This is a genomic window from Rhodococcus sp. NPDC059968, assembly GCF_042738615.1.
Classification (GTDB): Bacteria; Actinomycetota; Actinomycetes; order Mycobacteriales; family Mycobacteriaceae; genus Rhodococcus_F.
Genome location: NZ_JBHWUE010000070.1, coordinates 1 through 50,996, shown reverse-complemented (window position 1 = coordinate 50,996; position 50,996 = coordinate 1). Strand labels below are relative to the sequence as shown.

Annotated in this window: 56 protein-coding genes, 4 pseudogenes and 1 riboswitch; of the genes and pseudogenes, 35 read left to right on the top strand and 25 right to left on the bottom strand. The window is 66.8% G+C overall.

Annotated elements, in window-relative coordinates:
* Window positions 1-134: 134 nt before the first annotated feature.
* The gene (locus ACFWAY_RS38240) at window positions 135-539 is read left to right on the top strand and encodes a hypothetical protein (protein WP_378453166.1); all 405 of its coding nucleotides are present in this window, start codon (window positions 135-137) and stop codon (window positions 537-539) included.
* Between the two features lie 11 nt (window positions 540-550).
* Here the strand turns inward: ACFWAY_RS38240 and ACFWAY_RS38235 are convergent, their stop codons facing one another.
* On the bottom strand, window positions 551-1,714 hold the full coding sequence (locus ACFWAY_RS38235) for a sensor histidine kinase (protein ID WP_378514218.1): 1,164 nt from the start codon (window positions 1,712-1,714) through the stop codon (window positions 551-553).
* A gap of 46 nt (window positions 1,715-1,760) precedes the next feature.
* On the opposite strand from ACFWAY_RS38235, the gene ACFWAY_RS38230 reads away from it, so the two are divergent.
* The 5 genes from ACFWAY_RS38230 to ACFWAY_RS38210 all read left to right on the top strand — a co-directional run bounded on the left by ACFWAY_RS38230 (window position 1,761) and on the right by ACFWAY_RS38210 (window position 6,198).
* Window positions 1,761-2,528, top strand: a complete 768-nt coding sequence (locus ACFWAY_RS38230; protein ID WP_378453168.1) for a TSUP family transporter — start codon at window positions 1,761-1,763, stop codon at window positions 2,526-2,528.
* Window positions 2,529-2,550: 22 nt separating this feature from the next.
* On the top strand, window positions 2,551-4,071 hold the full coding sequence (locus ACFWAY_RS38225) for a TldD/PmbA family protein (RefSeq protein ID WP_378514217.1): 1,521 nt from the start codon (window positions 2,551-2,553) through the stop codon (window positions 4,069-4,071).
* Window positions 4,068-5,429 carry a metallopeptidase TldD-related protein gene (locus ACFWAY_RS38220; protein WP_378514216.1) on the top strand — a complete coding sequence of 454 codons (1,362 nt, stop codon included), beginning with the start codon at window positions 4,068-4,070 and terminating at the stop codon, window positions 5,427-5,429. Before ACFWAY_RS38225 ends, ACFWAY_RS38220 begins: the two co-directional genes overlap by 4 nt.
* A 218-nt stretch (window positions 5,430-5,647) precedes the next feature.
* A complete protein-coding gene (locus ACFWAY_RS38215; protein ID WP_378514215.1) occupies window positions 5,648-5,854 on the top strand; it encodes a hypothetical protein in 207 nt (68 codons plus the stop codon).
* Window positions 5,851-6,198 (top strand): ANTAR domain-containing protein, encoded by a 348-nt coding sequence (locus ACFWAY_RS38210; protein WP_378514214.1) that lies wholly within the window; start codon window positions 5,851-5,853, stop codon window positions 6,196-6,198. Before ACFWAY_RS38215 ends, ACFWAY_RS38210 begins: the two co-directional genes overlap by 4 nt.
* Here ACFWAY_RS38210 and ACFWAY_RS38205 read toward each other — a convergent pair.
* A pseudogene (locus tag ACFWAY_RS38205) lies at window positions 6,167-6,572 on the bottom strand (DUF418 domain-containing protein); the annotation flags it as partial. The gene ACFWAY_RS38210 and the pseudogene ACFWAY_RS38205 sit on opposite strands and share 32 nt — an antisense overlap.
* Between ACFWAY_RS38205 and ACFWAY_RS38200 the strand changes: the two are divergent.
* Window positions 6,514-7,011, top strand: a complete 498-nt coding sequence (locus ACFWAY_RS38200) for a TetR family transcriptional regulator C-terminal domain-containing protein (RefSeq protein ID WP_378514220.1) — start codon at window positions 6,514-6,516, stop codon at window positions 7,009-7,011. The pseudogene ACFWAY_RS38205 and the gene ACFWAY_RS38200 sit on opposite strands and share 59 nt — an antisense overlap.
* Window positions 7,012-7,704: 693 nt before the next feature.
* Here the strand turns inward: ACFWAY_RS38200 and ACFWAY_RS38195 are convergent.
* Window positions 7,705-8,877 (bottom strand): epoxide hydrolase family protein, encoded by a 1,173-nt coding sequence (locus ACFWAY_RS38195; protein ID WP_378453173.1) that lies wholly within the window; start codon window positions 8,875-8,877, stop codon window positions 7,705-7,707.
* 101 nt (window positions 8,878-8,978) lie between these two features.
* On the opposite strand from ACFWAY_RS38195, the gene ACFWAY_RS38190 reads away from it, so the two are divergent.
* On the top strand, window positions 8,979-9,566 hold the full coding sequence (locus ACFWAY_RS38190; RefSeq protein ID WP_378453174.1) for a CGNR zinc finger domain-containing protein: 588 nt from the start codon (window positions 8,979-8,981) through the stop codon (window positions 9,564-9,566).
* A 421-nt stretch (window positions 9,567-9,987) separates the two neighbouring features.
* Here the strand turns inward: ACFWAY_RS38190 and ACFWAY_RS38185 are convergent, their stop codons facing one another.
* The 4 genes from ACFWAY_RS38185 to cobN form a co-directional block, all read right to left on the bottom strand.
* Complete coding sequence (locus tag ACFWAY_RS38185; RefSeq protein ID WP_378514213.1) at window positions 9,988-10,251, bottom strand: Tn3 family transposase; 264 nt, start codon at window positions 10,249-10,251, stop codon at window positions 9,988-9,990.
* Between the two features lie 56 nt (window positions 10,252-10,307).
* Window positions 10,308-11,735 (bottom strand): FAD-dependent oxidoreductase, encoded by a 1,428-nt coding sequence (locus ACFWAY_RS38180; protein ID WP_378514212.1) that lies wholly within the window; start codon window positions 11,733-11,735, stop codon window positions 10,308-10,310.
* Between the two features lie 146 nt (window positions 11,736-11,881).
* Complete coding sequence (locus ACFWAY_RS38175) at window positions 11,882-12,283, bottom strand: PPOX class F420-dependent oxidoreductase (RefSeq protein WP_378514211.1); 402 nt, start codon at window positions 12,281-12,283, stop codon at window positions 11,882-11,884.
* A gap of 31 nt (window positions 12,284-12,314) precedes the next feature.
* Complete coding sequence (cobN, locus tag ACFWAY_RS38170) at window positions 12,315-15,917, bottom strand: cobaltochelatase subunit CobN (RefSeq protein WP_378514210.1); 3,603 nt, start codon at window positions 15,915-15,917, stop codon at window positions 12,315-12,317.
* Between the two features lie 55 nt (window positions 15,918-15,972).
* Window positions 15,973-16,116, bottom strand: a riboswitch (cobalamin riboswitch).
* A 6-nt stretch (window positions 16,117-16,122) separates the two neighbouring features.
* On the opposite strand from cobN, the gene cobG reads away from it, so the two are divergent.
* From cobG to ACFWAY_RS38155, 3 genes are read left to right on the top strand one after another with little or no spacing between them, the layout of a single operon-like run.
* Window positions 16,123-17,256, top strand: a complete 1,134-nt coding sequence (gene cobG, locus ACFWAY_RS38165) for a precorrin-3B synthase (RefSeq protein WP_378453178.1) — start codon at window positions 16,123-16,125, stop codon at window positions 17,254-17,256.
* Window positions 17,257-17,280: 24 nt separating this feature from the next.
* A complete protein-coding gene (locus tag ACFWAY_RS38160) occupies window positions 17,281-17,907 on the top strand; it encodes a precorrin-8X methylmutase (protein WP_378453179.1) in 627 nt (208 codons plus the stop codon).
* Window positions 17,904-19,406: a precorrin-2 C(20)-methyltransferase gene (locus tag ACFWAY_RS38155; RefSeq protein ID WP_378453180.1), complete on the top strand. Its 1,503-nt coding sequence runs from the start codon at window positions 17,904-17,906 to the stop codon at window positions 19,404-19,406. Before ACFWAY_RS38160 ends, ACFWAY_RS38155 begins: the two co-directional genes overlap by 4 nt.
* A gap of 5 nt (window positions 19,407-19,411) precedes the next feature.
* Here the strand turns inward: ACFWAY_RS38155 and ACFWAY_RS38150 are convergent, their stop codons facing one another.
* Window positions 19,412-20,320: a serine hydrolase gene (locus ACFWAY_RS38150; RefSeq protein ID WP_378514209.1), complete on the bottom strand. Its 909-nt coding sequence runs from the start codon at window positions 20,318-20,320 to the stop codon at window positions 19,412-19,414.
* Complete coding sequence (locus ACFWAY_RS38145; RefSeq protein ID WP_378514208.1) at window positions 20,317-21,210, bottom strand: LysR family transcriptional regulator; 894 nt, start codon at window positions 21,208-21,210, stop codon at window positions 20,317-20,319. Before ACFWAY_RS38145 ends, ACFWAY_RS38150 begins: the two co-directional genes overlap by 4 nt.
* 146 nt (window positions 21,211-21,356) lie before the next feature.
* Here ACFWAY_RS38145 and bla point away from each other — a divergent pair, with 146 nt between their 5' ends.
* Complete coding sequence (gene bla, locus ACFWAY_RS38140) at window positions 21,357-22,310, top strand: class A beta-lactamase (RefSeq protein WP_378514207.1); 954 nt, start codon at window positions 21,357-21,359, stop codon at window positions 22,308-22,310.
* Here bla and ACFWAY_RS38135 read toward each other — a convergent pair.
* Window positions 22,285-23,112 (bottom strand): alpha/beta fold hydrolase, encoded by an 828-nt coding sequence (locus ACFWAY_RS38135; protein ID WP_378514206.1) that lies wholly within the window; start codon window positions 23,110-23,112, stop codon window positions 22,285-22,287. The genes bla and ACFWAY_RS38135 overlap by 26 nt on opposite strands.
* 145 nt (window positions 23,113-23,257) lie before the next feature.
* Here ACFWAY_RS38135 and ACFWAY_RS38130 point away from each other — a divergent pair, with 145 nt between their 5' ends.
* The gene (locus ACFWAY_RS38130) at window positions 23,258-24,031 is read left to right on the top strand and encodes a class I SAM-dependent methyltransferase (protein ID WP_378514205.1); all 774 of its coding nucleotides are present in this window, start codon (window positions 23,258-23,260) and stop codon (window positions 24,029-24,031) included.
* Window positions 24,032-24,062: 31 nt separating this feature from the next.
* Here ACFWAY_RS38130 and ACFWAY_RS38125 read toward each other — a convergent pair whose 3' ends face one another.
* The gene (locus ACFWAY_RS38125) at window positions 24,063-24,383 is read right to left on the bottom strand and encodes a serine recombinase (RefSeq protein WP_378453186.1); all 321 of its coding nucleotides are present in this window, start codon (window positions 24,381-24,383) and stop codon (window positions 24,063-24,065) included.
* A 254-nt stretch (window positions 24,384-24,637) separates the two neighbouring features.
* Between ACFWAY_RS38125 and ACFWAY_RS38120 the strand changes: the two genes are divergently transcribed.
* Window positions 24,638-24,760 (top strand): hypothetical protein, encoded by a 123-nt coding sequence (locus tag ACFWAY_RS38120; RefSeq protein WP_274542882.1) that lies wholly within the window; start codon window positions 24,638-24,640, stop codon window positions 24,758-24,760.
* A 15-nt stretch (window positions 24,761-24,775) separates the two neighbouring features.
* Here ACFWAY_RS38120 and ACFWAY_RS38115 read toward each other — a convergent pair whose 3' ends face one another.
* The 3 genes from ACFWAY_RS38115 to ACFWAY_RS38105 are packed head-to-tail and all read right to left on the bottom strand — an operon-like array spanning window position 24,776 to window position 26,508.
* Window positions 24,776-25,180 carry an ester cyclase gene (locus tag ACFWAY_RS38115; RefSeq protein WP_378453188.1) on the bottom strand — a complete coding sequence of 135 codons (405 nt, stop codon included), beginning with the start codon at window positions 25,178-25,180 and terminating at the stop codon, window positions 24,776-24,778.
* Window positions 25,077-25,970: an iron-containing alcohol dehydrogenase gene (locus ACFWAY_RS38110; RefSeq protein ID WP_378514219.1), complete on the bottom strand. Its 894-nt coding sequence runs from the start codon at window positions 25,968-25,970 to the stop codon at window positions 25,077-25,079. The genes ACFWAY_RS38115 and ACFWAY_RS38110 overlap by 104 nt, the downstream gene beginning before the upstream one ends.
* The gene (locus tag ACFWAY_RS38105; protein ID WP_378514204.1) at window positions 25,948-26,508 is read right to left on the bottom strand and encodes a hypothetical protein; all 561 of its coding nucleotides are present in this window, start codon (window positions 26,506-26,508) and stop codon (window positions 25,948-25,950) included. Before ACFWAY_RS38105 ends, ACFWAY_RS38110 begins: the two co-directional genes overlap by 23 nt.
* On the opposite strand from ACFWAY_RS38105, the pseudogene npcC reads away from it, so the two are divergent.
* The 4 genes and pseudogenes from npcC to ACFWAY_RS38085 form a co-directional block, all read left to right on the top strand.
* Window positions 26,480-26,773 (top strand): annotated as a pseudogene (npcC, locus tag ACFWAY_RS38100) (hydroxyquinol 1,2-dioxygenase); the annotation flags it as partial. The gene ACFWAY_RS38105 and the pseudogene npcC overlap by 29 nt on opposite strands.
* Window positions 26,774-26,913: 140 nt before the next feature.
* Window positions 26,914-27,669 carry an SDR family oxidoreductase gene (locus tag ACFWAY_RS38095; protein ID WP_378514203.1) on the top strand — a complete coding sequence of 252 codons (756 nt, stop codon included), beginning with the start codon at window positions 26,914-26,916 and terminating at the stop codon, window positions 27,667-27,669.
* A gap of 51 nt (window positions 27,670-27,720) precedes the next feature.
* A complete protein-coding gene (locus ACFWAY_RS38090; RefSeq protein ID WP_378453191.1) occupies window positions 27,721-28,182 on the top strand; it encodes an RrF2 family transcriptional regulator in 462 nt (153 codons plus the stop codon).
* Window positions 28,183-28,250: 68 nt separating this feature from the next.
* The gene (locus ACFWAY_RS38085) at window positions 28,251-28,445 is read left to right on the top strand and encodes a hypothetical protein (protein ID WP_005246414.1); all 195 of its coding nucleotides are present in this window, start codon (window positions 28,251-28,253) and stop codon (window positions 28,443-28,445) included.
* Between the two features lie 54 nt (window positions 28,446-28,499).
* Here the strand turns inward: ACFWAY_RS38085 and ACFWAY_RS38080 are convergent, their stop codons facing one another.
* Window positions 28,500-28,802, bottom strand: coding sequence for a hypothetical protein (locus ACFWAY_RS38080; protein WP_378453192.1), 303 nt, complete (start codon window positions 28,800-28,802; stop codon window positions 28,500-28,502).
* Window positions 28,803-29,027: 225 nt separating this feature from the next.
* Window positions 29,028-29,468 carry a redox-sensitive transcriptional activator SoxR gene (soxR, locus tag ACFWAY_RS38075; RefSeq protein ID WP_009472730.1) on the bottom strand — a complete coding sequence of 147 codons (441 nt, stop codon included), beginning with the start codon at window positions 29,466-29,468 and terminating at the stop codon, window positions 29,028-29,030.
* A gap of 50 nt (window positions 29,469-29,518) precedes the next feature.
* Between soxR and ACFWAY_RS38070 the strand changes: the two genes are divergently transcribed.
* Window positions 29,519-30,928 carry an MFS transporter gene (locus tag ACFWAY_RS38070; RefSeq protein WP_378453193.1) on the top strand — a complete coding sequence of 470 codons (1,410 nt, stop codon included), beginning with the start codon at window positions 29,519-29,521 and terminating at the stop codon, window positions 30,926-30,928.
* Here the strand turns inward: ACFWAY_RS38070 and ACFWAY_RS38065 are convergent.
* The 4 genes and pseudogenes from ACFWAY_RS38065 to ACFWAY_RS38050 form a co-directional block, all read right to left on the bottom strand.
* Window positions 30,925-31,761: an HpcH/HpaI aldolase/citrate lyase family protein gene (locus ACFWAY_RS38065; protein ID WP_378453194.1), complete on the bottom strand. Its 837-nt coding sequence runs from the start codon at window positions 31,759-31,761 to the stop codon at window positions 30,925-30,927. The two genes, ACFWAY_RS38070 and ACFWAY_RS38065, sit on opposite strands and share 4 nt — an antisense overlap.
* 130 nt (window positions 31,762-31,891) lie before the next feature.
* On the bottom strand, window positions 31,892-32,179 hold the full coding sequence (locus ACFWAY_RS38060) for a hypothetical protein (protein WP_378514202.1): 288 nt from the start codon (window positions 32,177-32,179) through the stop codon (window positions 31,892-31,894).
* Between the two features lie 67 nt (window positions 32,180-32,246).
* Window positions 32,247-32,876, bottom strand: a complete 630-nt coding sequence (locus ACFWAY_RS38055; RefSeq protein WP_378514201.1) for a transglycosylase family protein — start codon at window positions 32,874-32,876, stop codon at window positions 32,247-32,249.
* A gap of 487 nt (window positions 32,877-33,363) precedes the next feature.
* Window positions 33,364-33,609, bottom strand: a pseudogene (locus tag ACFWAY_RS38050) (response regulator transcription factor); the annotation flags it as partial.
* Between the two features lie 314 nt (window positions 33,610-33,923).
* Here ACFWAY_RS38050 and ACFWAY_RS38045 point away from each other — a divergent pair.
* From ACFWAY_RS38045 to ACFWAY_RS38030, 4 genes are all read left to right on the top strand, one after another.
* Complete coding sequence (locus tag ACFWAY_RS38045) at window positions 33,924-35,528, top strand: AMP-binding protein (protein ID WP_378453196.1); 1,605 nt, start codon at window positions 33,924-33,926, stop codon at window positions 35,526-35,528.
* A gap of 176 nt (window positions 35,529-35,704) precedes the next feature.
* Window positions 35,705-37,108, top strand: a complete 1,404-nt coding sequence (locus ACFWAY_RS38040) for a phenylacetate--CoA ligase family protein (RefSeq protein ID WP_378453197.1) — start codon at window positions 35,705-35,707, stop codon at window positions 37,106-37,108.
* Between the two features lie 125 nt (window positions 37,109-37,233).
* On the top strand, window positions 37,234-37,551 hold the full coding sequence (locus tag ACFWAY_RS38035) for a chorismate mutase (RefSeq protein WP_378453198.1): 318 nt from the start codon (window positions 37,234-37,236) through the stop codon (window positions 37,549-37,551).
* A gap of 116 nt (window positions 37,552-37,667) precedes the next feature.
* On the top strand, window positions 37,668-37,790 hold the full coding sequence (locus ACFWAY_RS38030; RefSeq protein ID WP_378453199.1) for a hypothetical protein: 123 nt from the start codon (window positions 37,668-37,670) through the stop codon (window positions 37,788-37,790).
* A gap of 30 nt (window positions 37,791-37,820) precedes the next feature.
* Here ACFWAY_RS38030 and ACFWAY_RS38025 read toward each other — a convergent pair whose 3' ends face one another.
* The gene (locus ACFWAY_RS38025) at window positions 37,821-38,321 is read right to left on the bottom strand and encodes a DoxX family protein (protein ID WP_378453216.1); all 501 of its coding nucleotides are present in this window, start codon (window positions 38,319-38,321) and stop codon (window positions 37,821-37,823) included.
* A 176-nt stretch (window positions 38,322-38,497) separates the two neighbouring features.
* Between ACFWAY_RS38025 and ACFWAY_RS38020 the strand changes: the two genes are divergently transcribed.
* Window positions 38,498-39,424 carry an LLM class F420-dependent oxidoreductase gene (locus ACFWAY_RS38020; protein WP_378453200.1) on the top strand — a complete coding sequence of 309 codons (927 nt, stop codon included), beginning with the start codon at window positions 38,498-38,500 and terminating at the stop codon, window positions 39,422-39,424.
* Window positions 39,425-39,435: 11 nt separating this feature from the next.
* Here the strand turns inward: ACFWAY_RS38020 and ACFWAY_RS38015 are convergent, their stop codons facing one another.
* Window positions 39,436-39,822 (bottom strand): hypothetical protein, encoded by a 387-nt coding sequence (locus ACFWAY_RS38015; RefSeq protein ID WP_105421643.1) that lies wholly within the window; start codon window positions 39,820-39,822, stop codon window positions 39,436-39,438.
* 175 nt (window positions 39,823-39,997) lie between these two features.
* Entirely contained in the window at window positions 39,998-41,047 is a 1,050-nt protein-coding gene (locus tag ACFWAY_RS38010; protein WP_378514200.1) for a sigma-70 family RNA polymerase sigma factor, read from the bottom strand.
* Between the two features lie 209 nt (window positions 41,048-41,256).
* Here ACFWAY_RS38010 and ACFWAY_RS38005 point away from each other — a divergent pair, with 209 nt between their 5' ends.
* Window positions 41,257-41,412: a hypothetical protein gene (locus ACFWAY_RS38005; protein WP_378453202.1), complete on the top strand. Its 156-nt coding sequence runs from the start codon at window positions 41,257-41,259 to the stop codon at window positions 41,410-41,412.
* Here ACFWAY_RS38005 and ACFWAY_RS38000 read toward each other — a convergent pair.
* Together ACFWAY_RS38000 and ACFWAY_RS37995 are read right to left on the bottom strand one after the other, a co-directional pair.
* Window positions 41,393-42,205, bottom strand: coding sequence for an SMP-30/gluconolactonase/LRE family protein (locus tag ACFWAY_RS38000; RefSeq protein WP_378514199.1), 813 nt, complete (start codon window positions 42,203-42,205; stop codon window positions 41,393-41,395). The two genes, ACFWAY_RS38005 and ACFWAY_RS38000, sit on opposite strands and share 20 nt — an antisense overlap.
* A gap of 4 nt (window positions 42,206-42,209) precedes the next feature.
* Window positions 42,210-43,499 (bottom strand): serine hydrolase domain-containing protein, encoded by a 1,290-nt coding sequence (locus tag ACFWAY_RS37995; protein WP_378453217.1) that lies wholly within the window; start codon window positions 43,497-43,499, stop codon window positions 42,210-42,212.
* 276 nt (window positions 43,500-43,775) lie between these two features.
* Between ACFWAY_RS37995 and ACFWAY_RS37990 the strand changes: the two are divergent.
* From ACFWAY_RS37990 to ACFWAY_RS37945, 10 genes and pseudogenes are all read left to right on the top strand, one after another.
* Window positions 43,776-44,831 (top strand): annotated as a pseudogene (locus ACFWAY_RS37990) (cupin domain-containing protein).
* Between the two features lie 485 nt (window positions 44,832-45,316).
* Window positions 45,317-45,727: a hypothetical protein gene (locus ACFWAY_RS37985; protein ID WP_378453204.1), complete on the top strand. Its 411-nt coding sequence runs from the start codon at window positions 45,317-45,319 to the stop codon at window positions 45,725-45,727.
* 356 nt (window positions 45,728-46,083) lie between these two features.
* On the top strand, window positions 46,084-46,794 hold the full coding sequence (locus ACFWAY_RS37980) for a hypothetical protein (protein WP_378514198.1): 711 nt from the start codon (window positions 46,084-46,086) through the stop codon (window positions 46,792-46,794).
* 5 nt (window positions 46,795-46,799) lie between these two features.
* Entirely contained in the window at window positions 46,800-47,975 is a 1,176-nt protein-coding gene (locus tag ACFWAY_RS37975; RefSeq protein WP_378453206.1) for an SRPBCC family protein, read from the top strand.
* Window positions 47,972-48,385 carry a gas vesicle protein GvpJ gene (gene gvpJ / locus ACFWAY_RS37970; protein WP_378514197.1) on the top strand — a complete coding sequence of 138 codons (414 nt, stop codon included), beginning with the start codon at window positions 47,972-47,974 and terminating at the stop codon, window positions 48,383-48,385. Before ACFWAY_RS37975 ends, gvpJ begins: the two co-directional genes overlap by 4 nt.
* Window positions 48,385-49,173, top strand: a complete 789-nt coding sequence (locus ACFWAY_RS37965; RefSeq protein ID WP_378514196.1) for a GvpL/GvpF family gas vesicle protein — start codon at window positions 48,385-48,387, stop codon at window positions 49,171-49,173. The genes gvpJ and ACFWAY_RS37965 overlap by 1 nt, the downstream gene beginning before the upstream one ends.
* Window positions 49,174-49,176: 3 nt before the next feature.
* Window positions 49,177-49,431, top strand: coding sequence for a gas vesicle protein GvpG (locus ACFWAY_RS37960; RefSeq protein ID WP_378453209.1), 255 nt, complete (start codon window positions 49,177-49,179; stop codon window positions 49,429-49,431).
* 6 nt (window positions 49,432-49,437) lie between these two features.
* Window positions 49,438-49,728, top strand: coding sequence for a gas vesicle protein GvpO (gene gvpO, locus ACFWAY_RS37955; RefSeq protein ID WP_378453210.1), 291 nt, complete (start codon window positions 49,438-49,440; stop codon window positions 49,726-49,728).
* Window positions 49,725-50,132: a gas vesicle protein gene (locus ACFWAY_RS37950; protein ID WP_378453211.1), complete on the top strand. Its 408-nt coding sequence runs from the start codon at window positions 49,725-49,727 to the stop codon at window positions 50,130-50,132. The genes gvpO and ACFWAY_RS37950 overlap by 4 nt, the downstream gene beginning before the upstream one ends.
* On the top strand, window positions 50,119-50,898 hold the full coding sequence (locus ACFWAY_RS37945; RefSeq protein WP_378453212.1) for a GvpL/GvpF family gas vesicle protein: 780 nt from the start codon (window positions 50,119-50,121) through the stop codon (window positions 50,896-50,898). The genes ACFWAY_RS37950 and ACFWAY_RS37945 overlap by 14 nt, the downstream gene beginning before the upstream one ends.
* Window positions 50,899-50,996: the final 98 nt, after the last annotated feature.

Sequence of the window (50,996 nt, the reverse complement as noted above, 5' to 3'; positions counted from 1 at the left end):
CCGCCCCGGGCCGTCGCGGTGGGGGGGGTGGGGCCCCCGGGGGGGGGGGGCGTCGGCCTTGGGCGCCGGGGGGGGCGCGCCCCCCCCCCCCCGCGGCCACACTGGAGGTGTCCCGCCGAAGTCAGGAGACAGTGATGGGCGACAACAGGCCGTTCGGGTTCGACCCCGACGATCTCGACCGCGTGATCCGTGAGGCCGGCGAGGAATTGCAGGGCGTCAAGGACCGGATCGTCAGGTTCCTGGATCAGGCGGACTCTCAGATTCCGTGGACGGGCGTGTTCGCGGACTTCGCCCGCTCGCCGCGCGGCGCGTCGAAGCCGGAAACTGCCGGCGAGACCGGTGACGGTGTGTGGGCTATCTACACGCTCGACGGCGAGGGCGTCGCACGCGTCGAGCAGGTGTATGCCACCGAACTCGATGCGCTCCGCGCGCACAAGCACAACACGGATCCTCACCGGTCGGTGCGGTTCCTCCCCTACGGCGTCACCGTCAGCGTCCTCGACCAGCCGGAGGAAGCGGCGCCACCAGAGACGGAGTGACCCGAGGCCGCTCAGTCCTCGAGCTCGAGCGGCAACTCCGCGGTGACCCGCCAACTGCCGTCGGTCTGCCGTCCCGCCTCGAGCGTGCCGTGCAACACCGCGACCCGCTCCCGCATACCGAGCAGCCCGTTGCCCGACCCGAGCGAGAACTGCCCGGACGAGTTGCCGTTGTCGGTGATCTCGACGAGGACGTCCGTCTCGCGGCGCCGCACACGCACCTTCGCGCGCGGACGTTCCCCGGCGTGCCGCAGCACGTTCGTCAGCGATTCCTGGACCAGCCGGTGGACACCGAGGCTGACCGCAGGGCTGATGTCGTCCAACTCCCCCGTCAGTTCGAGTTCCACGGGCAGGCCGGCGCTGCGCATCATGTCGGCCACCCGGGCGAGACCGGCCGTGCCGTGCTGGGGCATGTCGTCGGTCGCCGGCTCGGTGCGCAGCAGTGAGACGGTGCGCCGCAGTTCCGCCAGAGCCTCCCGCCCGGTGCTCGCGATGTTGGTGAGTGCCTGCTTCGCGATGTCGGGGTTGCTCTTCAAGGCGTAGGACGCGCCGTCGGCCTGAACGATCATCACGCTCACCGCATGCGCGACGACGTCGTGCAGTTCCCGGGCGATCCGGGTCCGCTCGGCCGCCACCGCGTCCTCGGCGCGGCGATCCCGGTCATAGTCGGCGACGACGAGGCGCGCGGCAACCTCCTCGTCGTAAGCCCGGCGGGCGCCGAGGAACTCCGCCGTGATCCACGAGAGCGCGAAGACGAGGACCGAGAACAGTCCGGCCGCCAGCAGTTCCTGTTCCAGCAACCAGATCGACAGGGCCGAATCGACGGCGAGGCCCACCGCATACACCGCGGCGGTGCGGCGGTCGACGTAGGCGACGAGCGTGTAGAGGGCGACGGCGAGTGCCAGCAGACCGGGATGTTCGGCGTCGAGGTCACCGATCGAGTAACTGATGAATGTGATCGTGATCGACATCACCAGAACGGCGCCGGCCGCCGCCCGCGGATACTTGCGACGCCACACGATCGGCAGGCACAGCAGGAAACCCATGACCAGCTGCACCCACGGCGAGCGGTCTCCCGACGCGGTGAACACGAACACCTCGAGGGTGAACAGGATCGCCGCCAACATCGAGTCCGCAACCGTCGGCTTTCCTCGCAGCCACAGACTGAACCTCCGCATGTGCACAGCGTAAGTACCTCAGGGTGGGTGTGGTTGAGTCTGCACCATGAATGTGGGTGACTGGGCGCTTCTTCTCACCGCCGCGACGGCCGCCGGGTGGGTGGACGCCGTCGTCGGTGGTGGCGGACTGATCCTCATTCCCGCACTGTTTCTCGTCGCACCGCAGCTGACGCCGCAGGCCGCGCTGGCCACCAACAAGCTCACCGCGTTCACCGGCACATCCGCCGCCGTCGTCACGTTCGCGCGCCGCATCCCCATGAACTGGCGGCTGCTGGTTCCCGCCGGTCTGCTCGCGGCGGTGGCGTCCGCGCTCGGCGCGGCAACGGTGTCGCGCATCGACAAGGACGTGTTCATCCCGCTCATCATGGTGGTGCTCGTCGGCGTCGCCGTGTTCGTGACGATCCGTCCGCAGCTCGGGACCACGCTGGCGAAGGATCCGCCGACACGGCGGAAGGTCGTCGCGGTCGTCCTGCTGTCCGCCGGACTCCTCGGTTTCTACGACGGACTGTTCGGGCCGGGCACCGGCACATTCCTCATCATCAGCTTCGCCACGTTCCTCGGCACGGAATTCGTCCGTAGCGCCGCGATGGCGAAGGTGATCAATCTCGGATCGAATCTCGGTGCGCTGGTGTTCTTCGCCGCGACCGGCCATGTGCTGTGGGCACTCGGCCTGGGCATGGCGGTCTGCAACGTGATCGGCGCGATCACTGGTTCACGGATGGCGCTGAGCAAGGGCGCCGGGTTCGTCCGGATCACCCTGCTGATCGTGGTGATCGCGATGGTGATCCGATTGGGTTGGCAGCAATTCGGCTGAGCGACCGACTACGGTGGTCCAGGTGACGGCTCCACGACAGGTTGATCCGGAATTCCTTGCCCTCCCCCTGCGTTCGCTGGCGGACGCGGCGCTCGCCGCTGCCCGTGCAGCGGGCGCGTCGCACGCCGACCTGCGGGTGCATCGACTGACCAGCCAGTCCCTGCGGCTGCGCGACGGCGAAGTGCAGTCGGCGGTGGACACCAACGAACTCGGCTTCGCGGTGCGTGTCGTCGTCGACGGCACCTGGGGTTTCGCCTCGCACGCCGAGCTGACCCCGGCGACCGCCGCCGCGACCGCGGAACAGGCCGTCGCCGTCGCGCGGGCGTTGCGTGGACTGAACCGGGAGCACGTCGAACTCGCCCACGAACCGGTGCACACGGATGTCCACTGGGTGTCCGACTATGACGTCGATCCGTTCGAAGTCCCCGCCTCGGACAAGATCTCGCTGCTCGGCGAATACTCCCGCAGGCTCCTCGCATCCGACGGCGTCGACCACGTCACCGCCGGATGCCTGCAGGTGAAGGAACAGACGTTCTACGCCGATCTCGCGGGATCGTCCATCGTGCAGCAGCGGGTGCGGGTGCACCCGCAACTCGAAGCCACCACCGTCGACCAGTCGGCCGGCGTGTTCGAGACGATGCGCACCCTCGCGCCCCCCGTCGGCCGCGGATGGGAGTACGTCGCCGGCGACAGGGTGTGGAACTGGACCGACGAACTCTCCCGGATTCCCGATCTACTGGCCGAGAAGGTGAAGGCCCCCACCGTGGTGCCCGGTCCCACCGATCTGGTGATCGACCCGACCAACCTGTGGCTGACCATCCACGAATCCATCGGGCACGCCACCGAGTACGACCGCGCGATCGGCTACGAGGCCGCATATGCCGGCACGTCGTTCGCCACCCCCGACAAGCTCGGCACGCTGCGCTACGGGACGCCGATCATGCACGTGACCGCGGACCGGACCGAGCGGCACGGTCTCGCCACGGTCGGCTACGACGACGAAGGTGTCGAAACACAGTCCTGGGACCTGGTCGCCGACGGGATTCTCGTCGGCTACCAACTCGACCGGGCGTTCGCGCCCCGGCTCGGGCTGGAGCGTTCCAACGGATGCTCGTACGCCGACTCGCCGCACCACGTTCCGATCCAGCGGATGGCCAACGTGTCGTTACAGCCGGATTCCGACACCGATCGCAGCACCGACGACCTGATCTCCGGTGTGGAGGACGGCATCTACGTCGTCGGCGACAAATCCTGGTCGATCGACATGCAGCGCTACAACTTCCAGTTCACCGGTCAGCGGTTCTACCGCATCCGCGGCGGGAAACTCGACGGGCAAGTCCGCGACGTCGCGTACCAGGCGACCACCACGGACTTCTGGGGTTCGATGGACGCCGTCGGTGGCCGGTCCACCTGGCAGCTGGGCGGCGCTTTCAACTGCGGCAAGGCGCAGCCCGGTCAGGTCGCGGCCGTCAGCCACGGCTGCCCGTCGGCGCTCTTCCGCGGCGTGAACGTACTGAACACTCGGACGGAAGGCGGCCGATGATCGCGCCACAGCAACTCGTCGAGCAGGTCCTCGCCCGCGCCACCGTGGACGAAACCATCGTGATCGTCACCGATGCCAGCGAAGCCTCCCTGCGGTGGGCCGGTAACTCGATGACCACCAACGGCGTGTCCACGTCGCGCAGCTGGACCGTCATCTCGATCGTCCGGGCCGGCGAGGACGCGAAGGTCGGCATCGTCACGTCCGCGTCCGTCGACGCCGCCGACATCGACGGCGTGGTCCGTTCGGCCGAAATCGCTGCCCGCGCAGCCACACCCGCATCCGACGCGATGCCGCTACTCACCGGCACCGGCACCGATGAGCGGTGGGACGATTCGGCGGAGCGCACCGAGATCGGCGCATTCGAACAACTCGCCCAGGATCTGAGCATGGGCTTCGACGGCGACGACCAGCTCTACGGTTTCGCCCATCATCAGCTGCACACCACCTGGCTGGGCACGTCGACCGGGATCCGGCGCCGGTTCGCCCAGCCGACCGGGTCGGTCGAGATCAACGGAAAACGCGGCGACGCCAGCGCCTGGGTCGGCACCAGCACCAAGGACTTCACGGATGTCGCCAGCGTGAAGTTGCTCCAAGACCTGTCGACGCGCCTCGACTGGGCCGGCAACCGGGTCGAGTTACCCGCGGGCCGCTACGAGACGATCCTGCCGCCGTCCGCGGTCGCGGACCTCATGATCTACCTGATGTGGACGATGGAGGGGCGGGCCGCGGAGGAAGGGCACTCCGCCCTGGCGGCGCCGGGGGGCACCCGTATCGGGGAGAAGCTGAGTACGCTCCCCCTCACCCTCTATTCCGATCCGGCCGCGCTCGGCGTGGAGTGCACGCCGTTCGTCGTCACCGGGTCGTCGTCCGAATCCGTGTCCGTCTTCGACAACGGGATGGACGCGCGCCGGGTCGACTGGATCCGTGACGGCACCGTCAACGCGCTCGCGTACCCGCGGGCGGCGGCGAAGGAGTTCGGCGCCGACGTGACCGTGCCCGGCGACAATCTGATCCTCGACGCCGGCGGCTCGGTGTCGCTCGACCAGATGGTGGCCGAGACCGAACGCGGGCTGCTACTGACCACCCTCTGGTACATCCGGGAGGTCGACCCCGCCACCCTGCTGCTGACGGGATTGACGCGGGACGGTGTCTACCTCGTCGAGAACGGGAAGGTCACGGGTGCCGTGAACAACTTCCGGTTCAACGAGAGCCCCCTCGACCTGCTGCGGAGGGTCACCCAGGCCGGCGCCACCGGGCGGACGCTGCCCCGGGAATGGAAGGACTGGTTCACCCGAACCGCGATGCCACCGTTGCGTGTCCCGGACTTCCACATGTCGTCGGTCAGCAAGGCGCTCTGAGGCGCGGATTCTATGCGGACGCTCGTCTAGGTGACAGCCCGTGCAGTTTCCGTTATAAATGCTGCAGACATCGCGCATATGAGATTTCTCACTCCAGAGCCGTTTCGCCGCGCATGTCATATTCAGGTCTCCAGAGAACGGGGCCGAAACTCACCGCGGCGCCGCGTGGCCGGCGCGTGCGCCGAGTACGTCCCTTGCACGTCTGACCAGGAGGTTTCATGCACTCCGAGAGCACTACCCGCGAACTGCTCTACGGCCACACCAAGGTCACGGGAAGGTTCGCTCTCGCCGACGTGGCACTGACGACGTTCGTCTGCCTCGCCTGCGCCGTCGGCATCGGCATCATCACTGCTTCGGTTCTCGCCGCCGCGACGGGAGGACTGATCGTCGTCCTCGCCACGGCGCTGATGGTGGCGGCGGTATGACCGCGCCGAGACATCAGCGAAGCACCACAATCCAGGAGATCACAGTGTCGAACGACGCACTCGAGGTCGCACCGCCCGCACATTCGATTCCGTACCGTCACCCCGACGGACGCGAGGTTCTCGCCACCGCGAGAGGCATTCTCATCGCCACCCGCGGTTACGGCGACGCCGAGGCGTTCGAGGAGCTGCTCGACGTCTCCCGACATCACCACGTCAGCGTGATGCGGGCAGCGAAGTCGTTGGTGGAGTTGGCGACTCGGCGGCAGTCGTGCCCCTCCGTGACGACGCCCGCACCGTCGTACGCTCTCGAGTTCAAGGAATGGACGACACTGCTGGCGCGGTGACACCGTCCCTGTCCGCCCGGGTGAGACGCTTGGAGCCTCGGTGCGGGAGCCATTCGAGCGGACCCCTGATCGAACCGCCGCAACCACAGGCGTGACACGACGATCAAGGTCGCCGAGACAGCACCGAACAACGCGACGGTTGCCGGAACGACGGTGGTGCCGTTCAATTGGGCCGCGAGGCCGAGTCCCCAGCCGTAACAGACGATCGAGCACAGGATGTTCTGCAGCACATAGCAACTGAGTGCAGTGCGGCCAACTCCCGAGAATGCCCGACCGGCCGGGCCGGGTTCGCGTCCGTCCGCGTAGCGGTGCGCGATCGCGGCGAGTAGCCCCAACGTCACCACCGGAGCGGTCCCGTACCTACCGAGGACCAGTGCATGCGCCGCGATCCTGACCGGCCTCGTTCAACGGGGCCTGATCGCGCCCGACATCGACGTCGACACCGAGTTGGTGCGCCTGCACGCACTCGTCGACGGCGCGGCGATGCACGTGCTGCTCGGCGACACCGGCACCCCGGAGACCGCGCAGCCGGAGGCAGCGCTGGAGTCCGGCTCAAGGGCGGCAACAGCGAATCCGGCAAGAAATAGCAAGCAGCACAGAGATTTCCGTGACACCTTGGGCCGCTTGATCTTGAGGCATCACCGTATCGACGCCGGAACTCCCGGACAGTTCCCTCGTCTACCCCGCGGTTGCGGGCGTAGCCGTCGGTGGTGGTCAGGTGGTCGCGTTTTGCTGTCGGTCCCGATAGATCCGGTATGCCTTGCGGTCGGCGGCCGACGCGCTCTTCCCGACTGTCGCGGCGGCGGCCAGTAGCCGCGTCGTATCTCCCGGCCGCCGTGCTGCTGGCACCAGCCGCGGACTGCCAGGATGTCGACGAGATCGCGGCACAGCCGGTACAGCTCGGACACGGTGAGTCGGTCACCATGTCGCGCGTATCCAGCCAGTCGGCAGAAGCCGTCGCGGTCGAGCGCGGGGACTTGGATGAGGTGGCCGGGTGAGCGAACAGTCGCACGCCCTGCGCGCCGTCGACGAGACCGGCCTCGGTGAGGAGGTGGGTCTGACGCAAGGTGCTCTGCTCGTCGGTGGACACCCGTGTGTAGACAAGTTCGGCCATGACCGCCGCCTTCCTTCCGCCGGCCCGGAATGCTTCCATTCACGGTTCAATCTGTCGTCAAACCCTGTCGTCAATCCGGAACGGATCACAATGGATCGGGTGAGCTGTTTCCGCACGATACGGGTGGGTACGAGAGCCGCCCCGTACGCATGTCGTCAACACCCGCATCGGGGACTTCTAGTTTCCCGTCATCCTGTGCTTCCCACTCTCGCCCTCCACTCGTCCGCGCACCCCCGCTCCGCGGGTCGGCTACGACCGATAAGTTCCCACCGCGGTCGCAGGCTCGCTCCGGGGGGCGGCACCTGAGCACCGGGGCAAGTGCCGCCGCGCAGAGCATTCGGCGCGTAGCTCAGATCCCCGGACTAATTCCGAGTCCCGGCACCCAGCCGCGTTCACCGATTGGCGGCCAGCACTGCTGCGAGGCCTTCTTGCAGGTCCTTGACGAAATACTCGGGAACCTCCAGCGACGGGAAATGTCCCCCGATTTCGGGCGACCTCCATCGGACAATCTGTCGGTACCGCTCCTGTGCCCAGGGGCGCGGACACTTCTCGATGTCGCGGGGATACATACTGATTGCCGACGGGACGTCGACCCGAAGTTCGGGGTCCAGCGAGTTGTGGCTTTCGTAGTAAATGCGGGCCGACGATGCGCCGGTCCGCGTCAGCCAATACAGGGTGACGTCGTCAAGAACGCTGTCTCTGGAAATCGTCTCGAAGGGGCTGTCTTCGGTATCTGTCCACTCAGCGAACTTGTCAAGGATCCAGGCAAGAAGCCCGACCGGTGAGTCGACGAGCGAGTAGCCGATGGTCTGCGGTCGGGTCGCCTGCTGCTTCGCGTACGCCGCGTGGTGGTGCCAGAAATCGCGGGTTTCCTCGGTCCACTTGCGCTCGACCGCCGTCAGCCCGTCCGTTGTCAACCCGGGCGGTCCCTCCGCGAACGTTGTGTGGATGCCGAGAACGTGCGCCGGGAACCTGCCGCCGAGAACCGTGGTGATATTGCCTCCCCAGTCGCCGCCGTGGGCTGCGAACTTGCTGTAGCCGAGCCTTCCCATCAGTTCCACCCATGCGGCCGCGATCTTTTCGGTTCCCCACCCGGTGGTGGCCGGCTTGTCGCTGTAACCAAAGCCTGGTAACGATGGAACCACGACGTGGAACGCCGGCGCGTCTGCATCTTTCGGATCTGCCAGCTCGTCTACTACATCGACGAACTCGGCAATGCTGCCTGGCCACCCGTGCGTCAAGATCAGAGGAGTGGCATCTGCGCGCGCGGATCGGCGGTGCAGGAAGTGGATTCCCAGATCATCAATGGTCGTGCGGAACTGGCCGATACGGTTAAGGCGCTCTTCGAACGACCGCCAGTTGTACCCGGTGCGCCAGTAGTTCACGACATCGACGAGGTCGGCGAGAGGAACGCCCTGTTCCCATCGGCGAGGGTCGGGCGCGGCGCGATAGACCGTCTCGGCCTCCGGTAGCCGCGCCGCGGCTAATCGCGCGCGCAGATCGTCGAGGTCAGCGTCAGTTGCGTGGGCTTCAAATGCTTGCACGTCGCTGGTTGGACGGGGCATGAGACCTCCTGGCCATCGCGGAACCGGCTGCAACCATCGCGAACCGGCTAAGACGGTTCTAGCATGTCCGATGTCAGCGTGCAACCTGCTAAGGTGGTTCCATGCGTGCCGAGTTCCCTGACTTTCGTCTCGGCAACGTGCTAGCGACCAGCTTCACGGCGACTCTTACGGAGCGTCGTGGCAACGCTGTGGAGCGCATTCCCACGCCGCAGCGACTCGTCGACTGGCTGGCAGTGAACGGCCTCGCCGTGGAGACCTGCACCACCGCCCAGCTCGAACTCGCTCGGGAACTGAGGGAATCAATTCACGCCGCCGCGACAGCGATCGCGATCCAAGACGCTCTCCCTGCGTCTGCTATCCAAATCATCAATGACTGCAGCATTCAGGGTCGGGCCGCGGCCATCCTGACGCCCGAGGGCAATCGTCAATGGCGACTCAGCTCGGCTTCCTGCGTAGAAGATGCCCTAAGCGTGATCGCCGCCGACGCGATCAGCATCATCGCAGGCGAACGAGACGGAAAATTGGCCTTGTGCGCATCGCCAACCTGCCAAGCCGCCTTCTTCGATACCAGCCAAAGTCGCACCCGCAAATGGTGTGACATGAACACGTGCGGGAATCGTCAGAAGAAGGCGCGCTTCAATGCCAACCAGCGCAAGAACGGGACTGCCGCACGGACGGGTGTCATCTGATCTGGCTTGCCCGGGAGGGCGGGCCTGGAAGGAGGGAATCGGCCGGACAGTCGGTCGCCTACCCCCGCTCGACGGCCACCATGCACGAACCCGAACCCGACCGATATGCCAAGGTCTTCACCGACTGGGCCGTCGCACTGAACTGATCACCTCGGCGTCTAACCTCCGGACCTCTCCGCCACACCGCCCGTCCACTGCACATCACCATCGAAACCACCACGCTCACTAGCAAACTCGTCACCACCGCCTACGATCACGGTCTCGCGCGGCTCATCCTGCACGAGGTCGGCCATCTCGACGGGCGCTGTACCGGGCGCGAATGCGACCCAGCGTCAAGCCGATCCCGATCGAAGAGTACAAGCAGACCGGACGCCAATGGACTTACCGGTAATCACCGCCACTGCCGCCGGATCCGGATGTCTCAACCGGCTACTCGTTCGCGGGTGAGGTCCAGGCGGGTGTCCATATCGAGCCGGAACCGGCCGTAGGGGTTGACGTTGGACCAGAACAGCGGGCTCAGGGCGCGGCACTCCTTGTCGCCGACCAGATCATGAAACTCCGGATCCTCCAAAACCGCTTGTAGCAGAAGGCTATTGATGTGCACCATCGCCGATTGCAGTAGGTCGGGCCGGTACAACCGGATCGAGCCGATGTTCTTCAGCCGGGCGGACTGCCGAGTGGACATCTTCGGTGGGCACGCGCGAACCCTGAGCTGAAAGACCGATCCAGCACAGCCTCGACCTAACGGCCGACGCGGCTCACCCGCGCTGATCGGGTGAGGACTGGCGCCAGGACTCTCGGGTGGAAGATCCGGACCGGCGAATCGATCATGTTCGCCACACGCACGAAGCGGATCAGCACCTTCGGATCACGCGCCGCGAGCGCATGCACCCGTCCGAAGTACCAGTTCATGAACGGGGTTCCGAACGGCGCATCACCCTGTGTTCCAGGCCAGTTCATGTCCTCCCCGGCGGCCATCCTCCAGGGCGCCTCGAGCCTCCTCGGCACCCTCTTCAGGAAACGGTGAGCCATCGCATCGAGGCCCTCACCCTTGTGGACAGCCCGTTCGAGACACTCCCGCAACGTCATCGCATCCAGGGCGCTGGTCGTCATTCCCTGGCCGTAGATCGGGTTGAAACTGCACAGGCTGTCGCCGAGCACGATCAGACCACCCGGGAACCGGCGCATCCGTTCATAGTGCCTGCGGACGTTGGCGCGGAACTTGTACCCCGCGATCGGGGTCAAGGGCTCCGCCTCGCGCATGAACGTGTAGATGTCGGGCGCCTCGAGGTTGCGCGCGAATTCGAGAAGGCCGTCATCGTCGCGCGGCGGGTGATCACCGTTCCAGCCGCCGAGCATCACGATCCAGCGCTGACCCTCCACGGGGAAGATGACACCCAGCCGTCTTCCGTCCGGCGGCGTGGGCGCGATGATCAGCGCCTTCCACGGGCAGTCCTCGAGCGGCGGTCGGGCATAGAACCGTGTCGCGTAGCCGACATCGACGTCGATGACCGACATCTCGGGTCGGCCGTATCCCAACTCCTCGAGCCAGCGCGGCGTCCGGGAACCGCGCCCGCTCGCATCGACCACCAGGTCGGCGGCCACAGTCTCCTCGGTGGCGCCGGCTCGGCGCGACTGAACCACCACCCCGGTGACCCGGCCCGCCGTGGCGTCGGTGGCGAATCGCTTGACGTAGCAACGCTCGACGAGATCGATGTTGGGGATCTGGCACACCCGCCGACGGATGTGCCATTCGAGGAACGGCCGGGTCTGACACGTGATGAAGATCCCGCTCGGTACCCGCAGCTTCCACACGCCGCGGTGGTACCAGGCGAAGTCCTTCGTCATTTCGACTTCGGCCGATCCGCCCTCGATCAGTTCGGAGGTGAGACCGGGGAAGGACTCCTCCATCAGGCTCAGGCCCCGTTTCCAGATGCTGTGGACGTGGCGGCCCTGGGGAACTCCCATACGAGGTTCGGCGCCGTCGACCAGGTGATCCTTCTCGAATATCGTGACCGTACCGAAGTAGTCCGCCAGGACGCGGGACGCGAGCAGGCCGGCGATGCTGCCACCGATGACGACGGCGTGTGCGTCCCGGCGTGGGGCGTTCGTGCGCCGCGATCGCATTGATTGGGCGACGCGGCGACGCAGGGCGATGTTGCGGTTCATGGTGATACTCCCGTCTACGGGACATTCCCACCGTGATCCCCGCACCCGCACGCCACCAGGCCCCCCGGGGTGACCTTCCCTCACCCGAGGGTGAGTACATCGACCCCTAGGTGGGCGCTAGTTCGAATCGACCCTCGAACGTCTGGTCACCCACGCCGGTCGTCGGCCGTGACGGCGAGGCCGATGGTGCCGGTCTTGCCTCGGCGCAGGAGGCTGCCTTTCATCGTGAGCCAGCCGAGGATGCCGTATTTGCGGGCGATCACGTCCCGCGTGTGATCGGTGCCGGCGGCGTCGAGGATGACGGCGCGGGCGGAAACCTCGGGGCCCTTGGGCTTGCCGCGAGCGTCGCACGCGGCCACCGTCACCTCAGGGTTGCGGCGGATGCGTTTGACCTTGTAGGAGTCGGTGACCGTCCACATCAGCAGACGGTCCCCGTCGGCGGCGGCCCACAGCGGCGTCGCCACCGGGGTGCCGTCTTTCCGAAACGTGGTGAGCAGGACATACTTCGCGGACGACACCCGGTCGAATTCTGTGGTCACCGGGCCCATGCTAGACCGAACTGCGGAGCAGGGCGGTTGGTCAGTCCCCTTCGAGTTCGCCTTCGGTCTCGAGGTACACCTGCCGCAGGCCGTCGAGGGTCTGCTGCTCGGGGTGCTCCCACATGTCCCGCTCCGCCGCCTCGAGGAGGCGTTCGGCGATGCCGTGCAGGGCCCACGGATTGGACTGTTCCATGAACTTGCGGTTCTGCTCGTCCAGCACGTACGACTCGGCGAGCTTCTCGTACATCCAGTCGGCGACGACGTTGGTGGTGGCGTCGTATCCGAACAGGTAGTCGACGGTGGCCGCCATCTCGAACGCACCCTTGTAGCCGTGGCGGCGCATCGCCTCGAGCCACCGCGGGTTCACGACGCGGGCGCGGAACACCCGGGCCGTCTCCTCCGACAGGGTTCGGGTACGCACCGATTCGGGTCGGGTGCTGTCGCCGATGTATGCCTCGGGCGACTTCCCGGTGAGCGCCCGCACGGTCGCGACCATTCCGCCGTGGTACTGGAAGTAGTCGTCGGCGTCGGCGATGTCGTGTTCGCGGGTGTCGGTGTTCTTGGCCGCCACGGTAATTCGCCGGTATGCGGTCCGCATGTCGTCGGCGGCGGGTGCGCCGTCGAGTCCGCGGCCGTACGCGAAACCACCCCACGTGGTGTACACGTCGGCGAGGTCGGCGTCGCCGCGCCAGCTCTTGGAGTCGATCAGCTGCAGCAGTCCGGCCCCGTAGGTGCCCGGCTTCGACCCGAAGATGCGGGTGGTCGCCCGCCGTTCGTCGCCGTGCTCGGCGAGATCCGCCTGCGCGTGTGCGCGCACGAAGTTGCTCTCCGCCGGTTCGTCCAACGCGGCGACGAGCCGGACGGCGTCGTCGAGCAACGCCAGGACGTGGGGAAACGCATCACGGAAGAAGCCACTGATCCGGACCGTGACGTCGATACGCGGCCGGCCCAGTTCCTCGAGGTCGATCACCTCGAGGTTCACCACGCGGCGGCTCGCCTCGTCCCACACCGGACGCACACCGAGGAGCGCGAAGACCTCGGCGATGTCGTCTCCGGAGGTGCGCATTGCGGACGTGCCCCACACGGACAGACCCACCGAGCGCGGCCACTCTCCGTGATCGGACTTGTAGCGGTCCAGCAACGATTCGGCCATCGCCTGGCCGGTCTCCCAGGCGAGCCGGGACGGTACGGCCTTCGGGTCGACGGAGTAGAAGTTGCGGCCCGTCGGGAGCACGTTGATCAGCCCGCGCAGCGGCGAACCGCTCGGCCCGGCGGCGATGAAGCCGCCGTCGAGTGCGTGCAGCACCTGCGCGATCTCGTTGTCGGTCTCCCGCAGCCGGGGCACCACCTCGGTGGCGGCGAAACGGAGAATCTTCGCGACGGTGGCGTCGGCGGTGAGCGTGTCGGCGGCGTCCGGTTCCCAGTCGGCGTCGTGCATGCCCTGCACCAGTGCGTGCGCCTGCTGCTCGATGTCGTCTACGCGGGTACGGGATTCGTCGCCGTCCTCGCTGAGGCCGAGCGCCTCGCGGAGTCCGGGGACGTTCTGCTCGCCGCCCCACATCTGCCGGGCGCGCAGCATCGCGAGCACCAGTTCGACCTCGGCGTCGTCGCGGGGGGCCGCACCGAGGATGTGGAGGCCGTCACGGATCTGGACGTCCTTGATCTCGCACAGCCAGCCGTCGACGTGCAGCAGCATGTCGTCGAACACGTCCTCGTCGGGACGTTCCTGCAGTCCGAGGTCGTGGTCCATCTTCGCGGCGCGCATCAGCGTCCAGATCTGCTGGCGAATGGCCGGCAGCTTGGACGGGTCGAGCGCGGAGATGTTCGAGTGCTCGTCGAGGAGCTGCTCGAGTCGCGAGATGTCGCCGTAGCTCTCGGCGCGGGCCATCGGCGGGATCAGGTGATCGACGAGCGTCGCGTGGGCGCGGCGCTTGGCCTGCGTGCCCTCCCCCGGATCGTTGACCAGGAACGGGTAGATCAGCGGCAGGTCGCCGAGCGCGGCGTCGGTGCCGCACGACGCGGACATGCCGAGTGTCTTGCCGGGCAGCCATTCGAGGTTGCCGTGCTTGCCGAGATGGACAACGGCGTCGGCGCCGAAACCGCCGGCGGCGGCATCCGCGGCGATCCACCGGTAGGCGGCGAGGTAGTGGTGGCTCGGTGGCAGGTCCGGGTCGTGGTAGATCGCGACCGGCTTCTCCCCGAATCCGCGCGGCGGCTGCACCATCAGCACGAGATTCCCGAACTGCATTGCGGCGATGACGATTTCACCGGCGGGATCCTGCGAGCGGTCGACGTACAGTTCGCCCGGCGCCGGTCCCCAGTGCTCCTCGACGCCCTCGCGCAGTTCCGCGGGCAGCGCCGAGAACCACTCGCGGTAGCGGGCGGCGGAGATCCGGATCGGGTTGCCCTCGAGCTGTTCCGCGGTCAGCCAGTCCGGGTCCTGGCCGCCGGCGGCGATGAGGGCATGGATCAGCGCGTCGCCGTCCTGGGCTGCGAGACCGGGCACTGAGTCCGGCCCGTCCGCGGGGCCCAGGTCGTATCCGGCGGCTCGCATCTCGGTGAGCAACCTGATGGCACTGGCCGGGGTGTCGAGACCGACGGCGTTGCCGATGCGGGCGTGCTTCGTCGGGTACGCCGACAGCATCAGAGCGATCCGGCGGTCGGATGCGGGGATGTGCCGGAGTCGGGCGTGCCGGACGGCGATGCCCGCCACCCGGGAGGCGCGCTCGGCGTCGGGAACGTAGGTGGAGAGACCGTCGGCGTCGATCTCCTTGAACGAGAACGGCACCGTGATCAGCCGGCCGTCGAATTCGGGGACCGCGACCTGGGTGGCGACGTCGAGCGGCGACAATCCGTCGTCGTTGGACTCCCACGACTCACGGCTGCTGGTCAGGCACAGTCCCTGCAGGATCGGCACGTCCAGCGCGGCCAGAGCGGCGACGTCCCACGCCTCGTCGTCGCCACCGGCCGAGACGCCGGCCGGCTTGGTGCCGCCGGCGGCGAGCACGGTGACCACCATCGCGTCCGCCCGGCGCAGCGTGTTCAGCAATTCCGGCTCGGCGGTGCGCAGCGACGCACAGAAGATCGGCAGCGGAGTGCCGCCAGCCGCCACGACGGCGTCGCACAGCGCCTCGATGTAGCGGGTGTTCCCGGCCAGGTGCTGGGCGCGGTAGTAGAGAACGGCGATCGTGGGGCGCTCCGGGTTCGCATCGGGAGCGAACGGCGCGACACCCCAGCTCGGCAGGTGGACCGGCGCCTCGAAACCGTGACCGGTCAGCAGCACGGTGTCCGACAGGAAGTGATGCAGCTGGGCGAGGTTGTCGGCGCCGCCCTCGGCGAGATAGTTGTGTGCCTCCGCCGAGACACCGGCGGTGACGGTCGAGCACTCCATCAGTTCGGCGTCCGGGGCATGCTCGCCGCCGAGGACCACCACGGGCAGTCCGCTGGCCAGGACCGCGGCGAGGCCCTCTTCCCACGCCCGGCGGCCGCCGAGGATGCGCACCACGACCAGGTCGGCGCCGTCGAGCAGCCCCGGCAGATCCTCCTCGACCAGCAGCCGGGCCGGGTTGGCCCAGCGATAGTCCGCCCCGCTGGCGCGTGCGCTGAGCAGGTCGGTGTCGGAGGTGGAGAGCAGCAGGATCACGTGTGGAGCCTTCCTGGGGGTGTCGCGCCCCGTGGCAGTGGTCCCGTGCGGAACCGTAGGTCGGAGGACGGCAGGTGAGGGTCTGGCTCGCCCACCGGTTTCGGCGAGCTCACAGTGGCGCGACCGCGCCGGATTTTCACCGGCTTCCTCTCCTGCTGCCGCAAGTGCTGGTGATGCTACCTGGGGCCGGACGTAACCTGGGACCATGGTCGACTCCCGTTCCCGCCCCGATGCATGCCCCGGCGCGCTGCAGGTCCACCAGGCCGCGGACGGTGCGCTCGCCCGGGTGCGCCTCCCCGGAGGTGTGCTGACCTCTCCCCAGCTGCAGACCCTCGCGGAATCGGCCCGCGACCTCGGGAGCGGCGAGATCGAACTGACCTCCCGCGGCAACGCGCAACTGCGGGCGGTCCGCGACCCGCAGGAGTTCGCCCGCCGCCTCGCCGACGCGGGTCTCCTGCCGTCGGAGACGCACGAACGGGTCCGCAACATCCTCGTCTCACCGCTGACCGGCCGGATCGGTGGTCTCGCGGACCTTCGGGATCTGGTCGACGAACTCGATCGGACGTTGTGCGCGGACTCCGCGTTGGCGGACCTGCCGGGCCGCACCCTGTTCACCCTCGACGACGGGCGCGGCGACGTCTCGGCGCTCGGCGGCGATTTCGGCGTCCATGCGGTGAGCGAGACGGAGGTCGCCCTGGTTCTCGCCGGTCGCGACAGCGGCGCCCGGGTCACGACCACGGAATCGGTGACGGTGCTCCTCGACGCCGCCCGCGTCTTCCTGGAACTGCGCGATCAGCACTGGCGGCTGTCCGAGATCGCCGACGGTGCCGAACGGACCCTGTCGGCATTGGCGCTCGCACCGACCGCCGACCCGGTGAGCGGGTTCGACGAGCATCGGCCACCGATCGGATGGCTGGACCAACCGGACGGCACCGTGACCCTCGGCGGCGGTCTCGCGTTCGGGACCCTCGACGCCCGGCTGGCGGAGTTCCTCGCCGCGGTCGAGAAGCCGGTGATCGTCACGCCCTGGAAGTCGGTGTTGCTGTGCGATCTCGACGAGTGGTCCGCCGAGCAGATCGTGCGGGTCCTCGCCCCGATGGGCCTGATCTTCGACGAGAACTCACCGTGGCTGAACGTCAGCGCCTGCACCGGGCAACCCGGCTGCGAGAAAGCGCTCGCCGATGTGCGGGCCGACGCGCGGGACGCCGTCGCGAGCGGCGAACTCCCGGTGGAGGGCCGACAGCACTGGTCGGGCTGCGAGCGGTGCTGCGGGCGGCCCAAGGGTGAGGTCGCCGACGTCGTCGCCACGGAGACGGGTTACCGGGTTGAGGAGCCGTGACCGCGGTGCCTCTATCGTGAGCGAATGATCGAGTACATCCGAGACGGCGCGGAGATCTACCGCCAGTCCTTCGCCACGATCCGCGCCGAGGCGGATCTCAGTGCCTTTCCCGAGGACGTCTCGCAGGCCGTGGTCCGCATGATCCACGCGAGCGGTCAGGTCGACCTCGTCGACGACGTCGCGTTCACCCCCGGTGTCGTCAAGGCTGCCCGCGCGGCGCTGGCGGGCGGCGCCCCGATCCTGTGCGACGCGCAGATGGTCGCCGCCGGCGTGACCCGGAAGCGTCTCCCCGCGGACAACGAGGTGCTCTGCACGCTGCGCGACCCCCGGGTCCCGGTGCTGGCGGAGCAGATCGGGAACACCCGTTCGGCAGCCGCCCTCGAATTGTGGGGCAGCAAACTCGAGGGTGCCGTCGTCGCGATCGGCAACGCCCCGACCGCGTTGTTCTACCTCCTGGACATGATCGAATCCGGCGCACCCCGGCCTGCCGCGATCGTCGGCGGTCCGGTCGGTTTCATCGGTGCGGCGGAGTCGAAGGAAGCGCTGATCGAGCACCCGAGCGGACTCGACTATCTGCTGGTCCGCGGCCGCCGGGGTGGCAGTGCCATCACGGCTGCGGCGCTGAATGCGATTGCGAGCGAAGTCGAATGAGCTCCGAAGAGCGGGTGACCGGCAAACTGTGGGGCGTCGGTATCGGACCGGGTGACCCGGAACTGGTGACGGTCAAGGCCGCGCGGGTCATCGCCGAGGCCGATGTGGTGGCGTTTCACAGCGCCCGGCACGGCAAGAGCATCTCCCGCGCGGTCGCGGCGCCGTACCTGCGTGAGGGCCAGATCGAGGAGCATCTCGTCTACCCCGTCACCACCGAGACCGTCGACCACCCCGGCGGATACCAGGGGGCGATGGACGAGTTCTACGAGGAGGCGTCGCAGCGACTCGCCGCCCACCTCGAAGCCGGCCGCTCGGTGGCGCTCCTCGCCGCAGGCGACCCGCTGTTCTACAGCTCCTACATGCACATGCACAAGCGGCTCGCGCACCGCTTCGAGGCGGAGGTGATTCCCGGGGTCACGTCGATCAGCGCCGCCTCCGCCGCGCTGGCGATGCCGCTCGTCGAGGGCGAGGAAATCCTCACCGTCCTGCCCGGAACGCTGCCGCGCGGCGAGCTGACGCGGCGCCTGCGGGAGACCGACGCCGCCGCCATCCTGAAACTCGGACGCACCTACCCGGCCGTCCGGCAGGCGTTGAAGGACTCCGGCCGCATCGACGAGACATGGTACGTCGAGCGGGCCAGCACGACCCGGCAGAAGATCGACGCCGCGGACGACGTCGCGGACAGCGACGTCCCCTACTTCTCGATCGCCATCGTGCCCAGCCCGTCGAACGCACGCCGCGACGACGCGGCACCGAAGGGTGAACTCGTCGTCGTCGGGCTCGGTCCCGGCGATCAGGCATGGACGACACCGGAAGTGCAGCACGAACTGTCACTCGCCACCGACATCGTCGGCTACGGCCCCTACATCGACCGGGTCCCCGAACGTCCCGGTCAGCGCCGCCACTCCAGCGACAACCGCGTCGAGGCCGAACGCGCCGCGATGGCACTCGACCTGGCGAAGAACGGGGCCCGCGTCGCCGTCGTGTCGTCCGGTGATCCGGGTGTGTTCGCGATGGCCGCCGCGGTGCTCGAAGTCGCGGCCGAGGAGCAGTGGCGCGGCGTTCCCGTGCGCGTCCTGCCCGGTATGACCGCCGCGAACGCCGTGGCGAGCCGGGTCGGCGCACCCCTCGGGCACGACTACGCCGTCCTGTCCCTGTCGGACCGGCTCAAGCCGTGGGACGTGGTGGCGCAGCGCATCTCCGCGGTCGCGAGCGCCGACATGGCCTTCGCCGTCTACAACCCCGCGTCGAAGTCACGCACCTGGCAGGTCGCCGCGATGCGCGACCTGGTTCTCGAGCACCGCTCCCCCGACACCCCGGTGATCATCGGCCGCGACGTGGCCGGCGCGCAGGAGTCGGTGCGGGTCGTGCGGCTCGCGGACCTCGACCCGGCCGAGATCGACATGCGGTGCCTGCTCATCGTGGGCTCCTCCATGACGACCGTCGTCGAGAACGAGCACGGGACCCGGGTATTCACGCCCCGACGTTATCCGGGTTGAGTACCTCACTCGACGCGGCCGGAGCGGAGTTCGGTCACCGCGATCCGGGCGGCGTGCCCGATCGCGGCATCGACCACCGGTAGCACGGGGTCGGTTCGGGCGGCACGGGTGAAGACGGCGACCGCGACGGGAGTCTCACCGGGAAACGTCACGACGGCCACCTCGTTGCGGATGGCGCCGATGGTCCCGGTCTTCCCGGCGACGTCCACCTCGGAGTACGGGAACCCGGACCGGATGCGGTGCTGCCAGATCTGCGCGGACATCACGTGCCGGACGAACTCGCCCTGCGGTCCGGGCACCGCCCGTCCGGTCCAGATCGCGTCGAGAAGCGAGGTCATCTCCCGTGGAGTCGTCGCGCTCGCATACGACGGGTCGTAGGCGGACACCGTCCACGCCTCGTCGTTGTCGGCGAGTGCCGCGAATGCTTCGGCGGTGGTATGCGCGTGGGCGTCGATCACCAGACTGCGGTGCGCATCCGCTGTGCCGCCGATGATGCGCGTGCTCGTCATGCCCAGCTCGGACAGCGCCCGCTCGACGCTCTCCAGTCCCACCTGCCCGAGAACGAGGTCGGCGGCGGCGTTGTCGGACACGGTCATCATCGACAGCGCCAGATCCCGCCAGCTCAGCACCACTGGGTCACGGAACGTCGACACCCCGGTCGGCCCCGGGGTGCAGTCGGCCGGGCTGACCCGGACGGTCGCGGTCGGCGACAACTCCCCGGATTCGAAAGCGCGGCACAGGGCGACGAGCAGCGGAAGTTTGTAGACCGATGCCAGCACCACGAGGTCGTCCGCGCCGACCGCGATGTCACCCCCGGCGTCGATCGGGGGGCCGACGCGGCGGGCGTGCAGCCATCCGGTGCACCCGGCGTCGGCGAAGACGTCACGGATCCGCTTCTCCGCCGACGGGGTCATCGATCGGCCCGCAGTAGCACCCGGTCGAGGGCGGCAGCGGACGGTGCCACGTCGGCCCCCGAGCGCCACACGATGCGCAGGCGCAGCGCGACGTCTTCGCGCAGCAGATCGACCCAGGCCACACCCGGCATCACCGTCGGTGCCGTCGCCGTCACTCCGAAATGACCGCCGGCGGCCACATGCGTGAGAATCTCTCGCGGACCCGGTGCGACCACGATGTCCGGGTCCACACCCCGGGCCCGCCACACGTCGACGAACAAATCGTGGGCAGGCGGATTGTCCGAGCGTGGACCGGTTGCCAGCGCCAGCCCGCGCAGCATCCGGACCTGTGCCTTCTTCGCGACTGCGGCCGGGTGGTCGTCCGGCACCACCACCCAGCGCCGAAGCTTCAGCACCGGTCCGCTGTCGAGACCGGTGAGCAGTGCTGGATGTTCGACCACGGCGACGTCGAGACTGCCCGTGCGGACGGCGTCCACGAGTTCGGTGGTGGACGCCGTAGTCGTCACTACCCGGGTGGGCCGGGTCTCGTCCGCGTCGCGAAGGGCACGGACACACCGAACCACCACACCGTCGGCCACCGAGTGCGGGACACCCCATCGCACCACCGTGTCGCGACCACCGGCGATGCGGTGCGCCTCGTCCTCGAATCGGGCCGCGTCGGCGACGAGAAGCCGAGCACGCGGGAGCAATTGGCGTCCGGCGTCGGTGAGCCCGACTCCTCGGGTATTGCGCTGAACCAGCTCCGCGCCGAGTCGCTGTTCGAGCCGCCGCACGCCCTGTGACAGCGGCGGTTGCGTCATCCCGAGCCGGGATGCGGCGTTGCCGAAATGTCCCTCCTCCGCAACGGCGACAAAGAAACTCAGGTGGCGGAGCAGATCCATGGCGACCATTGAACCAGTTCCGACCGTCCCCATCTGGCCACGTCACCGTTTCCGGGCACAAAACGTGGCCCTGAACTGGGGTGATAGCGCACCCGACTCGCGACAACGCCGCTTTCGTCTTTGCGCTATGAGTGTCCGCATCCGACATTGGATCCATGCCCACACACCGAAATCATCCGAAGCCCAGGCGCACCGGTCGTCGAGGTGCCGTCGCTCTCGCGCTGGCGCTGCCCTTACTGCTCGGGGCGTGCACCGCCACCGCGGAGCACGCCCAGCCCACGACGTCGGTGGCTGCGGTACCGGATCGCCGGTCCCTCGACGCGACGATCGACGCCCTGGAGGCGCAGTACTCCACACGGATCGGAGTGACGGCCGTCAATCCCGCGACCGGCGAGGTCTACAGCCACCGGGGCGACGAACGGTTCGCGATGTGCTCGACGTTCAAGGCCTACGCGTCGGCCGCGGTTCTGCGCAAGACCGAGGACGGGTCGACGTCACTCGACAAGACGGTCGTGATCGAACCCGGCGACCTCGTCGAGAACTCGCCGGTCACCGCCGCAGCGGTCGGCACCCCGATGACCTTGGGGCAGATCGCCGAAGCAGCCCTGACGCAGAGCGACAACACTGCCGGGAACTACCTGCTCCGGGAGATCGGTGGTCCGCAGGCGGTCACAGCCCTCGCCCGGGACGTCGGCGACGGGAGCACGCGACTGGACCGGTGGGAGACCGAACTCAACACCGCATTCCGCGACGATCCCCGGGACACGACGACTCCGAACGGCCTCGCACAGGGCTTCCGGGCGCTGCTCCTGGGAGACGCGCTCGACGCGGCGAGCCGCGATCAGCTTCTCGAGTGGATGCGGGCGAGCAAGACGTCGGACAAGCGAATGCGCGCCGGTCTGCCGGCCGGGTGGACTGCCGCCGACAAGACCGGTGGCGGCGGGTTCGGCACCGCCAACGATGCCGGTGTCGCGTGGAGTCCGGACGGCGCCCCCGTCGTCCTCGCCATCCTCACCGACAGCCTCACGAATCAGGAAGGTGCGCAGGGAAACAACCAGGCGATCGCCGACACCACCGCGGCCGTCATCGAGGGCTTGACTGCGCCGTGAGCCATCTGTGCAGAGACACCGCCAGTTCGACGGGAGCGTCGAACTGGATCAGGTGCCCGGCGCCGTCGATGACCTCGAGCGTCGAACCCGGAACGAGGCGCGCGAGTTCCTCGGCTCGGTCGACGGGGATCCAGGCGTCGTCCCTCCCCCACACGACCGCGACAGGAATGTCGATCGACGCATACCGATCCTGGATCTCGTCGGTGTATCGCTCGTCGGCCTCGGCGATCTGCCGGTAGAACGCGACCTGACCCTCCTCCGACAGCCACGGCGCGGTCAGGAGAGCCATCTGAGCGGGGGTCAGGCCGCGGTGGGTCGCGCCCGCGATGTAGGCCTCGAGAGCACCCCGGTGCACCGCTGCCGGTTGCGCGGCGAACACGTCGGCGTTCTCCGCGACGAGCCGCAAATAGTCCGAGCCCCACGGCCGCAACGCAACCACGTCGACCAGGGCCAGCGAGGCGTACCGGGCACCGTGCACGAGATTGGCGCGAAGCGAGACGGCGCCCCCGTAGTCGTGGGCGACGACATGGGGTGCGTCGAGGTTCCAATGCCGGAGGAGGTCGGCGAGGAGTTCACCCTGCACACCGAGATCGACGTCGTGGGCGCCGTCCTTCGACGACTGCCCGTATCCGGGCATGTCCCACAGGTAGACCGAGAACTCGGCAGCGAGCGCGCGTGCGAACGGCCACCACAGCTGCGACGACCACGGTGTCCCGTGGCACATCACCACCGCAGGACCGTCCCCGAACCTGTCCCACGCCACCGATCTGCCACGCCATTCGAACGTCTGTGAGAGCTCCACACCCGCAGTGTGCCATCAGCGGTGGAACCTTCGCTTCACCTCTTCACCCGCGGGGTCGCCGGTCTTCGTCCCGAGGTCGTCGGGGCCTTCGTCCAGAGGAACGAACGCACACCCGACGACGCCCCGGTCGACGTAGGTTCGGGATGTGAGAAACGACGAACGCGAACGGCGGGCGCGGAGCTTCGGGCAGGTAGCCGAGCTGTACGACCGGTGGAGGCCCGGCTACCCCGATGCCCTCTACGACGACGTGCTCTCCCTCGCGCCCGCCGGCCGGGTTCTCGAGTCCGGTGCCGGTACCGGTCGGGCAACGCTCGGCCTCGCGCAGCGCGGGGCGTCGGTTCTCGCGATCGAACCCGATCCTGCAATGGCCGCCGTCGCCAGGCGGCGCACCCAGGGCTGGAGTGTCGAGGTGCAGGAGTCCGCTTTCGAGGACTGCTCCGTCGCGGCCGCCGCATACGACCTCGTCGTCGCCGCCCAGTCGTGGCACTGGGTCGATCCGCAGCGCGGCGCGGCCGTCGCAGCCCGGGCTCTCCGGAAAGGCGGTTCGCTATGCCTGTGGTGGAACCGGCCCCGCGACCTGTCCGGTCCCACCTGGGACGCCATCGATGACGCCTACGCCGAATACGCCCCCGAACTCGATCGCCGCGCCGCGTCGGGCCTGCAACCCGACACCGAGGAGCAGGCCGCGCCGGCTGCCGGCTTCACTCCGTGGGCGTCCCGCACCTATAACTGGACGAAATCGTACGACGCCGAAAGCTACACCGGTCTGATGCGCACGCAGTCCAATCACGTTTTGCTACAACCTGATCGGCGGGAAAAATTGCTCGCAGCGATCCACACGGCCATCACCGATACCGGCGAAGGCTGTCTCGTGTACCCGTACCGAACCTTGCTCTTGACTGCGGGGGTGAGGCAATAGATGGTGCGTCGACTGACGGAGCGAGTTGTTGCTAGCTGACGATGTCGTGACCGCACATCGCGCGGCGCAGAGGCCTCTCTGCCCTGGCGACGCGCCGCCCGGCCACAGTCAACATCGGGCGCGGAATCCCGATACCCATGACCGGCACGCCCGTCACATACCCTTCCCTGTAGAGGTAATTCGACGCATCGGCCACTTCGTCCCGGGTCAAGGGCGCAGGCGCCCAGCCGACCGCCTCCCCGATGGCCTCCGCGTCCAGAATCGGACTTCGGTACCCTTCCGTCGCCTTCGCGAGAAGCCAACCCAGAACAGCGTCACGAACCGCCCATTGACGATCGGTAGCTGCATTCACATTTCAGTCCTCCGGTAGATGCCGTTGATGCTTGCATGCACCATAGCCACCGGCAAGGAATAAGTGAGTTCGTGAGCTTTCCTGCGGTTCTTGGGATCTCACGAAGTTCCAAATCCACCGCGGCACGACGGTCGCGGCCCGGCGACTCGGCGCTCGTGTGGTCCTGGCCGTGCCAGGTGCCGAGTGGACTTATCTACTTTCCTGGGTATGGTCGGGATCAGTTCGTGGTTGCCACTTCCGAAGATGGAGCGACAATGGCTGACAAATCCGCCGTCAAGAGTTCGAAACAGTCCGCACGCGCCCTCAAAGAGCGCCGGGCGGAGAAGCGGGCGAAGGCCCAGGAGTCGACTGAGATCATCCGAAAGCGGAAGGGCTGAAATCGCATTGAAGGTTCACGACTTGCTCAGTTGGCGATGAAGGGCACCACCGTCCCAATAGTCGGTGCTGGAAATGATGTGGTTGCCTCTCACTTCCAGCAGCTGCACTCCGGCCAAGTACAGGCTTTGCCCTTTCGGCTCGTACGAGCCCAAGCGGCCATTCAGATGACCGGATAGTCGGTAGGTCACCGCCGCACGGTTTTCATTGATGAGAATTTCATCGAGGTTCCACTGCACGTCGGGAAATGCTGCGAAGAGCCCAACGAGACCAGCGGCGATCCGCTCCGGTGTGCGGTGGTCTGCGCCGACTGCGATATCACGATGCCGACATAGCGGAGCGTAAAGCTTTGCGGCGTCCGCGGGGCGGTGGTTGTTGTATGCCGTGTACAGATCGGTCACGAGCTGGGTGAGTAAGGCCATGAGAAGTGTCTCCTTTGGTTGGCAATCTTCGACGTTGCGCACACTGTGTGCCCTCCGACTCTCCGTTCCACGCATCGTGGAGGAGCGAGCGGATCGGTTGCAGATCCAGCGGCCGAGGACTGACAAGTTTCTCGGCCACAGCCGCTTCCGCGACTGCATCGATCTGGTCCCGCGTGACGCCGATGGCTCGGAGTCCTGTCGGTGTGCCGACCGACCGGGCCAGCGACCAGACATTGTCAGCGAGTTTCGCCGGGTCACACTTCATCGCCTCGGCCAAACGCGCCATGATATCGGGGATCGCCGGTTGCAGGTACCGGATGATGTATGGCAGGACGATCGCGTGGGTTTCGGCGTGGGGGGCGTCGCACATTCCTCCGAAGAGATGACACAACGCGTGATGCACACTGGTGCCCACCGTGCCCAGCGCGACGCCGGCGAGGCAGGCGGCGATGAGAACCTCCCCACGGGGTGCAGGGTCGGTTGTGGTGTACGCCCGATGCAGGAAACGCTGGAGTCGGCCCGCACCATCGAGAGCCAGTGCGTCGGTGATCGGGTCATGGTTCGTCGCCCACAATGCCTCGGCGCAGTAGGCCAAGGCGTTCATCCCGCTGGGACCGACGATCGAGGCGGGCAACGCGGTCAGGAGCTGCGGGTCGTAGACGACGATCTTCGGCAGAGCCGCACGATCGCGGGCGGTCTTCTTGCCCGTTCCGCTGGTGAGCCCGTAGATGGGCGTCGACGTTCGGCTTCGCGCTCTCGGGGCAGGTTCAAGCGGCCGCCCGCCTGCCATAACCTGCCGAGACAACTGCCTCGACACTGTGAGAGCGGCCGAGCACTGCGTTCGCGGAGCGCACCCGGCCCGCAGTGACCTCTCGACGTATGCGTGTCGAGGAGACTGGGCCTCCGGCGATGTTGAGTAAGTCGACTTTTCGGGCCTCGAATCCCAACCTGCGGCCGGTTGCGTCGAGGGTCGAGGTGTTGCCTGCTGCGCGATATCCGTAGCGGAAGTTGGCTCCGACGGACACCGACCGCGCGCGCAGTCGAGTCGCGAGCAGATCAGTCGCGAAATCTTCGGCAGAGGTCTGCAGCAGGAAAGGGCTCATGGGGAGCGCAAGGACGAAGTCGAGGCCGCAGTCGGCAAGCAGCCCGAATTTGCGGTCGAGACTGGTCAGCACGGCGGGCTGACGTCCCGGGGAAAGGATTGTCGACGGGTGCCGGTCAAACGTCACTGCACCGACCAGTAGTCCAAGCGTGGTTGCTCGGCACGCCGCTCTACCTTGTCCGGTTGATGACGATGCAACGCAGGGAAAGATGCTGGCGGCGACCAACCGATCACCGATGAGGGTCGCGCACCTTCACTTCATGGTCACCGCGGATGGCCTGCGGACCCTCGTCACGCACATCTTTGTCGCGGGTGACCCGCAACTCGAACGCGGGGACAGCGTGTTCGGTGTGAAGGACTCCCTGATCAAGAACTTCGTGGAGCAACTCCCAGGCACACCCACCCCCGATGGGCGCCACATCGGCGATCGGACCTGGTATCGATGCGATTTCGACATAGTTCTTGCACCAGAACAGTTTGATTCTTGCTGACCCTGAATACATACCTGCATCAAGAAGGACGACGAGGCCCACCCGACCCGTCCGGCACACAGAACGTACACAAACCTTGACTCGGATACCTACCGTCCGAGTAAACTAGGACAATAGCAATCCAAGTTAAGGAGACGGGCATGAAGATCGTCATTTTCGGAACTGGACTCATCGGGAGTCAGGTCGCGTCGAAGCTGAGGGAGTCCGGACACGACGTCGCGGCACTCGGTCGCGGCGACGGTATCGACACCACCACCGGCAAGGGAGTCGCGGAGGCTGTGGAAGGCGCCGACGTCGTAGTGGACCTCACCAACTCGCCGTCATGGGAAGACCACGACGTCATGGCATTCTTCCGCGAATCGACGAACCACATGCTCGTCGCCGAAGAGGCCGCCGGCGTCGGGCACCATGTCATCCTGTCCATCGTCGGCGCCGACCGGCTCCCCGACTCCGGATACATGCGCGCCAAAGTCGCCCAGGAAGATCTGGTCAAGTCCGGCCCCGTCCCCTACTCGATCGTGCGATCGACGCAGTTCTTCGAGTTCATCGCCGGCATCGCCGACGCAGGCGCTGTCGGCGACACGGTTCATGCGACCCCGGCACAGCTCCAGCCGATTGCCTCGCACGACGTCGTAACCCGTGTAGCCGAAGTCGCCGTCGGTGCGCCGTTGGGCGGCACGGTCGAGATCGCCGGACCTGAACCGCTCGGAATCGATGAACTCGTCCGACGGCTGTTCGCCTCGACCGGCGACCAGCGAACCGTGACGACCGACCCCGACGCCGGCTATTTCGGCGCCAAACTCGATGACGCTGCGATCACTCCGACCCCTGGCGCCAACGCCTGGATCGCACCGACCACGCTGGACGAGTGGTTGCGCGAACACCTGAAACGATGACGCAACACCACCCCGCAACACCGACACAGGGGTGTGAATAGAGTCGTGGCCATGAAGCTGTCCGGTGGTGTGGAGTGGGCACTTCACTGCTGCGTAGTCCTCAGCCAGGCAGAGAGCCCGGTACCCACGACCCGGCTGGCCGAACTGCACGGTGTGTCGAAGACGTACCTCGCCAAGCACCTGCAGTCGCTCGCACGTGCCGGCCTCGTCCACCCCACCGAGGGCCGCGACGGCGGATACGTCCTGACCCGCGCGCCCGAGGCTATCACCGTCCTCGACGTCGTCCAGGCCGTCGACGGAACCGAGCCCGCCTTCCGGTGCACCGAAATCCGCCGGCAAGGAGTGCTCGCCGCCCCTCCAGAGCAGTGCCGCTCTGCGTGCGGCATCGCGAGAGTCATGGCGGACGCCGAAACAGCTTGGCGCGCATCACTATCCGGTGTGACCATTGCGGACCTCGGTGCGACAATCGACCTCGCCGTCCTCAGACACATCTTGGCGACGTCCACGACGTGAGGTCACCCGCGGCAGGCGGGACGCGAAATTCCTGTCTTCTCATTCGAGATCCGCCCTACGATCGATGGATGGAGACCGGAACCGACGAGACCAAGACCTGTTCGTTCTGCCGCGGTCCTATCGGATACGAAATCAAGGACGCTCATGCGGGCTTCGCGTCGCTGCCCCCGGGCAAGCGGTATCGCGTCTTCCACTGCATGAATCGATGCCCACGATCGGCCCCCGACGGCCTCGAATGCGGACACCGCCACGAATACCTCTGACCCGTCCGTCAATGCCCCGCCGAAAAGGTTCAACCCAACGGGTTCATGCCCTGCTTACCCGCGTGAGAGTCCGGGCTGAGTCTGAATCTGTCCGGGACCGCCCTTGAAACCGCCGGCCTTGCCCACCGTCCATTCACCGTCCGCACCGCATACCAGGGCGCCGTTGCGGTCTCCGGGCTTGCCGTAGGTCACTGTCTCATTGCCCTGCGAGTCCGTGTTCACGATCGGGCACGGGCCACCGGTGGGGCCGTTCGGGCCGATCGGCTCGGCATGAGCGACGGACGCCGCCCCGATGGCGCTCAGGACAGGGAGAGCAGCGAAAGCGATGGCGGCAATGGTGCGGCGGGCGTTGATCATTCAGTATCTCCAGAGGGGTGGTGGGATAGTGCTTCGTTGACAGGTACAACTCTGCCCACTCCAGCGCCCGAACTGAACCAACCCTCGGGGGCCTTTGCGGCACCCCCGGAGTGGAATCACCCCACCCTTACGGAGATCGATCGCGACATACCGACTGCCGGGAACCGGCATGGTGCCCCACACTCAGCAGGATCCGCACCGGTCCCGGGATCGACCGCAATCCGTTCAGAGCCGATTCGGACCCGAACCCTCTACAGCGAGTTGGTCTTCGGGGTTGAGCAGATAGCACGCCTTCATCGACAGGCAACCACACCCGATGCATCCGGTGAGCTCGTGTTCGAGGCGCTCGATTCGCTTGCGTTGATCCTCGAGCTGCACTCGCCACAGCTTCGACACGCGCTGCCAGTCGCGGATCGACGGCATCCGGTCCGCCGGGAGCGTCTCGAACACCGCTCCCACGTCCGCCAGTGGAATCCCGAGCCGTTTGGCCACCACGATCAGCGAGATCCGCCTGAGCATGTGGCGTTCGTACCGGCGTTGATTTCCGGACGTCCGCGTAGACGCTATCAGTCCGAGCTGCTCGTAGTAGTGGAGCGCCGAGACGGCCACACCGGTCCGACGGGACACCTCCCCCACCGACAGCAGATCCTTCGGATCCAAAGACATCACATCAGCCCCTTGACCTCGAGTCCACTCGAGATTTTAGCGTGGTGTGCATGACAACGACCGCCCCGTCACCGGCCAGCTGGTCCGAACTGCTCGGACCCCGCTACCGCTCCACCTCCGCCGTCCTCGCCGGCGGCGTCGGACTGCATGCCGTCAACATCTTCCTGACGACGAGCCTGCTGCCCACCGCCATCGGCGAACTCGGGCGCGAATCGCTGTACGCGTGGAGCGCGACCGTCTTCATGGTGGCGTCGGTGATCTCGTCGATGACCGTCAGCCGGCTGCTCGCACATCGCGGCGCGCTCGGTGCGTATATGTTCGCACTGGCTCCGTTCTTCGTCGGCACGATGATCAGCGCCCTCAGCCCGTCGATGGAGGTCCTCCTCGTCGGGCGTGCGGTCCAGGGGCTCGGCGGGGGCCTGCTCGCGGGACTGAGTTACGCCGTACTGCGCGAGGCGCTACCGGAACATCTGTGGGCGCGCGCGACCGCGCTGGTCTCGGCGATGTGGGGCGTCGGAACTCTCGCCGGACCGGCGATCGGTGGGCTGTTCGCCCAGCTCGGCCAGTGGCGTCTCGCGTTCGTCGCGCTGGCAGTGGTCGCGGCCGCCATCGCAGCGATCGCGCCCCGGGCGTTGCCGCGCACCGAGCGTGTGCGTGGCGGAGAACCCGTGCCTGCCACGTCACTCGTGCTGCTCACCCTCGCGACGATCGCGATCAGCGTGGCGGGCATCCTCGGCAACCGAACCCACATGCTGGTCCTGATCGCGGTCGGGTCCGCGATCATCGTTCTCTTCCTGGCCTGGGAGCGGCGATCACCACGCCGAGTGCTACCGCAGTCGACGTACACCCGGGCGTCGTCGCTGAAGTGGATCTACCTCACCATCGCGGTGCTCGCGTCCGGCACCGTCTCGGAGGCTTTCACACCCCTGTTCGGTCAACGGCTCGCCGGACTGGTGCCGATCGCCGCGGGGTTCCTCGGCGCCATGATGTCGGTGGGATGGTCGGTGACCATGATCTTCAGCTCCGACATCTCCCGCGCGCGTGCGCAGAGGGCGGCGAAGATCGCCGGACCGCTGGTCCTCGCGGCAGGCCTGCTCCTCACCGCGGCCCTCTGGCGTGACGACGCCGGACTGGGCGTGGTCATACTGTGGGCGGGCGCCCTGGCCGCCGCGGGTGCCGGGATCGGCCTCGCCTTTCCTCACCTGATGGTCGCCGCCATGCGGAGCACCGACGACGAACAGGAAGGGGCCAAGGCCGCGGCCGGGCTCAACACGGTCGAGTTGATCGCCATGGCCGTCGGGTCCGCGGTCGCCGGTGTGCTGGTCAACCTCGGTGCACCCTCGGCCCTCACCTCCGCACGAGTGCTCTTCCTCGGCCTCGGCGTCATCGCGGCAGCCGGCGTATTCACCGCCTATCGCGCGACCCGGCAGGCCGAACGCGAGGTCGCCCGACCGTCCTAGGCTCGAGACGCGAAGTGGTCTGCGCGACGGCGAATGTCATGGGCACGGGCGAGCTGCGGCAGATGCCCGCCGTGAGTGACGCGGCTACCATCCGCACCCAGACGCTCGATCGTCGTTTCGGCCCACAAGATGTCGTGGGCGTCGGGCGCCAACGCGGTATTGATCACCGGCACCTGCTCAGTCGCAAGGGTCAGTTTTCCGGTCATCCCCATCTCGCGGGCCAGTCGCGTGTCGTCCCGGACGACGTCGGCGTCGCGCGACAGCGTCGGCCCGTCGATCGGGGCTCCGATCCGGGCTGCCCGGCTCGCATTGACGAGCCGGGATCGGGCGTACGCCAACGCCATCGGAGTTCGCCCCGCACCGGTGTCGCGGCAGTAGTCGCCGATCCCGAACGCTAGTCGAGAGACGGGAGCGGTGCGAGCGATGTCGTCGACGGCCACGATCGCGGCCGCGGACTCGACGAGGGCGACCACCGGAACACCGGGCATCTCGGCGGCGGTAGCCCGCACCTGTTCGGGCGCTTCGGTTTTCGACAGCATCAGCCCGCGAAGTCCGGGCACACTGCGGATCGCGTCGAGGTCGCGCTGCCAGTGCGAGGTGGTCGCGTCGTTGATCCGCACCCAACCCGCATTCCGTGCGAGCCACTCGGCCGTGCACGCGCGCCCCTCGTCTTTCGCCGCGAACGGCAAGCCGTCCTCGAGGTCGATGATCAGCGCGTCGGCGCCGGACGCAGCCGCCGCCGCGAGGACCTCGCACCCGACTGCAGGAACCAGAAGCCAACTCCGCGCCATTGCGAGGTCGACCTCGCTGCGCTGGACTGTCTCGACACTCATTCTGCTTTTCCCTCGGCCATACCGAGGAGTCTGCGCTCGGCCGGGAGGCGACGCACTCGACGAAGCGGAGTGCGGCGCCGGTGGCCGGTCACCGCTTCGTCAGGTGCGGCTCCGATCCCTGCGGTCCACCTCAGAAGTCGAAGCCCCAGGAGGCCGGGTTGAAGACGACGCGGTACCAGACGTTGGTCGGTTCATCGAACGTGCACGGCACGATCACGACACCCGACGTCTGTTCGAGCGCCGCCGCCTTCCCGCAGAAGTACTCAGCGCCTTCGCCGGACGTCTCGGCACGGTAGACGGGTCCGATGTGCCAGGGTTCGGCACTCGCGGTACCGGGACCCACGGTGGCCCCGAGGACGAGGGGCGCGGACAGGATCCCGACCAATGCTGCGGTACGCCGAGCGGACTTCTTCTGCACGAGAGCTCCTTCGTAGGCGACGACACGACAGTTCTGTGTGATTAGTTCGCACAAGAACCGTCGGACGTTACCGGGGAGCCGCGACCCTCTCCTCGAACACCTGACCCGACCCGTTTCGCTCGGCAAGCTCGCGGGCGCTGTCCAGCGCCTCCTGGGCCGCCGCCTTCACGGCCGCTTTCACCGCGGCGGAATCCTCGACGGTCGCAGGCGCTTCGACAGGCGCGGGCGTCTCGATGGCATCCGGTGTCTCCACAGCGTCCGGAGTCTCGACGAGGTCAGGCGTCTCGACAGGATCAGGAGTTTCGATGGCCGGAGCAGGTGCCGGCGTGGTGTGGGGTACCTCGACGGGCGCAGTGCCGCCCTTTTTCAGGTACTGGCCGCACACGGGCCACGCGCCGGGGCCCTGAGTTTTCAGGACGTTCTCGGCGACCCGGATCTGCTCGGCCTGACTGGCTTCCGAGGCCTCTCCCGTTCCACCGTTGGCTTTCCAGGTTTCCGGTGTGAACTGCAGTCCGCCGTAGAACCCGTTTCCGGTGTCGGTGGTCCAGTCGCCGCCGCTTTCGCACTCGGCGACTTCTTCCCAGTCGTGCGGTGCGCCGCCGGCGGTTCCGGCGCCCAGCCCGAGCAGAACGGTGACGACCGCGCCGATCAGGGCGATCCAGCCGAGGGTGTGCTTCTCCATGTTGCGAGTGGTCATGCTGGCTCAATCCTCTCCGCGCTTGCGGACGCGGCGTGCCGGTGACAACGCCTCGGTTGTCGGCCCGGCCATCCCTTTCGGTGCCTCGTCCCGCGCCTCGAAGGTGTCGGGATTACGAACCCGCGTCGGCAGATCTGCAGCGGCGGGCCCCCGAACGTGGCCTCCTCCCGAAATTCACACGGCATGAACAAGGTACGGATGTTCGACTATTGAGAAACGAGAGTGAAAATTGTGCTGTTCTGAGGTTTCGATACCGTTTCGACGTCATGTCGTGACAATTCTGTAACGCGCTGAACCGACTCGTGAATGCCGCAGCGGCTCATCCATTCCCGCTCCGCGAAGTGGTCTCGATTTCGACACGACCCTCGCACGACGCACCCTCCGCGGGCCATTGTCGTGGCGGCAGCGTGCACGGATGTCTCATCCGAACGAGTTGACAGGCTTCGAACGCAAGGCATCTCGGAATCATTACCGAGACGGTGACAGATCAGGGAAGCAAACCCTGTCGCCGAGCCTCCACGACAGCTTCCTGCCTGCTGCGTACCTCCAATTTGCCCATGAGATTACGCATGTACGACTGGACGGTCTCGACGCTCAGCGACAGCCGGTCGGCGATCTCGGCATTGCGGCACCCCGGCGCCACGTGCGCCAAGACGTCACTCTCACGCCGCGACAGTGTCACCGTCGGTGCCGGGTCGTCGGGCGCGGTGAGTCGGCGCAACCGCTGCTCGACCGCCTGCACCTCGGCACCGAGACCGTCGTCGCCGAGCCTGTGCCCGAGCTCCGCGTTCCCACGAGGCCGGACAGCGTGAGATGCCTGCCCTCGACGATGCCTCCGAACAGCACCGGAAAGTCGGTCTGCCGCCGCAGGCCGCGCAGTTCGGCGCGGATCGCGTCGTTGTCGCTGGGTCTCGAGGTGTCGTTCACTGGCACTCTGATACCGGCAACCCACTTCGGAGGGTAGCGGTGCCGGCGTGACGTTCAATAACGTCAGCTTGGCAGTGTGTCGCCCGTCACAGCAGTCTCACCACATATCGGAGGTTTCCAGTGTCCGGACCGACCCTCTCCACCGCGAACCACACACCGCTCAGCCCGCTGCGCTTCCTCGAGCGCTCGGCGAGCGTGTTCCCGGACCGGGTCGCTGTCATTCACGGCGACCGCCGCTACAGTTACCGCGAGTTCGGCGGCGAGGTCGAGAGACTCGCCCGTGTCCTGCGGAGCCGGATCGAGCCCGGCGACCGCGTCGCATTCCTGTGCCCGAACACCCCTGAGATGCTGTTCGCCCACTTTGCGGTGCCCCTCGCGGGCGGCGTCTTCATCGCGCTGAACTCGCGGCTGGCGGGCCGCGAACTGGAGTACATCCTCGAGCACTCCGGGACGAGCCTGCTGTTCGTCGACTCCGAACTGGTCGGATCCGTCGCGACTGCCCGCGACGCCGTACCGAGTCTGCGCGAAGTAATCGAGATCCCCGACTCCACGATCGCGCGGCCGGTGGTTCCGGAGGGGATCGTGACCGGGATGTACGCCGACTTCCTCGCGGCCGCAGACGACGTGGACGACACCCCGCTGCACTGGGGCGTCGACGACGAACAGCAGGTGATCGCGATCAACTACACGTCCGGAACCACCGGGAAACCGAAGGGCGTGATGTACACGCACCGCGGTGCCTACCTCAACTCCCTCGGCGAGACGTTCCACAACGGCTTCACCGGGTCCACCAAATACCTGTGGACGCTGCCGATGTTCCACTGCAACGGCTGGTGCACCCCGTGGGCGGTCACGCAGGCCGCCGGCACCCACATCTGTCTGCGCGCGGTGCGTGCCGACTCGATCTGGGACGCCATCGACACCCTCGGGGTCACTCACCTGTGCGGCGCTCCCGCCGTGTGCTCCACCATTGCCGAAGCGCCCCAGGCACATCCGGTCGACGCCCTGCGGATCACCACCGCCGCGGCACCGCCGTCACCGACGGTGATCGCCCAGTTGGAGGCGATCGGCGTCACCGTCGTCCACGTGTACGGGCTGACCGAGGTCTACGGGCCGTACACGATCTGCGAGTACCAGGAGTCGTGGAGCGAGCGCACCGTCGAGGAACGCGCGTCCCTGCTGTCCCGGCAGGGCGTGGGCATGGTGCAGGCCGAGAACGCCCGCGTCGTCGACACGCAGATGAACGACGTCCCGGCGGACGGCGAGACCATGGGCGAGATCGTTCTGCGAGGCAACAACGTGATGCTCGGCTACTACCGCAACCCGGAGGCCACCGCGGAAGCGTTCGCGGGCGGCTGGTTCCACACCGGCGATCTCGGCGTTATGCACCCGGACGGCTACATCCAGCTCAAGGACCGCGCGAAGGACATCGTCATCTCCGGCGGCGAGAACATCTCGACCATCGAGGTGGAGCAGGCGATGATGACGCATCCCGCCGTACTCGACGTCGCGGTCGTCGGTGTCCCACATCCCAAGTGGGGTGAGCGGCCAAAGGCATTCGTCATCGTGAAGAAAGGGGCCTCCGTCACGGCAGAGGAACTCGCCGAGCACACCCGCGGACGTCTCGCGAAGTTCAAGGTCCCCGACGAGATCGTCTTTCCCCTCGAACTCCCCCGTACCCCGACCGGTAAGGTCCTCAAGTTCGAACTCCGAAACTCGAACTGACTGTCTCGCACGCAGCGCGTGAGTCACGGCTGCGCCGGAAACCGCATCCAACCCTGACTACGCTGGGCATCGAGCTGGGCTCGCGCACGTGCCTGACGGTCGGTGCGCCGGTGTGCAAAACTCGGAAGGGCACGCACGAATGCGGTGCGTCGGACCACCGTGATGTGGAGGGCGTCATGACCCGATCGGTTCCCGGAAGTGCTCCGGAAGACGCGGAGCAGGTGGCGTATGCGCGTGTGCGCGCCGGCCATGTGAATGCGGTTCAGGCCGCCTTCGAGGATCACATGGGACGCCTGGATTGGTCGAGAGATCAGATCGAGCGCTACCGAACCGAGCGGCTGCGGGCCCTCCTCGCGCACGCACGCGAGCGGTCTCCATTTCATGCCCGGAGACTTCGTGGCCTCGATCCGTCCGCGGCCTCGCTCGCCGACCTGGCGTCGCTGCCGATGATGACGAAGCGGGACGCTCAGGACGAGTGGGATGCGATCATCACGGTTCGCGGCCTCGATCGCGAACGTGCCGAAAGGATTCTGGCCGAGCAGCAATGGTTTTCGTACACGTCGGGCGACGAGCAGATCTTCAGTTCGGGTGGTTCGAGTGGCGTCCGGGGTGTCTACGTCTGGGATTGGCAGTTCTACGTTTCGGCGGCGTGCCTTGCCTGGCGGGTGCAGGCGCGCGAGGAACGGCGGGCATCGTCCGTGCGGTCTCCCGCGCGTCTGGCCGTGCTGGCGGCCGGTGTCCCCCCGCACGCGAGCACCCCATTGTTCGATGTGCCGACCGCACCGGGGATGGAGACCGTCGTGATCCCGGCGGGCGCACCATTCGACGAGGTCGTCGCCGCGGTGGCCACTGCCCGGCCCACGCATCTGGTGGGCTATGCGACAGTGATCGGACGACTCGCCCGCGCCGCAGTGGCGGGTGATCTGAAAATCAGTCCTGTGCGGGTGAGCACCAACTCCGAACCCCTGCTGGACGAGGATCGGCAGGCCATCCGCGACGCCTGGTCGGTGCCGATCCACAACCTCTGGGGGTCGACCGAGATCGGCGTGCAGGCAGTGGGTTGCGGACTCGGCGAGGGCCTGCACGTGTGCGAGGACGAGGTTGTGCTCGAGCGTGTCGACGACAGTGGTGCCCCGGTCGCGGCCGATACGCCCGCGGCGCGAACGCTCGCGACGGGCCTGGCCAACCGCACCTTTCCCTTCATCCGTTACGACCTCGGAGACCAGGTCACGTTGCTGCCCGGTAGGTGCGCGTGCGGAAGCGCGTTCGCGCGCGTCGCCGACATCGGTGGGCGGCGGGACGACGATTTCCGGTACGGAACCACGATCGTGCCCGCGAGCACTTTTCGCTACGTCCTCGGCGCAGATCCGCGTATCTCCGAGTACCAGGTCCGACAGACCGTCGACGGCGCGGAGATCTTCGCGGTCGGCGCCCCGGATGTCGCCGCGCTGACCTCGGCTGTCAGCGCGGCGCTGCGCAGGCAAGGGGTGTCCGATCCGCAGGTCCGGATCGAGGTCGTCGACCATCTGCAGCGTCATCACGCTAGCGGGAAACTGCAGCGGTTCATCGCACTGCGATAGACCCGAAGTGCACCCCCGGCGGTCGAACCGGCCAAGGGTCGACGATCTGCACCCCAGGGTGTCTGTCTTCACGGCCACTCCGGTCCGACGATGGTAGTACACGGTCACCCAGTCGAGGAGCAACGATGACGGACACGGATTTCGGGGCGGTCACCGAAAATGCCACGGGCGCAGTCTCCGAGGGCACAGATCTGAATCGCCTCCACACCGAGATCGCTCGCCTCGATGCGGAGATCCTGGACGCAGTCAATCGCCGTCTCGCTCTCGCGCAGCTCGCGGCCCGAACCCGGGTCGAGTCCGGTGCACCTATGGTCGCGCTCGGCGGAGAGACGGACGTGATCCGCCGCTATCAGGACGAGTTGGGCCCCCGCGGCTCGCTGCTGGCCCTGGAATTGCTCCGGCTGGCGCGGCCACCCTTCTCGTCGACGTACCGAACTCGGTAGCCCACCCACTCTCATCTCGGTCGATACCGAGCACGAGAGCAGTGCCCAGCAGTCGCCATGACGCTGGGCACTGTTCGCTTGTCCGGCGCAATCCGGGACGGCAACCATTTCTCTTGGTGCCGAGGGCGGCACTCGACGAGCTCCGCGAGGCCCAGCGACGGGGCGACTTCGGTGCGTTCGGTGCCGACCTCGACCGCCTCCAGCAAGCGGTCGATGCCTCCCTCACCTCCGGGGGATGACGGCCATCGCCCCGGCACACAAGAAGCTGTTCAGGCGTTCACTTCATGCGACTCGGTGGTAGGTCCCTGTTCGCCGGCGGTGCCATCGACGCCGTCGTCCGACTGCGCCGTGCGCCCACCGCGAGCAATGACGCGATCGAGCGAGAGGGCGCCGGCACCGAGGAAGATCATCAGGAACAGGGCCCAGCAGAAGATGGCCGAGAGCTCACCGCTGTTCTGGATGGGGAGGACGCCGTCCGGCTGATGACTCCAGAAGTAGGCGTACGCCATCGAACCCGAGGCAATGAACGCGGCGATTCGCGTCCCCAGGCCGAGGAACAACGCGGCGCCACAGACGAGTTGGATGACCGCGCCCCACCAACTCGGCCAGGCACCTACCGCTGCGGTATGCCCGCCATGAGGCGCGGTCGGCCACGCGAACAACGTCGACGTGCCATGGCAGAAGAATAGGAAGCCGATAACCACGCGGAAAGCCGCGATGGCATAGTCGACACTGGGGCCGTGAAGGCGTGAAATGCTCTTTGTTGTCACCTCGCCGAAGATAAGGCATGCCTGCCCTAATCGTTGCGCCATCACGACGGTGCGATACAGCCACGTTGGAAAACTGACCCGATTGTGGCGAGCATCACATCCATTGCGGTGCGGTCGCGGATCCACTCCCCGCATTCGGTCACCGGCCGAGCCACTTCGGGTGCATCGTGAAGTCCATGCGCGATTTCAGATTCTCGTTCAACATCTTCGGCTTCGAATCCCGCGACGCCCTTCTCGACCGATGCCGACTCGGTGAGAGCGCCGGCTACGACACCGTGTTCGCCGCGGACCATCTCGGCGCCCCGGCCCCGTTTCCACTGCTGGTGGCCGTCGCCGACGCCACCCGCTTGCGTGTCGGAACTCTGGTGCTCAACGCACCGTTCTGGAATGCCGCCCTACTCGCCCGAGAGATTGCGACGACGGACGTCCTCACCGACGGAAGGCTCGACATCGGACTCGGTGCCGGACACATGAAGTGGGAGTTCGACGCTGCGGGGATCGAATGGAAGGCCTTCGGCGGACGGGTCGAACAGTTGTCGGAGATGGTCGACGGCCTGCACACCTTCTTCACCGCGGATCTCGACGAGCTACCCGAGGGCCGCGCCCTGCCACGACCGTTGCAGCGGCGCGGATTCGGCGACGCGGGTCCGCCCCTGATCATCGGCGGCACCGGCGACCGGGTGCTGCGGATCGCGGCGGCCCACGCAGACATCGTCGGCGTCGCGGGGACATTTCAGATTCCGGGCCGGCCCCCGGGCACCTTCCGCCTCGCCACCGCGGACGAGACCGCCGAGCGAATTCGCTTCGTACGGGCACACGCCGGCGCCAGAGCCGAAGACATCGAGTGGCATCTACTGGTCCAGATGGTCGTCGTGACGGACGACCGCCGCGCCGCGGCCAACGAGATCGTGGACCGGCTCGGTGGGACGATGTCGGTCGACGACGTCCTCGACACCCCGTATGCCCTAGTGGGAACCGTGCGGGAGATGGCCGACCAACTCCGAAGCCATCGGGAGCGCTACGGTTTCTCGTACATCACCGTCCACGAACCGTATCTGGAGCCGTTTGCGCCCGTGATCCGTCAACTCCGCGAACGAATTTGACGGACAACGACTCACGGCGTGTTGATGTATTCCTGGATGGCCTGCTGCGCCCGGGGGTTGCCCTGACCGATACCGACAATCGCGCCGGTGATCGCCCCGATCGGCGTGCCGATGATGCAACCGGCGAGACTGCCGGGGAACATCGAGATACATCCGACACCGAGACCCATGAGCGCACCGATCGCCGTGCCGGCCGCTCCCCCGTTTGCCCAGCCGACACCGAGTTCGTTGAGCATGTTCTCGAGAGCCTTCTGCTTGTCGACCTCGTGTCTGCCGGGGATCGCCAGGGCCGGCGTTCCCGTGTTCGGTAGAACTGGGTCGGCGTGGGCCGTACCCGCCCCGAGTGTCACCGTCGCTGCGACGAGAACCGACGCAGCCGATTTCTTGATCAAGTTCATCACGATCCCACCCTGCTGAAGAAGGAAAAACCGGTTCCGACTGTAACCTGCGGCTGCATCATCGGTGGCGAAACCGCGGCATCGGAAGAGTACCTCGGCGATTGCCCGCCGGCACAGGTGAAAAGTTCGGCTCGTGCGCCCACAGGTACCCGATCAGCGTAATTTCGATGAACGGTCAGGGCATTGATTCCGGCAACCCGAAGGGCTCGAAATGCTCCGGACCGAGGAACGAGGTCAGCTCCGCAATCTTGGAACCGCGGAGGGTCAGCACGGTGATCGACCAGCGGAGGTGAGTGCCGGCGTCTTCGTCCCACAGGTAGAAGGCGACGGCGGGCTGACCGTTCGCACCGACCGGGAGGTGACGCCACGAACCGCACCCCGTGAGCGGGACCCGGACCGCGAAATCGGTGACCGCGGCGAGACCGCGGTACCAGTGCGCCATCGGCGGCATCGACCAGGTGACATCCTCCGTCAGCAGGGCAACCAGGGCGTCGGCATCCCCGCGTTCCAGCGCGGTGGAGTACCCGGCGACGATGGCACGCACACGCGTGTCGTCGATCTCGCGCAAAGTTTGTGCCTGCGTCACCGGCGGAATCTTCTGGGCGACGATCGCCCGTGCCCGCTGCAGCGCGCTGTTCACCGACGCCGTCGTCGTGTCCATGGTGTCGGCGATCTCGGCGGCGGAGAAGCCCAAGACTTCGAAGAGCAGCAGGGCAGCCCGCTGATTGCCCGGCAGATGTTGCAGTGCCGCAACGAATGCCAATTCCACAGCCTCGCGTTGCTCGTAGCGCGCGGCCGGCCCCACCGAACCGGCGGTCAGACCCGCGTCGGCGTAGGGACCCAGCCAGGCCACGTCCGTGAGCGGGACGTCACCGATGACGGCACGATCACTGGACGGGCCCAGGTCGACGGGCAGGACCCGCTTACCGCGCGATTCGACGGCGTCCAGGCACGTGCGCGTCGCGACGGTGTAGAGCCAGGAGCGCAGCGTACTGCGACCTTCGAACCGCGCAAAACCGCGCCACGCCCGAAACAGGGCATCCTGTAGAGCGTCGTCGGCGTCGTGACTCGATCCGAGCATGCGGTAGCAATGGGCGTGTAGTTCGCGGCGCAACGGTCCGACCAGGCGGGTGAACGCGGCGTCGTCTCCGTCGCGGGCCCTGGCCAGGCCGGCATCGTCGGCTTCTGCCGCCGCGTCGGGTGTTCGTGCGGACATGTCGGTCAAAGGGGACGATTCTGCCCGAGTGTCGGCGGTCGCACCGGCGACCGGCAATACCTGCAGTGCATGCGCTCACCGACGGCGACGGTGTGGCCAGCGGACCGTTCCCCGTCGACCCGCAGCGGTTGAACACTGCCGGATCGGTGTAGCTCACCCGGTCACTACTGACGCACTTCAACCGCATCTACTGTGAATTCTCCTGGCGAGCAGTCGAATTGTTCGACGCATCGGCCGCCGGGACCGTGACAGTGACGACGGGTGAGCAGTACGACCTCGTGGACGCCGCGCAGGACGTGCGTGCGCGGCAGCGTAGTCGCCAAGGGTCCGCGGCGGCGCTCGAGCGCGTGTGGGTCACCCAACCCGACCGCTGACGTGAAGTCGTGCCACAGGAACTCTCGCCTCCGCGACGGGAAGTCCGTCCACGCCGACGTCCAGACGCAACAGAGCGCCCGCCGTCGTGACGTATATCGCCGTTCCGGAGAAGGCGAGCGAGGACACGAAACGCCCTGCCAGGTCGATCAGCTCATCGAGGACTCCGGCGGCGCTGAATCGAGCGATGCCGCCGCCGCTGCCCAGGGCCACCCAGACGCAGCCCTCGACGTCGACCGCGAGCCCATCACATTCACCGCGAGGAGCATGAGCGAATACCGATGCCTCCTCCGGGCCGAGAACGCGGACACGCGAGGCAGCGAACTCAGCAACGTAAACCCGCGTGCCGTCAGGTGAGATGCCGATTCCGTTCGGCCACAAGAGGTCGTCGCGAACAACACGGACGGAGCCGGTCGGTGAAATGTGCAGCAATTCCGACGGCGGCGCGGCCTCCCCCGCACCGGGCCGGTGCCGCAGTACCCCTACAAAGAGCGACCCGTCTGAGGCGACGGTCATGTCGTTCAGTCCGGTCGCTCCATCGACCGCCAGGACGGTGGTCCGGCCCGTGGTTCCGGTATGCAGGAGGTCGCGCCCGCCCACCAGGAGTCCACCGTCGACGTGCGCCGCGATCCCGCCGATTCCCCGCCGGCGTTCCACCACGACAGTGGTGTCCGTGGCGGTCCACCGATACACACCACCGGCGGTGGTGTTCGCAAACACCACCGAGCCGTCCGGCATCGGCCGCGGGGCCTCCAACAATCCCTCCGCTTCGAACAGGACCTCCACATCGCACACCGCATCACCTGGTGGTGGTCGGAGCTGGTGTGGGCGCCAGCGACAACCCGGCGTAGATCTCGTCGAGAACTGTGGGCAGCAAAGCGTTCGCTGTGGTCTTGCCTTCGGGCGACAGGGTCAGGTTCGTCCAGATCACCAGCGTGACGTCGTTGTCCGGGTCGTAGCCGATGAACGAGTTGAAACCCGGCAGCTCACCGCCGTGGTAGTACATCGAGGCGTTCGGCCCGAAACGCTGATAGCTGATGCCGTACCCGTATTGCTGCCCATCGGGTGTGCTCGGATCCTCGGGTTGCAGGCTGTGGAGCCATTGCTGCTGGTACTCGGGATTCAGGACGTTGCCCGACACCAGTGCCCGGATCCACGTGGCCAGGTCGTCTGCCGTGGAGATGGCGCCACCGGCCGCGGTGGCGTAGGAGGAATTCTGGTTGGTGTAGTCGAGGGGTTGGAGTGTCCCGGCCCGTGCGGCGGCCTGCATGTCGGCGGGATACTCCTCGTCGACCATCGCGTAGGACGATTCGCCGTACATGTAGCCGTGTGAGTAGGGATCCGGAATGGTCGCGGCGTCGTCTGCGGCGGGAAGCGAGGTCTGCTGCAACCCGAGCGGTCCGAACAACCGATCCCGGAACTGCTCGGCCAACGGACGCCCGCCGACATTCTCGGCGATCAGACCCAGCAATGCGTAGTTAGTGTTGCTGTACTCGTAAGACGTGCCCGGCGGGAATTCGGGCGGCTGCCGGAACGCGATATCCAAGACCTCTTGCGGCGTCCAGGCCTTCGCCGGGTCGGTATCCAGAGTGGCCGCGAATTCGGGCGAGGTCGTGTAGTTGTACAGCCCACTGCGCATCGTCAACAGCTCTGCGACGGTGATGTTCTCGCCGTTCGGCACATCTGAGACGTAGGTGGACACCGGGTCGCCGAACTGGAGCTTGCCGTCCTGGGCAAGGAGCACGATCAGCGCCGCAGTCATGGTCTTGGTGTTCGAGGCGATCCGGAAATGAGTTTGTGCATCAGGCGGTGTCTGCGCGCCCAGTTCGGTCGTGCCGACCACAGCGTCGAAGTTTCCCTGCGGGGTGCGGAGCTGCACCACTGCACCGGGGACGAGTAGTTCCTCGGCCGCAGCGTTCACGGCGGCCTGGAATGCGGCCGGATCGATGGGCTTCAGCGCCGACCCCGTTGGTGCGGCATCGGTCGCGGTCGTCGCGGCAGGGAGTGCACCGTTCGATGCATGCGAGGTCGTCGGCGCGGAAGTGGTCGAGCAGCCCGCGATCACGAGGGCAACGCCGACCGCAAGCACAGCGGCGCGGGTGGTACGCAATGCGCGGTAACGCCCTCCGACCGTACGGCTCGGCGCGTTCTCCGCCGGGGAATCCCTCATCGTGGGCATCACCGCCTCTGCGGCAGGGGTCGATACCGCACCGATGAGCGGTACCAGCTGGGCAGATCTCCTTGTGCATCGTAACCCCGATGCCCGCCTGCTCCTTCGACTTCACCGGAACAATGCGCCGCGGAAAGACATACTTCTACCTGTATGTGCGAACTGCTTCCCACCACCGACACGGAAGGCAATTCCATGAGCACGCGACGCAGCAGCCATAGCACCTCGCTGGCCGGCGGCGAGATCGTCGAGCAATCCGACCTCGGCTCGATCACCCGGATAACAGCGGACACGTTCCCGATCCTGAAAGGCATGTCGATCAAGCGCGTGCTGATCAATCCCGGAGCGATGCGCACCCCCCATTGGCACGCGAACGCCAACGAACTCACCTACTGTTTGTCCGGAACATCCCTGGTCTCCGTTCTCGACACCGGCAGCGAGTTCGCCACCTTCACGATCGGCGCCGGGGAGATGTTCCACATCGATTCGGGCTCACTGCACCACATCGAGAACGTCGGCGACGAGGTCGCAGAGTTCATCATCGCCTTCCGAAGCGAGCGGCCCGAAGACTTCGGTCTGGGCGCAGCGTTCGGCGCGATGACCGATGCGGTCCTCGGCAACACCTACGATCTCGACGCGTCGGATTTCGCCAAAATCCGGCGCGACACCACCGACCGCCCCCTGGCGGCACGAATCGGCGATCCCGTGGTGTCGCCGGCGGCGCACTTCTCCGATGGTCACAAGTTCGCCGTCGAGGAACAGAATCCGACCATCAGCCTCGCCGTCGGATCCGCTCACCTGGCGCGCGTCCAGTTCTGGCCGGCGCTGAAGGATCTGTCGATGTACTCGCTGCGGATCCGCGAGGACGGATGCGCGAACCGCACTGGCACCCGATCACCGCCGAGATGGGTTACGTGCGCCGCGGATCAGCGCGGATGACGGTCATGGACCCGACGGTTCCCTCGACACCTGGTATCTCGAGCAGGGTGACGTGTATTTCATCCCCGCGCGTATCCGCATCACATCGAGGTCGTGGGATCCGAGGACATCCATTTCCTGATTTTCTTCGACCAGCCCACACCCGGCGACATCGGATACCGCGCATCGGTCAGCGCGTACTCCCGCGAAGTCCTCGCCGCCACGTTCGACACCCACATCGACGAACTGCCGAACTTCCCGTTCACCTCTTCCGACCCGCTCATCGTCACTCGCAACAACCCGCTCGACGAAAGGGGCGTCGGCGAGCAGTAGACCCGCCGCACCCTGCAACGCCACACCCGCTGCCGTTTCAAGAATGGCCCCGAGGGTAATTGCGGTGTATGGGCGCACGAGTGAGGACAAGCGGCCGGAGCACACCGGCCAGGCCTGACCGTGGAGGCACGTCCTCCCACAGCAAGACCACGGACAACGACAACCTGACGGCAACCGCCACGTCGGCGACAGGTCGATCATCCAAGACTTCGAAAAGGTCGACGCCGCCCGACGCCGCCTCGGGGCGGCTGCCACGAAGGCGACCGCTGCCACCCAGGCGACCGGCAGCCACGAAATCAACCTCGGCTGCGTCACGGCGCAGCGTCCCGCGGAGGACCAAGCCGGCGCACTCACCGACACGAACGGACGCCGACGCCGACACTACGAAGCCGGCGGCCCGGAAGAGTCCCCGAGACACAGGGTCCCACGCACCGACGCGCCCCCGGTCCACCACGTCGACCCACCAGCGCAGGACCGACCCGGTTTTGCAGGAGTCCGAACGCGGCCTGTTGTCGCGGTCGGTCGAGGCGCTCATCGAATGGCTGAAAAACCACGTTCACCGGCTCGTGGACGCGGTGCGAGACCGCGGCGAGACGGTGACGCAGAAAATTCGGCAGAAATTCCAGGAATGGATGGACACGCTCGTCGACGCGACTGCACAGAGCGACGCGGGGGTCCAAGCCGTAATCGCAGGCATTCGGGCCGCCCTGACCGGCAAGAATCCTGTGTGGGCCGCGATCAAAGCGCTGGTTTCCGGGTTGAGCGGCAAGGCCAAGGTCGCCCTCGTTCTCCTCCTGGTCCTCGGGCTCCTCCTCGCGCCGGTACTGCTCGTGGTCCTCCTGCTGGTGCTCGTCGTTGCGGCGCTGGTCGCGGCGGTGCGCGCCGCTGCCAAATGACGCCCAAATCTTCACTGGAACAGTGTTGCTGTTCAACAACTTTCGATATTCGGTGCCCACATCGCAACTCCATGCAATCCGCGCGGATGCTCTGTCGCGGCGTGGCCGCTACGGCCGATGCGCGAAATCGTCGACCCCCACCCTTCCCAGCGGCCAGCGATGCAGCACGCCGGCGCGAGAAGTTGCCCGAACCGAGTTTTCTGATGCTGGTTGAGTGTCTCGCGGCTGGGGTAGTCGACAAGCGGCGCCCCCTTACCGCGCACGGTTTTGCGACACATTTCCGAGGACGGTTCTGCGACACATTGCCGAGGTTGGCGAGCGGCGCGCCGGCGACTACTCGGTAAAGGGGTTCGACGATGAAAACCAAAGGTCAGGTTGCATTGGCCGTCGGCGCGGGATACATGCTGGGCCGTACACACAGGATGAAGATGGCACTGATGCTCGCGGCCGCGGGCGCGACCGGACGCTTCCCCGGCGGGCCACGCGATCTACTGGAACGCGGCACGAAGTTGCTCGCGAGCTCCCCCGAGTTCGCCAAGATCAGCGACTCGGTTCGCGAAGAGCTGGTCGGCGCGGCGAAGGCCGCAGCCGTCACCGCCGCAAGCCAACGCATCAACTCGCTCAACAACCGGCTCCTGTCAGGCGGCGGAGAAGCCGTCAGCGACGTGGGCGATACCGTGGACAACACCGTGAGCGGTGTCGGCAACTCCGTAGGCAAGCTCAGCAGGGTCGGAAAACTCGGCCGCAAGCGACGCGGCCGGTCCCAGGACGAGGAGTACGACGAGTCCGAGGTCGACGAAGAGCAGGACGAACAGCCGGACGAACAATACGCCGAAGAGGAAGACGAGTACGAGGAGCCGGACGAGGAAGAGGCCGCCGACGAGGAACCCGCCCCACGCAAGCGCCCCGCCGCGCGTCGACGGACTTCCAGCAGCAGCTCCCGGCCGGCCAGCAGGTCGCGCAGCACGAAATCCGACGAGGACGAAGAAGAAGCCCCCACTCGCGGCCGCAAGACAAGGGCGAAGGCCACCACTGATTCCGCGCCCGTCCGACGCGGCGGACGGTGAGCACGATGACGAACGCCGCGAGCAAGTTACGAGAAGCCGCACCGGGCGGCGGCAACGGATCGTCCAGCGTGCTGCAGGAAGCAGTGCAGAAGCTGATCGGCACTGTGGCCGACAAAGCACTCTCGTCCGTCTCCGACAAGGTGCAGAACGCATCCGGGAGGCTCACCGACTACGCCGAGGGTGGCGGCGGGGGTCTGCTCGCCGCTGTTACCGGTTCGGAGAAACTGGCGGAGGGTGAGTCGCCGATCAAATCCGCGGTGAGCGGTGGCTGGGAGGGTGCCAAGCAGATGGTCAAGGACAAGGCCTCCGACGTCAAGGAGGCCGTCACCGGTGGTGGCGGTGGTGGCGGAGGTAAAGGCAAGAAGCTCAAGTTGACCAATATCGTCGAAACGATCGATGTCGGAGTTCCGGTCCAGCTGGCCTACAACCAATGGACGCAATTCGCCGACTTTCCCTCCTTCATGAAGAAGGTCGAGCGGGTGGAACAGGAATCGGACGAGAAACTCGAGTGGAAGGCTCAGGTCTTCTTGTCGCACCGAACCTGGGAATCGTCGATCCTCGAGCAGGTTCCCGATGAGCGGATCGTGTGGCGTTCTAAGGGTGCCAAAGGTTATGTCGACGGTGCGGTGACGTTCCACGAGGTCACTCCCGATCTCACCCGCATCGTTCTGATCCTCGAGTATCACCCGAAGGGCTTGTTCGAGAAGACGGGAAACCTCTGGCGTGCACCGGGACGACGAGTGCGGCTGGAGTTGAAGCACTTCGGACGCCACGTCATGACGCAGTCCGTTCTCCATCCCGACGAGGTGGAGGGATGGCGCGGGGAGATCCGGGACGGGGAGGTAGTCGAGCCCGAGGAGGACGAGGCGCGGCCGGAGGAGTCGGACGAACTGGAGGAAACGGACGAGAGTGAGGGTGAGGGGCCCGAGGGTGAGGAGCCCGAAGGCGAAGAGCCCGAAGGCGAAGAAGCTGAGGAAACCAACGAAGACGAGACCGAGGAAACCGACGAGGACGCCGGCGAGCAAGCGGACGAGGACGAGGAAGCACCACCACCGCCGCGGCGCCGAGGACGCCCACGCAAGACCGCGGCTGCAGGTGAGGACCAAGCCCCGAAGCGGCGAGGTCGCCCGCGCAAGACTGCCGCAAAGACCGCAACCTCGCGACAAGGAGCACGGCGATGACGGCGGTACAACCGGCGGGGGGAGGTGGTGGCGGAGTCAGCGGCGGTCCCAGCTCGAGTAGCCTCGCCGACGTCATCGACACCATCCTCGACAAGGGCCTGGTCATCGACGCCTACGTGCGTGTCTCGCTGGTCGGCATCGAACTGCTGACGATCGACGCGCGCGTCGTCGTCGCCAGTGTCGACACCTACCTGCGGTTCGCGGAGGCCGTGAACCGGCTCGAGATCGGCAGTGGCGAGCCGAAGGGCCTGACGGATCTGGTGGGTGACGTCACCGAGGGCGGTGCCAAATCGAAGACCAAGGGCGCGCTCGAGTCCGCGGGTGAGAAACTCGGCGACATGCTCGGCGGCGGGCAGGAAGAACCTGAGCGCGAACGTGTTTCGCGCAAGTCCACACGAGGTGACAAGTGATGTCTACGTCGAAGAAGAGCACCGACTCAGCCGACGAGCCGCGCACCAGCGGTGTCTATGTGTACGGCATCGTGCCTGCGGACGTGCAAGCCGAAGAGGACGCGGTCGGCGTGTGTGACGGACCGGTCAGCATCGTCAAGCACGGCGACATCGCAGCGCTCGTGAGCGAGATCTCGGTGGACAGGCCGCTCGGCAAGCCCGAGGACCTTCGATCCCACGCGCACGTGCTGGACGGCACGTCACGGGTGGCACCGGTGCTCCCGCTTCGTTTCGGGGCGGTCATGACCGATGAAGAAGCCGTCGAGGAGGAGTTGCTCGCAGCACACGCCGACGAGTTCGCCGCTGCGTTGGAGGAACTCGAAGGTCGAGCACAGTACGTCGTGAAGGGGCGATATGTCGAGCAGGCGATCCTCAAAGAAATCATCGAAGAGAATGAACAGGCGGGCAAGCTGCTCGCCACTATCCGCGATCAGCCCGAGGAGACCACCCGCGACGCCCGGATGGCCCTTGGCGAGATCGTGAGTAACGCCATCGAGGCCAAGCGGGACGAAGACACCCGGAAGGTGGTCGAGGCACTCGACTCGCTGTCCGATTCGGTCAACGTCCGGGAACCCACGCATGAGGAGGAGGCCGCGCAAGTAGCCGTCCTCGTCGAGGTCGCCCGGCAGGAAGAACTCGAGAAGGCAGTGGGAGAACTGGCCGAGCAGTGGGACGGCCGGGTCGACATGCGCCTGCTCGGACCGCTCGCCGCTTACGACTTCGTGGTGACGCAGAAGCCGGAGGGCTGACCGATGGGTCTGCTGTCGTTCATCGCCACGCTGCCGCTCGCCCCCGTTCGTGGGGTGATCTCGCTGGCCGAGCTGATTCAGCGGCAGGTCGAGGAGGAACTCCACAATCCCGCGAGTGCGCGACGCGCTCTCGAGGAACTGGAGGACGCACGCGCGGCAGGCGAGATCTCCGCCGAGGAGGAAGAGCAGGCTCAGCAGGCCGTCCTCGACCGAATGACCGGAACGGCGCGGCCGCCCTCCGGCACGGAGAAGGAGTGACGGGCGATGGCGGAAGAGCAGCCACCTCCGTTGCCGGCACCGGAGATCGCCGAGATTGCAACGCGTGACATTGCGCAGTTGACCGGCAAGAAGCCGCTGGGTGCGACATCGGTCATGCCGACCGACGACGGCTGGGCGGTGGAGGTGGAGGTAGTCGAGGATCGGCGCATCCCGTCGTCGACGGACATGCTCGCGCTGTACGAGGTGGTGTTGGATCTGGACGGAGAGCTGTTGTCCTACCGCAGAACCCGCCGCTACACCCGCGGTGTCGGTGACAGTGGGAGCGCGCAGTCATGACCATCGCCGGCGGCGGTACGAGCAACCTTCCGCAGAGCTCGGGTGGCGGAATGGGCGGCGGGCACCAATCGACGAATCTCGGGGAAATCCTCGAGCGGGTGCTCGACAAGGGGCTCGTGATTGCAGGAGACATCCAGGTCAACCTGCTCGACATCGAACTGTTGACCATCAAGGTGCGGTTGGTCATCGCCTCGCTGGAGACGGCGAGGGAGGTGGGGATCAACTGGTGGGAGAACGATCCCTGGCTGACCGGCAAGAGCAGCGACCTCGAACTCGAGAATCGAAAGCTCAAGGAGCGGATTGCCGCACTCGAGTCCGACAGGTCGGTTCGCCCTGCCGTCCAGGCCGCCGAAACGGTCGAGGTGGAGGCGAAACGTCAGGAGCCCGGCGATGACCGCGGATGACGGTGTCTGGCTTTACAGCATCACCACCGACAGCATCGTCGACGCACAACTCGCCGGAGTCACCGGCGTGGCCGGCGAGCCGGTCCGCGCGGTTGCGTCGGCGGGTCTCGTCGCGGTGGTGGGGACGGTGAGCCTGAGCGAATTCGGGCAGGAACCTCTGCAGCGCAACCTCGAGGACCTCGACTGGCTTGCGGCAACCGCCCGAGCACACGACGCTGTGGTGGCCGCCGTAGTGCGCTGCGGTCCCACCGTTCCATTGCGGTTGGCGACCCTCTACCTCGACGACCACCGCGTTCGCCTCCTCCTCGACGAACGACAGGAGGAGTTCGGCGCAACGCTGCGCCGGGTGACCGGACGAAGCGAGTGGGGTGTCAAAGCGTACGCAGACGCGAAGGCCCTGGCGCAGAACGTGAAAGAGGAGCCGTCCGCGACGGGTGCGGCGGGAAAGGGGACCGCGTATCTCCTGCGTCGTCGTGCCGAGTTGAGCGCACAGCAAGACGTCGAACGCAGGGCGGCCCGCCATGCGGAGGAGATTCACTCCGCACTCCTGGGCCATGCCGTCGACGGACTTCGACGGCAAGTCACCGATCCGGTGCTGACCGGTAAACGGGCCTGGATGATCTTCAACGGCACCTACCTCGTGGACAACGAGCGGGTCGACGACTTCACTGCGCTCGTTACGGCACTCGACACCGAACGCCCGGGCATCACACTGGACCTGACCGGACCGTGGCCGCCGTACTCCTTCGCCGGGATCGACGGGTGAGCCCATGAGTTGCCCTGTGTCAAGCCGCCGGTTGTTGGTGGGCGATCAGTCGTTGGAGGGCGCCGTGTTTGTCCGGGTCGTAGGCGAGGTTGTCCTGC

Bases quoted from the DNA above. Each gene is read 5' to 3' on its own strand.
- ACFWAY_RS38240 (WP_378453166.1), top strand. From the start codon at position 135: ATGGGCGACAACAGGCCGTTCGGGTTCGACCCCGACGATCTCGACCGC.
- ACFWAY_RS38235 (WP_378514218.1), bottom strand. From the start codon at position 1,714: ATGCGGAGGTTCAGTCTGTGGCTGCGAGGAAAGCCGACGGTTGCGGAC.
- ACFWAY_RS38230 (WP_378453168.1), top strand. From the start codon at position 1,761: ATGAATGTGGGTGACTGGGCGCTTCTTCTCACCGCCGCGACGGCCGCC.
- ACFWAY_RS38220 (WP_378514216.1), top strand. From the start codon at position 4,068: ATGATCGCGCCACAGCAACTCGTCGAGCAGGTCCTCGCCCGCGCCACC.
- ACFWAY_RS38215 (WP_378514215.1), top strand. From the start codon at position 5,648: ATGCACTCCGAGAGCACTACCCGCGAACTGCTCTACGGCCACACCAAG.
- ACFWAY_RS38210 (WP_378514214.1), top strand. From the start codon at position 5,851: ATGACCGCGCCGAGACATCAGCGAAGCACCACAATCCAGGAGATCACA.
- ACFWAY_RS38195 (WP_378453173.1), bottom strand. From the start codon at position 8,877: ATGCCCCGTCCAACCAGCGACGTGCAAGCATTTGAAGCCCACGCAACT.
- ACFWAY_RS38190 (WP_378453174.1), top strand. From the start codon at position 8,979: ATGCGTGCCGAGTTCCCTGACTTTCGTCTCGGCAACGTGCTAGCGACC.
- ACFWAY_RS38185 (WP_378514213.1), bottom strand. From the start codon at position 10,251: ATGTCCACTCGGCAGTCCGCCCGGCTGAAGAACATCGGCTCGATCCGG.
- ACFWAY_RS38180 (WP_378514212.1), bottom strand. From the start codon at position 11,735: ATGAACCGCAACATCGCCCTGCGTCGCCGCGTCGCCCAATCAATGCGA.
- ACFWAY_RS38175 (WP_378514211.1), bottom strand. From the start codon at position 12,283: ATGGGCCCGGTGACCACAGAATTCGACCGGGTGTCGTCCGCGAAGTAT.
- cobG (WP_378453178.1), top strand. From the start codon at position 16,123: ATGGTCGACTCCCGTTCCCGCCCCGATGCATGCCCCGGCGCGCTGCAG.
- ACFWAY_RS38160 (WP_378453179.1), top strand. From the start codon at position 17,281: ATGATCGAGTACATCCGAGACGGCGCGGAGATCTACCGCCAGTCCTTC.
- ACFWAY_RS38155 (WP_378453180.1), top strand. From the start codon at position 17,904: ATGAGCTCCGAAGAGCGGGTGACCGGCAAACTGTGGGGCGTCGGTATC.
- ACFWAY_RS38150 (WP_378514209.1), bottom strand. From the start codon at position 20,320: ATGACCCCGTCGGCGGAGAAGCGGATCCGTGACGTCTTCGCCGACGCC.
- ACFWAY_RS38145 (WP_378514208.1), bottom strand. From the start codon at position 21,210: ATGGTCGCCATGGATCTGCTCCGCCACCTGAGTTTCTTTGTCGCCGTT.
- bla (WP_378514207.1), top strand. From the start codon at position 21,357: ATGCCCACACACCGAAATCATCCGAAGCCCAGGCGCACCGGTCGTCGA.
- ACFWAY_RS38120 (WP_274542882.1), top strand. From the start codon at position 24,638: ATGGCTGACAAATCCGCCGTCAAGAGTTCGAAACAGTCCGCACGCGCC.
- ACFWAY_RS38115 (WP_378453188.1), bottom strand. From the start codon at position 25,180: ATGGCCTTACTCACCCAGCTCGTGACCGATCTGTACACGGCATACAAC.
- ACFWAY_RS38110 (WP_378514219.1), bottom strand. From the start codon at position 25,970: ATGGCAGGCGGGCGGCCGCTTGAACCTGCCCCGAGAGCGCGAAGCCGA.
- ACFWAY_RS38095 (WP_378514203.1), top strand. From the start codon at position 26,914: ATGAAGATCGTCATTTTCGGAACTGGACTCATCGGGAGTCAGGTCGCG.
- ACFWAY_RS38090 (WP_378453191.1), top strand. From the start codon at position 27,721: ATGAAGCTGTCCGGTGGTGTGGAGTGGGCACTTCACTGCTGCGTAGTC.
- ACFWAY_RS38085 (WP_005246414.1), top strand. From the start codon at position 28,251: ATGGAGACCGGAACCGACGAGACCAAGACCTGTTCGTTCTGCCGCGGT.
- ACFWAY_RS38080 (WP_378453192.1), bottom strand. From the start codon at position 28,802: ATGATCAACGCCCGCCGCACCATTGCCGCCATCGCTTTCGCTGCTCTC.
- soxR (WP_009472730.1), bottom strand. From the start codon at position 29,468: ATGTCTTTGGATCCGAAGGATCTGCTGTCGGTGGGGGAGGTGTCCCGT.
- ACFWAY_RS38070 (WP_378453193.1), top strand. From the start codon at position 29,519: ATGACAACGACCGCCCCGTCACCGGCCAGCTGGTCCGAACTGCTCGGA.
- ACFWAY_RS38065 (WP_378453194.1), bottom strand. From the start codon at position 31,761: ATGAGTGTCGAGACAGTCCAGCGCAGCGAGGTCGACCTCGCAATGGCG.
- ACFWAY_RS38055 (WP_378514201.1), bottom strand. From the start codon at position 32,876: ATGACCACTCGCAACATGGAGAAGCACACCCTCGGCTGGATCGCCCTG.
- ACFWAY_RS38040 (WP_378453197.1), top strand. From the start codon at position 35,705: ATGACCCGATCGGTTCCCGGAAGTGCTCCGGAAGACGCGGAGCAGGTG.
- ACFWAY_RS38035 (WP_378453198.1), top strand. From the start codon at position 37,234: ATGACGGACACGGATTTCGGGGCGGTCACCGAAAATGCCACGGGCGCA.
- ACFWAY_RS38020 (WP_378453200.1), top strand. From the start codon at position 38,498: ATGCGCGATTTCAGATTCTCGTTCAACATCTTCGGCTTCGAATCCCGC.
- ACFWAY_RS38015 (WP_105421643.1), bottom strand. From the start codon at position 39,822: ATGAACTTGATCAAGAAATCGGCTGCGTCGGTTCTCGTCGCAGCGACG.
- ACFWAY_RS37980 (WP_378514198.1), top strand. From the start codon at position 46,084: ATGAAAACCAAAGGTCAGGTTGCATTGGCCGTCGGCGCGGGATACATG.
- ACFWAY_RS37975 (WP_378453206.1), top strand. From the start codon at position 46,800: ATGACGAACGCCGCGAGCAAGTTACGAGAAGCCGCACCGGGCGGCGGC.
- gvpJ (WP_378514197.1), top strand. From the start codon at position 47,972: ATGACGGCGGTACAACCGGCGGGGGGAGGTGGTGGCGGAGTCAGCGGC.
- ACFWAY_RS37965 (WP_378514196.1), top strand. From the start codon at position 48,385: ATGTCTACGTCGAAGAAGAGCACCGACTCAGCCGACGAGCCGCGCACC.
- ACFWAY_RS37960 (WP_378453209.1), top strand. From the start codon at position 49,177: ATGGGTCTGCTGTCGTTCATCGCCACGCTGCCGCTCGCCCCCGTTCGT.
- gvpO (WP_378453210.1), top strand. From the start codon at position 49,438: ATGGCGGAAGAGCAGCCACCTCCGTTGCCGGCACCGGAGATCGCCGAG.
- ACFWAY_RS37950 (WP_378453211.1), top strand. From the start codon at position 49,725: ATGACCATCGCCGGCGGCGGTACGAGCAACCTTCCGCAGAGCTCGGGT.
- ACFWAY_RS37945 (WP_378453212.1), top strand. From the start codon at position 50,119: ATGACCGCGGATGACGGTGTCTGGCTTTACAGCATCACCACCGACAGC.